The sequence below is a fragment of the Cedecea sp. genome (assembly GCF_036500665.1).
Taxonomy (GTDB): domain Bacteria; phylum Pseudomonadota; class Gammaproteobacteria; order Enterobacterales; family Enterobacteriaceae; genus Cedecea.
The window spans coordinates 1-49,260 of sequence record NZ_DASYBS010000151.1 but is presented as its reverse complement, the minus strand read 5'-3'; the positions used below and the strand labels follow the sequence as shown (position 1 = coordinate 49,260).

Annotated in this window: 45 protein-coding genes and 3 tRNA genes; 27 read left to right on the top strand and 21 right to left on the bottom strand. The window is 53.1% G+C overall.

Annotated elements, in window-relative coordinates:
- From VGM55_RS24235 to VGM55_RS24225, 3 genes are all read left to right on the top strand, one after another.
- The coding region (locus VGM55_RS24235; protein WP_331636999.1) for a CS1-pili formation C-terminal domain-containing protein at positions 1-1,098 on the top strand (1,098 nt) is incomplete at its 5' end.
- Positions 1,091-2,725 carry a fimbrial protein gene (locus tag VGM55_RS24230; protein WP_331636998.1) on the top strand — a complete coding sequence of 545 codons (1,635 nt, stop codon included), beginning with the start codon at positions 1,091-1,093 and terminating at the stop codon, positions 2,723-2,725. The genes VGM55_RS24235 and VGM55_RS24230, both read left to right, overlap by 8 nt.
- On the top strand, positions 2,722-3,435 hold the full coding sequence (locus tag VGM55_RS24225) for a molecular chaperone (RefSeq protein ID WP_154189180.1): 714 nt from the start codon (positions 2,722-2,724) through the stop codon (positions 3,433-3,435). The genes VGM55_RS24230 and VGM55_RS24225 overlap by 4 nt, the downstream gene beginning before the upstream one ends.
- A 94-nt stretch (positions 3,436-3,529) precedes the next feature.
- On the opposite strand, the gene VGM55_RS24220 is transcribed toward VGM55_RS24225, so the two are convergent.
- The 3 genes from VGM55_RS24220 to VGM55_RS24210 all read right to left on the bottom strand — a co-directional run bounded on the left by VGM55_RS24220 (position 3,530) and on the right by VGM55_RS24210 (position 6,228).
- Complete coding sequence (locus VGM55_RS24220; protein ID WP_331636997.1) at positions 3,530-3,931, bottom strand: H-NS family nucleoid-associated regulatory protein; 402 nt, start codon at positions 3,929-3,931, stop codon at positions 3,530-3,532.
- Positions 3,932-4,473: 542 nt separating this feature from the next.
- On the bottom strand, positions 4,474-4,848 hold the full coding sequence (locus tag VGM55_RS24215) for a DUF4440 domain-containing protein (RefSeq protein ID WP_331636996.1): 375 nt from the start codon (positions 4,846-4,848) through the stop codon (positions 4,474-4,476).
- A 3-nt stretch (positions 4,849-4,851) separates the two neighbouring features.
- Positions 4,852-6,228, bottom strand: coding sequence for an MFS transporter (locus VGM55_RS24210; RefSeq protein WP_331636995.1), 1,377 nt, complete (start codon positions 6,226-6,228; stop codon positions 4,852-4,854).
- Positions 6,229-6,338: 110 nt separating this feature from the next.
- Here VGM55_RS24210 and VGM55_RS24205 point away from each other — a divergent pair, with 110 nt between their 5' ends.
- Complete coding sequence (locus tag VGM55_RS24205) at positions 6,339-7,238, top strand: LysR family transcriptional regulator (protein WP_331636994.1); 900 nt, start codon at positions 6,339-6,341, stop codon at positions 7,236-7,238.
- Between the two features lie 17 nt (positions 7,239-7,255).
- Here VGM55_RS24205 and VGM55_RS24200 read toward each other — a convergent pair whose 3' ends face one another.
- Positions 7,256-8,782 carry a purine-cytosine permease family protein gene (locus tag VGM55_RS24200; protein WP_331636993.1) on the bottom strand — a complete coding sequence of 509 codons (1,527 nt, stop codon included), beginning with the start codon at positions 8,780-8,782 and terminating at the stop codon, positions 7,256-7,258.
- 22 nt (positions 8,783-8,804) lie between these two features.
- A complete protein-coding gene (deoD, locus tag VGM55_RS24195; RefSeq protein WP_235212943.1) occupies positions 8,805-9,518 on the bottom strand; it encodes a purine-nucleoside phosphorylase in 714 nt (237 codons plus the stop codon).
- Between the two features lie 245 nt (positions 9,519-9,763).
- Between deoD and VGM55_RS24190 the strand changes: the two genes are divergently transcribed.
- Complete coding sequence (locus VGM55_RS24190; RefSeq protein ID WP_331636992.1) at positions 9,764-10,480, top strand: Crp/Fnr family transcriptional regulator; 717 nt, start codon at positions 9,764-9,766, stop codon at positions 10,478-10,480.
- Between the two features lie 86 nt (positions 10,481-10,566).
- Entirely contained in the window at positions 10,567-11,694 is a 1,128-nt protein-coding gene (locus VGM55_RS24185) for a DNA alkylation repair protein (protein ID WP_331636991.1), read from the top strand.
- Between the two features lie 39 nt (positions 11,695-11,733).
- Here the strand turns inward: VGM55_RS24185 and VGM55_RS24180 are convergent, their stop codons facing one another.
- Positions 11,734-11,967 (bottom strand): helix-turn-helix transcriptional regulator, encoded by a 234-nt coding sequence (locus VGM55_RS24180; RefSeq protein ID WP_331636990.1) that lies wholly within the window; start codon positions 11,965-11,967, stop codon positions 11,734-11,736.
- Positions 11,968-12,388: 421 nt separating this feature from the next.
- Between VGM55_RS24180 and VGM55_RS24175 the strand changes: the two genes are divergently transcribed.
- Positions 12,389-14,542, top strand: coding sequence for an AAA family ATPase (locus VGM55_RS24175; RefSeq protein WP_331636989.1), 2,154 nt, complete (start codon positions 12,389-12,391; stop codon positions 14,540-14,542).
- 500 nt (positions 14,543-15,042) lie between these two features.
- Here VGM55_RS24175 and VGM55_RS24170 read toward each other — a convergent pair whose 3' ends face one another.
- Complete coding sequence (locus VGM55_RS24170) at positions 15,043-15,705, bottom strand: DUF5710 domain-containing protein (protein WP_331636988.1); 663 nt, start codon at positions 15,703-15,705, stop codon at positions 15,043-15,045.
- 239 nt (positions 15,706-15,944) lie between these two features.
- Between VGM55_RS24170 and VGM55_RS24165 the strand changes: the two genes are divergently transcribed.
- The gene (locus VGM55_RS24165; RefSeq protein ID WP_331636987.1) at positions 15,945-16,085 is read left to right on the top strand and encodes a hypothetical protein; all 141 of its coding nucleotides are present in this window, start codon (positions 15,945-15,947) and stop codon (positions 16,083-16,085) included.
- A 61-nt stretch (positions 16,086-16,146) separates the two neighbouring features.
- Here the strand turns inward: VGM55_RS24165 and VGM55_RS24160 are convergent, their stop codons facing one another.
- The gene (locus tag VGM55_RS24160; RefSeq protein ID WP_331636986.1) at positions 16,147-16,392 is read right to left on the bottom strand and encodes a helix-turn-helix transcriptional regulator; all 246 of its coding nucleotides are present in this window, start codon (positions 16,390-16,392) and stop codon (positions 16,147-16,149) included.
- Between the two features lie 102 nt (positions 16,393-16,494).
- Between VGM55_RS24160 and VGM55_RS24155 the strand changes: the two genes are divergently transcribed.
- Entirely contained in the window at positions 16,495-16,743 is a 249-nt protein-coding gene (locus tag VGM55_RS24155) for a helix-turn-helix transcriptional regulator (RefSeq protein ID WP_331636985.1), read from the top strand.
- 63 nt (positions 16,744-16,806) lie between these two features.
- Here the strand turns inward: VGM55_RS24155 and VGM55_RS24150 are convergent.
- Positions 16,807-16,882, bottom strand: a tRNA-Asn gene (locus VGM55_RS24150).
- A gap of 197 nt (positions 16,883-17,079) precedes the next feature.
- Between VGM55_RS24150 and VGM55_RS24145 the strand changes: the two genes are divergently transcribed.
- Positions 17,080-18,534, top strand: coding sequence for an EmmdR/YeeO family multidrug/toxin efflux MATE transporter (locus VGM55_RS24145; RefSeq protein ID WP_331636984.1), 1,455 nt, complete (start codon positions 17,080-17,082; stop codon positions 18,532-18,534).
- Here VGM55_RS24145 and VGM55_RS24140 read toward each other — a convergent pair.
- Positions 18,531-19,772, bottom strand: a complete 1,242-nt coding sequence (locus VGM55_RS24140) for a mechanosensitive ion channel family protein (RefSeq protein ID WP_331636983.1) — start codon at positions 19,770-19,772, stop codon at positions 18,531-18,533. The genes VGM55_RS24145 and VGM55_RS24140 overlap by 4 nt on opposite strands.
- Positions 19,773-19,931: 159 nt before the next feature.
- Between VGM55_RS24140 and ldtA the strand changes: the two genes are divergently transcribed.
- The gene (gene ldtA, locus VGM55_RS24135) at positions 19,932-20,867 is read left to right on the top strand and encodes a L,D-transpeptidase (protein ID WP_331636982.1); all 936 of its coding nucleotides are present in this window, start codon (positions 19,932-19,934) and stop codon (positions 20,865-20,867) included.
- A 194-nt stretch (positions 20,868-21,061) separates the two neighbouring features.
- Here the strand turns inward: ldtA and VGM55_RS24130 are convergent, their stop codons facing one another.
- The 5 genes from VGM55_RS24130 to puuD form a co-directional block, all read right to left on the bottom strand.
- A complete protein-coding gene (locus tag VGM55_RS24130; protein ID WP_331636981.1) occupies positions 21,062-21,322 on the bottom strand; it encodes a DUF1471 domain-containing protein in 261 nt (86 codons plus the stop codon).
- Positions 21,323-21,592: 270 nt separating this feature from the next.
- Positions 21,593-22,873 carry an FAD-binding oxidoreductase gene (locus VGM55_RS24125; protein WP_331636980.1) on the bottom strand — a complete coding sequence of 427 codons (1,281 nt, stop codon included), beginning with the start codon at positions 22,871-22,873 and terminating at the stop codon, positions 21,593-21,595.
- On the bottom strand, positions 22,870-24,363 hold the full coding sequence (gene puuC, locus VGM55_RS24120; protein ID WP_331636979.1) for an aldehyde dehydrogenase PuuC: 1,494 nt from the start codon (positions 24,361-24,363) through the stop codon (positions 22,870-22,872). Before puuC ends, VGM55_RS24125 begins: the two co-directional genes overlap by 4 nt.
- A gap of 284 nt (positions 24,364-24,647) precedes the next feature.
- Positions 24,648-25,205, bottom strand: a complete 558-nt coding sequence (gene puuR / locus VGM55_RS24115; RefSeq protein ID WP_154189164.1) for an HTH-type transcriptional regulator PuuR — start codon at positions 25,203-25,205, stop codon at positions 24,648-24,650.
- Positions 25,206-25,230: 25 nt separating this feature from the next.
- Positions 25,231-25,995, bottom strand: a complete 765-nt coding sequence (puuD, locus tag VGM55_RS24110; RefSeq protein WP_331636978.1) for a gamma-glutamyl-gamma-aminobutyrate hydrolase — start codon at positions 25,993-25,995, stop codon at positions 25,231-25,233.
- Between the two features lie 212 nt (positions 25,996-26,207).
- Between puuD and VGM55_RS24105 the strand changes: the two genes are divergently transcribed.
- The 3 genes from VGM55_RS24105 (at position 26,208) to VGM55_RS24095 (ending at position 29,393) form a co-directional block, all read left to right on the top strand.
- Entirely contained in the window at positions 26,208-27,626 is a 1,419-nt protein-coding gene (locus tag VGM55_RS24105; RefSeq protein ID WP_331636977.1) for a glutamine synthetase family protein, read from the top strand.
- A 185-nt stretch (positions 27,627-27,811) separates the two neighbouring features.
- Positions 27,812-28,015: a hypothetical protein gene (locus tag VGM55_RS24100; protein WP_331636976.1), complete on the top strand. Its 204-nt coding sequence runs from the start codon at positions 27,812-27,814 to the stop codon at positions 28,013-28,015.
- Entirely contained in the window at positions 28,005-29,393 is a 1,389-nt protein-coding gene (locus VGM55_RS24095; RefSeq protein ID WP_061278441.1) for an APC family permease, read from the top strand. The genes VGM55_RS24100 and VGM55_RS24095 overlap by 11 nt, the downstream gene beginning before the upstream one ends.
- A gap of 125 nt (positions 29,394-29,518) precedes the next feature.
- Here VGM55_RS24095 and VGM55_RS24090 read toward each other — a convergent pair.
- The 3 genes from VGM55_RS24090 to VGM55_RS24080 form a co-directional block, all read right to left on the bottom strand.
- Positions 29,519-29,594, bottom strand: a tRNA-Asn gene (locus VGM55_RS24090).
- 292 nt (positions 29,595-29,886) lie between these two features.
- The gene (locus VGM55_RS24085) at positions 29,887-31,668 is read right to left on the bottom strand and encodes an aminopeptidase P family protein (RefSeq protein WP_331636975.1); all 1,782 of its coding nucleotides are present in this window, start codon (positions 31,666-31,668) and stop codon (positions 29,887-29,889) included.
- A 21-nt stretch (positions 31,669-31,689) separates the two neighbouring features.
- Complete coding sequence (locus VGM55_RS24080) at positions 31,690-33,144, bottom strand: AMP nucleosidase (protein ID WP_154189162.1); 1,455 nt, start codon at positions 33,142-33,144, stop codon at positions 31,690-31,692.
- Between the two features lie 200 nt (positions 33,145-33,344).
- Between VGM55_RS24080 and VGM55_RS24075 the strand changes: the two genes are divergently transcribed.
- Entirely contained in the window at positions 33,345-34,982 is a 1,638-nt protein-coding gene (locus tag VGM55_RS24075) for a methyl-accepting chemotaxis protein (RefSeq protein ID WP_331636974.1), read from the top strand.
- Here VGM55_RS24075 and VGM55_RS24070 read toward each other — a convergent pair.
- Positions 34,979-35,899, bottom strand: coding sequence for a LysR family transcriptional regulator (locus VGM55_RS24070; RefSeq protein ID WP_331636973.1), 921 nt, complete (start codon positions 35,897-35,899; stop codon positions 34,979-34,981). The two genes, VGM55_RS24075 and VGM55_RS24070, sit on opposite strands and share 4 nt — an antisense overlap.
- A gap of 111 nt (positions 35,900-36,010) precedes the next feature.
- Here VGM55_RS24070 and VGM55_RS24065 point away from each other — a divergent pair, with 111 nt between their 5' ends.
- From VGM55_RS24065 to VGM55_RS24050, 4 genes are all read left to right on the top strand, one after another.
- Complete coding sequence (locus VGM55_RS24065) at positions 36,011-37,018, top strand: zinc-binding alcohol dehydrogenase family protein (protein ID WP_154189159.1); 1,008 nt, start codon at positions 36,011-36,013, stop codon at positions 37,016-37,018.
- A gap of 1 nt (position 37,019) precedes the next feature.
- A complete protein-coding gene (locus tag VGM55_RS24060) occupies positions 37,020-37,325 on the top strand; it encodes a putative quinol monooxygenase (protein WP_154189158.1) in 306 nt (101 codons plus the stop codon).
- Between the two features lie 59 nt (positions 37,326-37,384).
- The gene (gene nfsB / locus VGM55_RS24055; RefSeq protein ID WP_331636972.1) at positions 37,385-38,038 is read left to right on the top strand and encodes an oxygen-insensitive NAD(P)H nitroreductase; all 654 of its coding nucleotides are present in this window, start codon (positions 37,385-37,387) and stop codon (positions 38,036-38,038) included.
- A gap of 150 nt (positions 38,039-38,188) precedes the next feature.
- Entirely contained in the window at positions 38,189-38,893 is a 705-nt protein-coding gene (locus tag VGM55_RS24050) for a LuxR family transcriptional regulator (protein WP_331637000.1), read from the top strand.
- Positions 38,894-38,903: 10 nt separating this feature from the next.
- Here the strand turns inward: VGM55_RS24050 and VGM55_RS24045 are convergent, their stop codons facing one another.
- Both VGM55_RS24045 and VGM55_RS24040 read right to left on the bottom strand, forming a co-directional pair.
- Positions 38,904-39,476, bottom strand: a complete 573-nt coding sequence (locus VGM55_RS24045) for an acyl-homoserine-lactone synthase (RefSeq protein ID WP_331636971.1) — start codon at positions 39,474-39,476, stop codon at positions 38,904-38,906.
- A gap of 629 nt (positions 39,477-40,105) precedes the next feature.
- Positions 40,106-40,181 (bottom strand) — tRNA-Asn (locus VGM55_RS24040).
- Between the two features lie 191 nt (positions 40,182-40,372).
- On the opposite strand from VGM55_RS24040, the gene VGM55_RS24035 reads away from it, so the two are divergent.
- From VGM55_RS24035 to zigA, 8 genes are all read left to right on the top strand, one after another.
- Positions 40,373-40,738, top strand: a complete 366-nt coding sequence (locus VGM55_RS24035; RefSeq protein WP_154189156.1) for a copper resistance protein — start codon at positions 40,373-40,375, stop codon at positions 40,736-40,738.
- A gap of 48 nt (positions 40,739-40,786) precedes the next feature.
- The gene (locus tag VGM55_RS24030) at positions 40,787-42,673 is read left to right on the top strand and encodes a protein-disulfide reductase DsbD family protein (RefSeq protein WP_331636970.1); all 1,887 of its coding nucleotides are present in this window, start codon (positions 40,787-40,789) and stop codon (positions 42,671-42,673) included.
- A complete protein-coding gene (locus VGM55_RS24025) occupies positions 42,670-43,299 on the top strand; it encodes a DsbA family protein (RefSeq protein ID WP_331636969.1) in 630 nt (209 codons plus the stop codon). The genes VGM55_RS24030 and VGM55_RS24025 overlap by 4 nt, the downstream gene beginning before the upstream one ends.
- Positions 43,289-43,792, top strand: a complete 504-nt coding sequence (locus VGM55_RS24020) for a protein disulfide oxidoreductase (protein WP_331636968.1) — start codon at positions 43,289-43,291, stop codon at positions 43,790-43,792. The genes VGM55_RS24025 and VGM55_RS24020 overlap by 11 nt, the downstream gene beginning before the upstream one ends.
- Positions 43,793-44,046: 254 nt before the next feature.
- On the top strand, positions 44,047-44,964 hold the full coding sequence (gene nac, locus VGM55_RS24015) for a nitrogen assimilation transcriptional regulator NAC (protein ID WP_331636967.1): 918 nt from the start codon (positions 44,047-44,049) through the stop codon (positions 44,962-44,964).
- 106 nt (positions 44,965-45,070) lie between these two features.
- Positions 45,071-46,015, top strand: a complete 945-nt coding sequence (gene cbl, locus VGM55_RS24010) for an HTH-type transcriptional regulator Cbl (protein WP_008458004.1) — start codon at positions 45,071-45,073, stop codon at positions 46,013-46,015.
- Between the two features lie 384 nt (positions 46,016-46,399).
- The gene (locus VGM55_RS24005; RefSeq protein ID WP_331636966.1) at positions 46,400-47,944 is read left to right on the top strand and encodes a methyl-accepting chemotaxis protein; all 1,545 of its coding nucleotides are present in this window, start codon (positions 46,400-46,402) and stop codon (positions 47,942-47,944) included.
- Between the two features lie 133 nt (positions 47,945-48,077).
- Positions 48,078-49,154 carry a zinc metallochaperone GTPase ZigA gene (zigA, locus tag VGM55_RS24000; protein ID WP_331636965.1) on the top strand — a complete coding sequence of 359 codons (1,077 nt, stop codon included), beginning with the start codon at positions 48,078-48,080 and terminating at the stop codon, positions 49,152-49,154.
- Positions 49,155-49,260 lie beyond the last annotated feature (106 nt).

Below are 49,260 nucleotides of genomic sequence, written 5' to 3'. Positions count from 1 at the left end.
AATGATAACTATTTTTCCGTGGGATTCAGCATAAATTTGCACAAGTTTTCCCCGTGGTTAGGTTCGTTTTCAATGAGTAGAAATAGAGATAAGTATAATGCCAGTACCTACACCAATGCCGATTACCATCAGACTTTATTTTCGAATCGCTATGCCACAATATCAATAAATATGGGGCTGCAGCGCTACCATTATCATGAAAGCAACGAGCGGCAAGAAAAATACGTCAATATTAATGCCTCTTTACCGTTGTCCAGTTGGTTAAGCGCCGGCTTCTCCAGCGAGAATGGCAGCACGTTGGCTAATGCTACATTGCAAAAAGGTTTTGATAGCGGCCCCGTGACTTCAGCGGGGGCATCTGTCTCAAAGCGAATAAAAAAAGGTGAAAGCGAAACAGGGAATGGCAACGGCGGTTTTGCAGCTAATGGGTATGCTTCATACGATACAAAATATAACGCCGGCACCCTCTCTGTTTCCCACTCTTCCGATAAAACCACCAGCTATAACTATAGCTCTCAGGGGAGCGTGGCACTGACGCCACAAAGCTTGAATTTTGGTACAGGTTCTGAGCGCTCTGGGGTGGTCATTAACACGCACTTTAGCGAGGTCGGTACGATGCTTGCCCAAATTAATGGTAGCCATTATTCCCTTTCAGGGAAAAGCAACTTTATTAGCCTCCCTCCTTATGCTGAATATAGAATAGAGCTGATGAACGATAAGACATCAATGGATAGCGTGGATATCGTTAATGGTCGCCACTCCAGGGTTGTATTATACCCGGGAAATATTGGCGTTATTAACCCGGAAATAAAACAACTGGTCACGGTATTCGGACGAATACAGAAAGCCGATGGCGGCGCTTTTGCAAATGTGGAGATTCATAACCATATCGGCAAAACGAAAACGGATGCCACGGGCGAATTCGCAATGGATGTGGATAAGCGTTATCCGGTAATTACCCTGGTCGATGAGCGGGGAGGTATCTGTGAGGCTGTGCTGAATTTACGGAACGCCCGTGGGGCAATCTGGATGGGGGATATCCGCTGTGAACCGCAGCAAAAAATGGCGTCGCGACCAGAGGGGAAAAAGCGTGTCTGATGGACTCAAGTACGCATTAAGCCTGGCCGCCGTGGGTTTACTGACGTCATATTTTGCGAACGCGGCGACGGTAAACGGTTCAACAAGAAGTGGCTCAACCAGCTATATGTTCATCGAAAACCTGGTGGACAATGAGCATTTTATTACGCCCACGAGGCTGGATCCGCGCTTTTCAGGCTCCAATGTCTGGATGCGTTATAACTCCAACCAAACAAGTCTGGGCTACATGGGGTATGGCACTACCCGCAGCGATCGCTATGTAGATTTATGGATCGCTCGCTCACCGATAAATACCCCGTTTCGCGGATTACGCTGCATGAATAACGGCAGCACTTGCCCGGCTGATGGCGCTATCTCGGCTGATGCAGTAGATAAAGAGGGCATTTATCATGTGCGCAGCGGCAATTCCATTTATAACGGTAATCAACCTTACGGGCTGTTTTCTTCATCGGCTTATGATTACTTCCGCACTGAGCCCGTTGGCAACGACTCCGTTTTTGAAATTAACTGGTGCGCCTTGCGCTCAAGCTCAGCTGATTATGACTACGGTTCCGGCTTACGCTGTAAGGACCTGGATAATAGCGCGGTGTACTGGGAAACCTATACCCTGACGTCCACCAAAATTAGTCACCTTTCACTGGTTAATACGAATTCTATCTCGGAAATTTGGGTGGCAAGCGATGGCTCTCCGTCGCTCACTAATGATGGTCAATGGTGCAGCACGGCTATCGTCGCCGGCGTTGATGGCATCACCTGTAAAATGGTTGTGTATAATTTGAAGCAGTCTCAGGTGATTAACTCGATAATGGCCACTCTGGTTATCGACACCGCCACACTGGGCTTTACGCCGGCAGCAACGGATGTAAGATTTAGCGGAGATGGCGCCCGCTGGATAAACTATCGTTCCAACTACGCGACCACAACTACCCGCTACTCGGAGATCTTTACGCCCGGCGAGGGGGCGCTCCATGTCTTTTTATCGAAGGCCTTTTTCCAAAAGGTACTGCAGTCCGGTGCTAACCTGACGGGCAAAGATTCTCTGTTCACCTTTTTCTTTCGCAATACCAATACGCCCGAATCCGGCTTTTATCAGTTCAGTACCTCAAACCGCGTCAATATCATCCCTAAAGAGTATGGGATAAGTATTGTCTCATCCGATGGGGAATCGCATCCTCGGCGCTCTGGCAGAATTGGCAAAAGTGAACCAATAGAATTTGAATATACCGTCACGACATCGTCCGTACGCCAGGCGGATACCATTACCGCTCAGGTGCTGGGAGAGGGCGTCAGCGTCGACAGCATCCCATACTGCCTGTTTCGTTCGGCTGATAACGGTTTAGCCGTCCCGATACCGGCTTATCTCTCCTTTACTTCGCAGACAGGAGCGATAGTTCGTCAGCGTAATAGTTGTTCTGGGGAGCTTGTTGAAATTACCGGTGCTAATTGGGTGCAAACTGCCTGGAACGCGCGTGAAGATAGCGGTCATTACTATAAAACGAACATTAAGCTACTTTTCCCGATGGATGATTATAGCTCACAGTTTAGCCTGAGTAATGAAGACTGGCAGGGAACCGTCAGCGCCAGCGGGGAAATCAAAGTGTCCGCGACCTGGCAGGGGGTAAAATGAAGCGAGCTTCGGGATCGCGGGGCGCACCTTTAAACCGTTTACGCTTTCTGATGTTGGGATGTCTTTTTCAGACCGCCCCCGCGGGGGCGGTTTACCTCACTTCGCTGGTCTACGACATCATGCCTGATGAACAATTTACGGCGCGAATTGTGTCGAATGACACCGCGCGGGCAAACCTTTACCGGCTCAAAATTTATAAAATAGATAAGCCCGGAAGAGGTGGCGAGCACGTTCAGTCGAATTTGAATGGCGAAGTATTATTTACGCCACTGAAGTTCTTACTGGAGCGCGGAGAACGGGAATACTTTAAGCTGCACTATCGGGGACCGGAAGATAACACAGAGCGTTATTATCGGGTGGTATTTCGCGAGATCCCAATACGGCTGTACCCTTTGCAGGATACGCAAAAAAACATCAATGCTGTGCCCGTTACCGCCGTAAGTTCAGTGCTCATCGTGCGGCCGAGAAAAATGCACTTTGCCTATTCAGTGGATGAAAATAGCCACCGGGTTAAAAACGAGGGGAATACTTATTTCAGGCTTATCGTACATAACGGGTGCGAAGGTGATGACGAAAGCTCAAGGCAGCTTTATCTTCTCCCCGGTGAGGTTTTCTTTGACCCGATCATTAATGCTAAAAATAAAAAAATTATCGTTGGGCCTGGCGGCTATACCCGGCTTGGCAAAGCGTGCTTCGATACTGAATTGTGATAGCGATGGTTCTGCCGATAACGCCTGCTGTTTTATCTCAAGACAGGCAATAAAAATGAGAGGCGCCGCCAGCAGAGTACCGGCGGCTAAAGCATCAGATTTCGAAGTCTTCTAATTTTTTCCCTTTTTCGAGGGCCTGGGCGATCGCTTTTGGCGTACGGCCCTGACCCGTCCAGGTCTGCTGCTGGCCTTTATCATCCGTATATTTATAGCGGGCGGCGCGCGGCGCTCGCTTAGACTTAGCGGCACCTTTTTTCGTGCTTAATGGGCTAAGAAGTTCAGCCGGATCGATACCTTCTTCCTGCAGCTGTGCTCTAATGGCTTCAAGCTTAGCCAGCTTATCGGCCTGCGCTGCACGTCGCTGATGTTCTTCTTCCCGCCTGTCGGAAACGATGGAGGTTAATTTTCCCAGCAATTCTTCCAGCACGGAAAGTTCGAGACCACGAGCCTGGGCACGAAGCGAGCGTAGATTATTCAGAAGTGTTAAGTCGGACATATTATCCTCACGGTTAGAGACAACAACTATAATATAGGCGCGTATTTGTAATGTTCAACCGATATCCCCTGAATTGTTCACTAATTATTTTCTGATGTAAATAACGGGGGAGGATTATGCTGATCCAGCAGTACGTTTTTTTACAATAGTAAGAACATTCCCGGTTGCACTCTTCTCCTTTTTATTTCGACTGGGATTTTTCAACGTTATATATTTTGAAAAATATGTCGATATGAGACGGACATGATATCTCATTCATGTTGCTCCCCCCTTGCCTGCAGCAGGATAGGGGGATCTCTGGATGTCTAAACTGACGGCATCGCACGGCAGAATATGAGGCTATTCTCAGTTAAAAGTCATCATGCAACCCGGCAAGCTAATCCCGACGGCCCGGCGTAAAGAGTAAAAAGCCCGCTTGAGTGTCTTTAAGCGAGCTTCTCAAATATGGCTCCTCTGACCGGGACCACCTTTGCCACTGACGGCGAATAAATGGGGCGCGAGTCAGTGCTGATACCGCAGGGGGCTGTCACGGCCGATCCCTCTTACGCCTGCCCGGTTTCCTGCAAATGGCGCCATAACACGTTGTCACCTTTCTGACGGAAAATCACCGTAGACCAGCGCACGGTAGTTGAGCCGTTAAGGGTCTGCGTTTCGCGGTAAAGCACGGCGGCACCGTGCTGCCATTCGTCCAGCAGAGTAAGGCTATCGACTTCAATTGCCAGCCCTTCACGGCTGCCGCCGCTGGCGCTGAAAAAGCCGCAAAGCGCCGGGTAATCCAGCTTTGTACCGCTCAACGCGATCATCGAATAATCGTCAGAAAAGCGTGCCAAAAGCGCCTCCAGCTCGCCCTGGCCCGCGCCAAGCCAATGCTCAATGGCAACGTGGGCGTCGATCACCTCTTTAAACCAGATATTCATCTCTCAGGGCTCCTTTTGGATAAGTTGATTTTTAATCTGCTGATTATTCAGCCGTAGATGATAAGCCAGCGGGGCAAGCGTCCCGGCGGCGGCAAGGCTAAAAGTAACAAGATAAGCACGTGGGGTGGGCATCAGCCCCTGCAGTACGGTCAGCAGCAGGCTCAGCAGCGCCACGCCAAAGCAAAAGCTCAGCTGGCGATTAATGTTCCACAGCGCGCTGGCTTCCGGCATCGCTTCCGAAGGGATAGAGATGAAAGCGGTGCTCTGCGCCGTGCTGCTGGAAAGGCTCCCGCCCAGGCCCATCAGAATATAAGCGCCCACCAGCAACGGAATTTGCTCGCCGGAACTGACCTGCGCCAGCAGCAAAATCCCTGCGGCCTGAAGTATTCCTCCGGCAGTAATCAGCGGGCGCGGGCCGAGGCGGTTAAACATCTTGCCGGTAAATGAAATCGCCACAAAAGAAGCCATCGCCCACGGCAGCATCAACATCCCCGTTTGGGTGGCAGACAGGCCCAGCTGCGTTTGCAGATAGACGATGCTGACCAGACTGGTGCCCATAAAAATGCCCGGAACGCATTGATAAACCAGCATCGCGTAGCGCAGTAGCGGGTCCGCCAGCAGCGGCAGGCTGAACAGCGGATGAGGATGCCTGCCGTTACGACGAACAAATAGCCACAGAATAAACGTCCCGGCGGCCAGCAACAGCAGGGCCGATAAATGTGCCGTCGCATTGCTGGCCTGCGTGACGCCCAGCAAAACAGCGAACAGTCCGGCAGATCCCAGTATCAGCCCTTTGACGTCCAGCGGCCTGCGGGGAGTTTGTTGCCCGGTGGGTTTTAGCCACAGCCCGGCGAGCACTAACGTTAGCAGCGCCAGCGGCAGGCTCGACAAAAATATCCAGCGCCAGCCGAAAGACTCCACCAGCAGGCCGCCCGCCGTTGGCGAAAGCGCCGGAGCCAGCAGCGCCACCAGCATAATGGCTGATGAAAGTCTGGCCCGCTCGTGCACCGCAAAAAGCTGCCAGGTCAGCGCCTGGCCAACGGGGATCAGCAGCCCGCCGCCAACGCCCTGCAGAATACGCGCGGCGACCAGCGCCTCGAGGCCAGACGCGAGGCCGGATGCCAGCGTACCCAGCGTAAATAGCGCAAGTGAAAGCATAAACAGGCGTTTGGCGCCCAGACGCTGCGTCAGCCACGCGCTGCAGGGAATAACCAGCGTCAGGCCGCAAAGATAGCCGTGGCTTATCCACGCCAGTTCGGTGACCGGCGCATTAAGCTCCCTGCCCATTTCAGGCCAGGCGACGTTGGAGATAAACATATTGATCAGGTCGAGAAAAAAGCCGAGCAGATAAACGGCAGCAACCCTGTAGCGGTAAGGCATGACGGTTCTCGTGAAAAAGAAAAGGTGATTTCAGCAGGTTCGGCCGGGCGGATAAATCCTGTTGCGGCTGATACACTGTCAAAAATAATTTGATAATCAGGCGAATTAGCATGCTGAACCTACAGCGAGTGGCGCAGTTTGTGGCCGTGGTGGAGGCCGGGGGCTTTACCGCCGCGGCGCAATCAGCGCAACAAACTAAGGCGGTGATAAGCTTTAACGTTCGCCAGCTTGAGGCGGAGCTTGGCGTTTCGCTTCTCGTGCGCTCCACGCGCCGCGTGGCGTTAACCCAGGCGGGCGAGGTGTTTTACCAGCGTGCTTTACAGCTCTTAAGAGAAAGCGAAGCGCTGGTTGAAGACGTTCAGGGGCACCACGGAGGATTTTCGGGCGAACTGAGTATTTCGACGACGCCGGAATACGGCCAGGCAAAGGTCATTCCCGCCCTGAGCGCCTTCGGCAGGCTGCATCCCGGGCTGACTATCCGGCATGAGTCCTCTTCTGCGCCGGTTAACCTGATTTCCGGGCAGTTTGACGTTGCTATCCGCCTCGGCAAGCTGGTGGATTCCTCTTACCGCGCCGCGCTGATAGAGCGCTTTGAGATTGTGGCAGTTGCCGCCCCGCAGTGGATCGAACGCAACCCGATCGGCAGTCTGGAAGCCCTGGCCGAAGCGGAATGGGTTATTCATCGTCGGCTGCCAACGCCGAGAGAATGGCAGGTTATTGGGCGTGACCAGGAAGCGCGAGATCTGACGATTACCGGACCAGCCCGCTTTATGACCGACACGGCGGCAGCGCTAATGGCCTTTGTGGTGCAGGGCTGCGGCGTGGGTTTACTGCCAGAATGGCTGGTGCGAAACGCGATAGAACGCGGTGAACTTCAGTACGTACTGCCTGAATATCGTTTCCCCTCCCAGGGGATTTATGCGGTTTACCCAAATACCCGGCACGTTCCGGCGAAGGTGCGCGCGCTGATAGATTTTTTACAGGACTGGGAAGGCAACAGACCCGCTTAGCGGGTCCGTTTTTAGGCTTACAAAGCTTTTTGAGCCTTGCCCTGCAAGGTTACAACCGCTGGCGCAGATGAAATCCCCGGCAGCTCAATCTTCAGGCCGAAGGTCAGCAGCGAATACATCACGCCGCCGGTCAGCATCGAGACAATCACGCCGAGGTTCGCCGTGGCAAAGACGCTGTGGCGGGTCTCTTCCGTCAGCAGGAAGCCGACCACATGCGCGATATACGGGTCGCCGGAGGTAATCGTGCCCAGCCCCACAAACGTTGCCACGCCCAGCGAGAGCAGCGCCGTCCAGCGGCCGTCGCGGCCACCGAATCCGGCTTTATTCGCCATTGCCACATCCCAGCCCAGGTGTTTCTGGCGCAGGAAGTCGATCAGCTGAATCGCCCCGGCGGAGCCAATCACCACCGAGATAGAGGCCAGGAATGACTGGAAGGTCGCGAGGAACGAGTCAGAAATAAACATCAGGTAGAACGCGCCGAAGCCTATGATGGCCGCGTTCAGCGTGGTGGTCGTGGCGCGGCTGGCGGGAATGCCCAGCGCCAGTAATGCCAGGCCGGAACTGTACACGCCGGTAATCGCAGCCGCCAGCAGCGAAACGATAATCACGATGGAAAACGGTACGTAGAACCAAAACGGCAGCAGGTTAGTCAGCGAGGCGATAGGCGACTGCGCCGCAGCTGCGCCCAGCTCCGGGTTACTGTCGGCCAGGAACGCGCCCAACACCAGCAGAATGCTTACCGGCAGGGAAATCCCCGTTGTCGTCCAAAAAATCACTTTTGAGGCCTGCGTTTTCTTCGGCAGATAGCGCGCAAAGTCGCCGCCGTAGTTCAGGAAGCCCAGGCCCACCATGGTCATCGCCATCACCACGCCGCCGATCCAGGTCAGCAGGTCGCCGTGCGCGGCGCTCTGGCCCAGCTTTTCCCAGTGAATATGCGGCAGCATCAGGAAGATAAAAATGATGCTCATAAACCCGGTCAGCCACGCGATGTATTTCTCGACCTTCATGATCAGCTGGTGGCCATAAATGGCGACCGACATGGTCAGCGCCAGGCTGACGATAAACCAGCCGAGAATACAAACCAGCGTTGGTTTGCCGTCCGCCAGCGCAAACGCCGCGGGCCAGAGTTTGGCAAACAGCGCCGCGCCGGTGGACGAGGCGAGGGTAATAATGGTGATTTTCCAGCCCATGTTGGAGATATAGGCAAACAGCGTCGGGAATTTATTGCCATGATAGCCGAAGCAGAAACGGGTCTGGGTCAGCGTAGGCAGGCCGGTTCTTGGCCCGCCCACCGCCAGCACGCCGACCAGGCAGCAGGAAAGCAGGTAGCCGAGAATCCCGGCGGCGATCGACTGCCAGACGCTCAGGCCCAGCGAGTAAACGTAAATCCCGTAGGTCATCCCCAGAATGGAGACGTTCCAGGAGAACCAAATCGGGAACAGCCCCGAAGGTTTGCCGTAACGTTCAGCTTCGGGCACGGCATTGACGCCGTTTGATTCAACTTTTATGCCGCCAGATGCCGGCTGGTGTGTAGAGTTTGTCATCGGAGAACCCTTATGGGAGAAATCAATCGCAGAGAATTGCGGTTTCTAAAGCGAGCTCAATCATTTTGTCTAACGTGTTTTGGAGTTCTTCTGCCGTCGGCTCTTCCCCCGTAACGCTGCTTACGCAGGCCGTTAGCAGGCTCAGGGCTTTGGCGCGGTACTGCGCGGCGATAGTGAACAGCGCCGAGGTTTCCATTTCCACCGCAAGGATGTTCATCTTTTTGAGGGCAGGGAGCATGCCTTCGGGTTTGTCGTACAGCAGGTCGTTGGTGAAGGTGTTGCCGAACTGGGTCGGAATATTATTTTGCTCAGCCGCCATCCAGCAGCGGCGCAGCAGGTCAAAGTCCGGCACGGCCGCGTAGTCATAACCGCCAAAGCGGTCGCGGTTTACCGAAGAGGAAGTCCCCGCGCCGGTGGCGACAATCACGTGGCGCATATCCACGCTTTCATCCACTGCGCCACAGGTGCCGATGCGAATAAGCTGCTTAACCCCAAACGCGTTGATCAATTCATGGACGTAAATCGAAACGGACGGAATGCCCATCCCGTGCGCCATCACGGAAAGGCGCTTGCCTTTGTAATAGCCGGTAAAGCCGAACATATTGCGGGTATCGCACACGCGCTTTGCATCGGTTAAATACGTCTGCGCGATGTACTGCGCGCGCAGCGGGTCGCCGGGCATGATCACGGTTTCGGCAAAGTCGCCTGGGTTGGCGTTAATATGTGGCGTCATCAGACGATCTCCTGGCTGGTTTCATGCCGCTAAGATAGAAACCCCGTGGCTTGCAGAAAAAGGCAAATGTCCGGCCGGGCCGACGGCGATCACAAAATTGATTTTTGCCCTGGTAAGAAAAGAGAAACGCCAGGGCTGGCAAGGGGTGAGCAAAACGAGGAGTATTGACAATACCGAGGGACGATAGTTAATCTCAGCCGCCTTTTTCGCCGCAGAGTCTGGCGAAACAGGCAATACTTGACGAGTTAGTGACCTTATTGAGCTGCGTGGCAGCCCTGCCGGAGAGCGACAACACCATGAATATTATTCAGCAGTTCGCTCAGCGCGGGCACCAGATCCTGCGCGATGCCGTGTACGCCGCGCCGCTCAAAACCAAAGAGATCGGCCCCGACGAATTTATTCTGCGCCAGGGCGAAGAGATCAAAGCGCTCTACTGGATAACGCTCGGCGAGTACACCATGCACTACAACGCCGAAAACGGGAAAGCGTTCAGCCTGGGGCAGCGTTTCGTAAGCGATACCATCATCGGCGAAATTGAATATCTGACCCACACGCCGAGCCAGTTCTCGGTCGTGGCCCACGACACCATGACGGTAAAAGTCATCCCGCTGGCGATGATGGACACCATCCTGACCAGCCACGCGGAAGTTGGCGTCTGGCTTAGCCAGCTGCTTTCCACCAGCTACCAGCGCGGAATGGCGAGAACCATGGAACGTTTCCTGCAGCCGCTGGTGTTTAACATCGTGGCCGATCTGTATGAACGCCATCAGCAGAGCAAGCCGCTGGTGGACTTCTCGCAGGTGTCCCGCGAGGCCGAGCGATTTGGCTGCTCCGAAAGAACCTATCGCCGGGTGATAAACCAGCTGATAGAAGAGCACTACATTCAGAAAGTGGCGCATGAGTACGTGATTTGCGACATAGAGAAATTCCGTCAGGTGCTGACCCATCCAGGGCGCATTGCATAGCAAAATTTATGTAGCAAACGGCTAAAAAAGAAAAGAAAAAACAGTGATAGACTCCGGCAATACATCATCCGCAAGGGAGTAGGGCTGTGAGTGAGTCCGTCGAAAATCAGAACGCGTTTAAGCATGCTTTTAATCATGCGCTTTTGCAGGACATTGCGAACTTAATCGCGCAGCACTATCCCGCCTTTAACGTCGATGCCTTTCTAAAAAAAGCAGAGAAGCTGGATAAGCTGGAGATGAAGGCCAGGGTCCAGACCATCCGCGACGCGCTGGCGGCTGAGCTGCCGCAGGACTACCCGGCGGCACTGGGCGTGGTGGTTTCGGTGTTAAAAGAGAACACGCTGCGCGGTTTTGCCGTCTGGCCCTTCGCAGAGTTTATTCAGGTCTATGGCCTGAACTATCCTGAGCTTTCCCTTGAGGCCCTGAAAGTGGTCACCGTTTGTTTTACCGCCGAATGGGCGGTGAGGCCTTTTATCAAGCATGATCCTGACGCAACCATGCGCTTTCTGCTCAAATGTGCGCAGGACGAAAGCGTGGATATTCGCCGCTGGGCTTCGGAAGGCACACGCCCCCGCGTGCCGTGGGGCGAAAAGCTGCATCTGTTTATCAAAGATCCGTCTGGAACAAGAGCGATTCTGGACGCCCTGAAGTTCGACCCTGAGCTGTATGTCCGAAAAAGCGTCGCCAACCACCTGAACGACATCACCAAAGACCACCCGGACTATGTGATTCAGCTCCTGCAGAGCTGGCAGCAGCAGGCTAAACAGTCCGGCAGTGAAGACGTAAAAAAAGTGACCTGGATAACCCGCCACTCACTTCGCACCTTAATCAAGAATGGCCACCCGGATGCGCTGGCGCTTATCGGCGTGCAGCACGGCGCGGACGTCGCGCTGGATGCCTTCTCCATCAAACAAAAAGCCATTGTCCTGGGCGAAAACCTGGAGTTTAAGGTCAGCCTGCGTTCAACCAGCGACGCCCCGCAAAGCATTGTGGTGGATTACGTTCTCCACTTTATGAAGGCCAACGGCAGCACCGCCCCGAAGGTTTTCAAGCTCCGCGCGTTTGAACTCCCGGCCAACGGCTCGGTAACGATAGAGAAAAAGCACGCGGTAAAGAAAATCACCACCCGCCAGTATTATCCCGGCGTGCAGCGGATCGAGATCCAGGTCAACGGCAAGGTGCTGGGGGGAGGTGAGTGGGAGTTGGAGGTATAGCAAGTATTCGCCACCGGCGGTTCGCGGGTGGCGATAGTTTTACTGCTCTTTAACCTTACGTTGGCGTGATGGCCAGATTTGCTCAGGTGAAACGCCTAACTCCTCGGCAATAAGCCTTTCTCCTTTAGGCCAGTGCCGTGTTAACACATTTGCCAGCGTAGAAGACGCCAGCCCCGCTTTACGAGAGACCGCCGCCAAAGACGTGCCTTTCTTCCGCAAAGCCGCAATGATATCCGCCGGATGCCAGTCATTGTTCTCTGTCGATTTATCCATTTTTAATTAGCCTGATACTCAAGTGAGGTAATGAAAGCCGTTACCTGCTTTCTCCAGACTCGACTATCATCTGTTCTTGAAATTATCTCAAAACGAGATGATCAGTGAAAAGGGCTTAAACGAATTAATAATAAGAAATTAAACCCACTACCTATTTTAGTAGTTGCAGTAATTGCTATAATGTAATTTATTACTTTTTGGATCTTTATGACATTTTTTCTATATGTCACCAGCATAGAAATAAATTTGGTTTTTTAATGGATTTAAGATAAGGGAATTACTTGGTTTTTAAATATGATAGATCTTCATGGTTTTATTAATCCCCTCCTTTTTCCATATTTTGTCAGTAATTATGAGCCCGTGGACCAACCTGATTTCAGGTTATTAACCATTTTGAAATCACACCTAAATAGGAGCTGTTATGAAAGTGAAAATTTTAAAACTAAAGAAAGGCAATATTTTTACCAGTGAATATTCAAATCTTATACAGAACAATGAACTGTGTTTTGACCGCAATAAGGTCTGTGTGCTGTATGGGCCAAATGGTACTGGGAAAACAAGTTTATCAAAAGTATTAGGCCAGGAGTCAGGTGCAGAGTATTTTATTAATATAGATGGCAAGGAATATTCTGAGGTCGGTGAACCAATTGTTCATGTTATATCAGACCAAAATGATCGGAATATAATTCAAGGTGAGACACAAGATTTTATTCTTGGTGAAAATATAAAGAGAGAATATGAAGTAAAAGAAAAAATAAACTCTGGTTTTTCTTCTTTATTTAAGGTTGAACTTGTTGATCTTCTTAAAAAAAACTATAAAATCACTAAAACCAAGACGAAATTTGATGATGTTATTTTAGATAAAAAAATCCTGAGCTATATTTCAGATATAGCAAATAGCCAGTCGAGAGGGAGTAAAATAGTACGGGATGATTTCATTAATACAATTTATAATATTGACATAACAGATAGCCCGGAATATGAGCAAGATAAGTTAAGGTTTTTTATTGAAGATTATGCTGAAAATGATTCTATTATTCGAACATTATCTAATTATAGTTTTAAGCTAGACGGAAAAGAAAACAATATAGTGAAGTTAGAAGAACAGAATGAGGCGGTAGTTTTATTAAATAAATTTAATTATATGGTTGAGTGCTTAGTATGTGATCATGAGATTGATGTAGCATCTAAACTATTACAAAAACAAAATCAATACCAAAATACTTCAAATCAAATGGATGATGATGAGAAGGAAATGGCTGAGAAGATCGTAAAGAAGCTATCTCAATCTGATCCGTTTAACATAAAAAATAGAATTAGGACGGCAATAAAAAAATCTGATAAATCCATTGTAAGTGAGTTGGTTTCCGATATTAATAGCTATAAGTTAATATACTGGAAGCTCCTCAAAAATGATTTTATAAGAGTTTCAATCAACCAGAACCTGAAAGAGATTAATGAAGAGTATCAAAAATTACTGAGTAACAAACCGACTTTTGAAACGGAAGATGTGCTTTTTATTGAACAATTTTTAAATGAATCTTTAGAACGAGAAATTTCATTAAAGCGTGATGATGATAAAAATATCAGGCTGATGCTTGGTGATGTTAATTTCCTTAATAAAAACAGGAAAGATCTTGAACTGAGTAATGGTGAACAAAACTTTCTTTCTTTAGCATTTGAACTTCTAAAAGCTAAAAAATCAAAATATGATTTGATAATTCTTGATGATCCCATCTCTAGTTTCGATTCCATTTATAAAAATAAATTGGCATATGCAATATTAAGTTTTTTAAAAGATAAAAAATCAATAATTCTTACACACAACACTGATTTGATTAAGCTTCTGGAACACCAAGCCAAACAATGTTTAAATCTCTACTATTTTAATAATGTAGTAGGTGAAACAAATGGATTTACAGCTATAAATACAAATGAAATGTCAATTCTGTTGTACATTCATGAGTTTTTAAGTCTGCTAAGAGGTGATATAAAATCAGAGATTGATAATGAAAAACAGTTTTTAATTTCAGTCGTTCCTTTCATGCGTGGACTTTGTCAGATAAACGGATTGGTTGAAGAAAAGAACAACTTAACAAAGTTGATGCATGGGTATTGTGATGAGGAAATTAATGTTTCAGATATTTATAAAAAGATTTTTTCAGATAAAGTACTTTCCTCAGAATACAAAGTTTCCGCTAAGGATATTACCAGTTGGAATTATGAAGAGTTCAATCCTTTAAAACCAAACTCTTATCCTTTGCTATCAAAAACATTAAGACATACACTTACATATTTATATTTGAGACTCAATGTTGAAAAATGCTTAGTGGAAAAATACGAAATTAATACAAATAAATATGATATGCTATCCAGTATTATTCACGAATCTTTTAAAGGAAATGAGCGTGAGAAAATGCAAAATAGAGTGTTTTTTATGTCAAAGAAAACTCTTCTGAATGAGTTCAATCATTTTGAAATGGATATGAATATATTTCAACCAGCGATCGATATCACTGACAAAGCGCTAAATAAAGAGCGAGAGCAAATCCTTAATAGATTGAAAGAATTATAAGCGGATATAAAAAAACTAGAACTATAGTATTCACCATGAAAAATGCCTGCTTAAAAATTAATAAGCGGGCTTTTCAAGATCTGCACGCCTACTTGAGTAGCCATTTTTAATGGTTATTTAATATTTATCACGTCATTGCATAATTTGAATTCATTCATAACATAAATCACTGTATGATTTTAATTCGATGGTAGTATAAGGCCATTCTTAATGGAGGGATATATGTCTAAAGGTATAAAAATGGGGTGACCTGCGGCTGTTGACTCTCGGGAAATTAAGCTCGCAAGTTCGCTCTACGGTAACGATATTGGAAGGGATCAGGGGAGATGAGTGGGAGTTGGGGATGTAGGTTCTTATTGTCCATATTCTGCCTCCGGAAGCTGACAGTGAAATGGCTCAATTAGGAGGCGAGTGTTTCTACAAAGGAGTATCAAACCACACATAGATTGCCTTTTATGTGTGGTTTAATAATTGTCATATAAATGAATATAATTCATGGCCTAATCGACAATTTTCATCCATTCAAGCATTTCCCCTGAGGTTGATACACCAGAGTCGCCAAAATGTATATGAACATGCTGGTGGGATATATCGCCGCAAGCTGCTATGAAGGGGGAGTTTATTGAGTGTAAATTAATATTCTCTGCTCTATGTATTTCCAGCGGGCTGAAATACCCGTTTGGTTCACAATGTAGAGAGAAATCCCCTTGTTTTTGATTGCAATGTTCGCAGTGATTCATCCAGTAGTGACTGTTTGTTGTCTTGCTAAAGTCTCGGGAGAGATAGTGACGGACTTTATTAAAGTTTATCAATATATCTCTTGGTATTTCGTCGATATAGAATATGAAAGCTGGTTTTTCTTGCTTCAACCAGAATGTTGCACCTTCTGTACTTTCATCATCTTTCTCAAGTGTTTCATGTCCCTTCGGCAGCAAGACTGATGTCAGCAGGGTCGATTCTTTGCACTTCCAACAGATGCCTTGAGTTTGAGCAATATACCAAAAAGGTGAGCGAACATTTCTGAATGGTATCCATTTTCTAAATGATTCGACTGAAAGGCCCTCGAGAATATACCAAACCTTATTTGTCGGATCCCATCTACCTCCCAGAGCCTTGACTTGATCTTTTTCTGCGAAAGGAACAGCAAGGTCAATTCTTGCCATATAGCCTCACTATTTTTGGTAGTTGATAAAAATTAAAAAAAAGTGTTTTTTGCGATTTTTATATGATCCTCGTCATGTTTTATGACGATCTATTTATATAGAAAACAATGCCAAATCGCAACTTATAGCGATTGTTCACATATTATAAAATGATTAGCGATCATCGCTTGATGATATTATCTAAATCTTATATATCATTACTGAGGGTTTTCCTCATAAACCTCTGAAGGATAAATATCATGAGTCTTAAACCTGGTCCAAAACCTATTGCTAAATCAACAGGCAAGACAGATCAACGTCGTCGTGATAACAAAGATACTCCAGGAAATAATCCAGATTTAAAACCAAGTAAATCAACAGGTAAATCAAAAGATAAATAAAAACATAGGGTATAGGTAAATCACCTATGCCCTTTTTGATAATTTAGCACCGACATTTGATTCAAAGTTGCTCCAACTTTCCCACAACTCCCTTCAGTAAAGGCGCAGGTTCAACACCCAGCAATTGTGCCACATGAGCAAATTCGATCACATCCAGTCTTCTTTCACCACTTTCTATCTTGGCTATAAATGACTGAGGGCGACCCATCGCCTGAGCCAATTGCTGTTGGGTTATCCCTCTTTTAACTCGCGCATCACGCAGTGATTTGATAACTAATTGATATTCTTCTGAATAAATTGAAGACATAACTAAACTCCGATCAATATCCCAAAATCGAATATCAACCACTTGCCAAATTATCCCAAAACGGGATAATTAATGATGTCAGTTATGCAAAGGAGTAGCAGGATGAATCATGAAGATTGGCACCCAGCAGACATCGTCGCAGGCATGAGGAAAAAGGGAACGTCGTTGGCAGCGCTATCCAGAAAATCCGGGCTGGCATCATCGACTTTGGCAAACGCCCTAAGCAGGCCCTGGCCTAAAGGTGAAAGGTTAATTGCGGAAGAATTGGGTATACCGCCTGAGCAGATTTGGCCTTCACGTTATTCAGCAAATGGATATAAAAGAGTCGAGAGAAACAAGCACAAGGAATAAGTAAGCTCTCACCACCAAAAGCAAAAAGCCCGCTTAAGTTTCCTTAAGCGGGCTTCTCAAATATGGCTCCTCTGACTGGACTCGAACCAGTGACATACGGATTAACAGTCCGCCGTTCTACCGACTGAACTACAGAGGAATCGTGTGAACGGGGCGAATATTAGCGGCGGCTCAGGGGCTTGTCAAAGGCAAAATCTCGCCCTCTGGCGCGTTTGCGGAAACTATCAACATCTTGTTGCCTTTTCAGGCAATCTGAGACAAAAAAATCCTTTGTAGGATAACGATTTGTCGCCCATTATTTGAAATGCCGTTTTATCTTTCCTTGCAGGTCCTCGCTTGAACTTACATGCAGTCCTTCGCCAGACCGTGGCGAAAACGCCGTGGTACGCCAAACGTAAGAGTTATCGGGTGCTGTTCTGGCGTGAGATAACGCCGCTGGCGGTGCCAATCTTCCTCGAAAACACCTGCGTGTTATTGATGGGCGTGCTGAGTACCTTCCTCGTGAGTTGGTTAGGGAAAGAGGCGATGGCGGGCGTAGGGCTCGCCGACAGCTTTAACATGGTTATTATGGCGTTCTTCGCCGCTATCGATCTTGGCACCACGGTAGTGGTGGCATTCAGCTTCGGCAGGCTGGATCCAGAGCGGGCGAGGGCGGCGGCCAGACAGTCGCTTATTCTGATGACCATCGTGTCGTTTGTTATGGCCGCAGGCATTCACCTGGCGGGCACGCACATCATCGATGTTATCGCCGGGAACGCCACGCCGGAGGTAAAACGTCTGGCGCTTTCCTACCTGCAAACTACCGTCTGGAGCTACCCGGCGGCGGCGATTGCGCTTATCGGCAGCGGCGCGCTGCGCGGGGCGGGGAATACCAAAATCCCGCTGCTGATTAACGGCGGCATGAATATCCTCAATATCATCATCAGCAGCATCCTTATCTACGGCATCTTTGGCTGGAGCGGGCTGGGCTTCGTCGGCGCGGGGCTGGGGCTGACCATTTCCCGCTACATCGGTGCGGCGGGCATTATCTTCGTGCTGATGATTGGTTTTAACCCGGCGCTACGCATCTCGCTGAAAAGCTACTTCACGCCGCTCAACTGGGGCATTTTGTGGGAAGTGCTCGGGATTGGCATTCCGGCCAGCGTCGAGTCAGTGCTGTTCAACGGCGGCAAGCTGCTGACGCAGATGTTCGTCGCCGGGATGGGCACCAACGTCATTGCCGGGAACTTTATTGCCTTCTCGGTGGCTTCGCTGATTAACCTGCCGGGCAACGCTCTGGGGTCGGCGTCAACGATCATCGTTGGCAGGCGGCTGGGGAAAGGGCAAATCGGCCAGGCCGAGCGCCAGCTGCGCCACACGTTCTGGCTCGCCACGATTGGGCTGACGATCATTGCCTGGGGAACCGCGCCTTTTGCCGGGCTGTTTGCCTCGTTCTATACCAGCGAAGACGATGTCAAAGAAGTCGTCAAAGTTCTGCTGTGGATGAACGCCGCCTTTATGCCTATCTGGGCCGCGTCCTGGGTGCTGCCGGCCGGGCTGAAGGGCGCGCGCGATGCCCGCTACGCGATGTGGGTGTCGATGGCGGGAATGTGGGGGTGTCGCGTTATCGCCGGTTATACGCTGGGGATTGTGCTCGGGATGGGCGTGGTGGGCGTCTGGCTGGGAATGTTCGGCGACTGGGCCGTACGCGGGGCGTGCTTCTACTGGCGAATGGTCAGCGGCCGCTGGCTGAAAAAATACCCGCGACCGCCGAAAGAACCGCTTACGGTGCCGGAAGAAAGCGCCGTTTAGCGCTCAAAAGCCCCGGCAATGGCACGCATGTCGTTGCCGGTTGGCGTCTGGTGAATACGTAGCCCAAATTCGTCCACCACGGCAAAAATATGGTCGAAGATGTCGGCCTGAATGCTTTCATACTCCGCCCACACTACGGTGTTGGTGAAGGCATAAATCTCCACCGGCAGCCCTTCGCTTTCGGGGGCAAGCTGGCGCACCATCAGCGTCATGTCTTTGCGAATACGCGGGTGGCTACGCAGGTACTCATTCAGATAAGCCCGGAAGGTGCCGACGTTGGTCATTTTGCGCTGGTTCAGCACCGAGTCGTCGGCGTGCTGCTGGTTGTATTCGCTGATCTCTTTCCCGCGCTCCGCCATATACGGCTGCAGCAGCTTCGCCTTAAGTAGCTTCTCTTGCTCGTCCTGCGACAGAAAACGAATGCTGGTGGTGTCGATATTCACGCTGCGCTTAATGCGTCGTCCGCCGGAGGCCGACATCCCGCTCCAGTTTTTAAAGGCGTCAGACACCAGGGCGTAGGTTGGGATGGTGGTAATGGTGTTGTCCCAGTTGCGGACTTTCACCGTTGTCAGGCCGATGTCGATCACCGCGCCATCCGCGCCGTATTTCGGCATTTCCAGCCAGTCGCCCATCTTCAGCATGCTGTTGGCGGAGAGCTGGATCCCGGCAACCAGGCCAAGAATCGGATCTTTAAACACCAACATCAGCACGGCGGCCATCGCGCCGAGGCCGCTTATCAATATTGCCGGGGACTTCCCGATAAGCAGCGACACCATCATGATGCCGACGACAATCGCGGCCAGCAGCTTTACGCCCTGGAAAATGCCTTTCAGCGGCAGCTGGGAGGCGAAAGAGAATTTACCCGACAGGCCGAAAATCACGTCCAGCAGCGAGAAGAAGGACATAAGCGCGTAGAGCATGACCCACAGCTGGGCGCAGGTGGTCAGAATGGTCGCCGCGTCGCTGCCTTTTTGCAGCCATAACACAGCCTGAACGTTAACGATGATGCCCTGCAGTAGAAACGCCAGCCGGTGGAACAGCTTGTTCTGGGTGATTATCTGCAGCGAGAGGCTGGCGCTGGACTGCGCGCGCTTCTCAAAGGCCCGCAGCACGATGCCGTGCAGAATAAAATGCACCACCAGCGCGGTCAGAAAAATGATGCCGAAAATGACGATCAGGGAAGTGGTGTGGTTGGGTTGAATACCATATTGCTCGAGGGCGGATATCAATTCCTGCATAACGTCTCCTTTAAAAACAAGAGGACATCATGCCCTCTGAAGCCAGCGGTCGCAACCCGGCTGTTCAATTAATAAACATATTCACCTGCCGTCCTTACAGAATTTTCCCAGGGCGGTTATGCTTAGCGTATTCACGTCAAGTTCACTAACAGGGAAATTATGATTCGTTTCTCCACGCTGGCTTTTGCGCTGGCGGCGGTCACGCAAAGCGCGCTGGCCGTCACTTATCCTTTGCCGCCGGAAGGCAGTCGCCTGGTTGGCGCGCCGATCGCGGTAACCGTGCCGGCGGGCAACAAGGAGCCGCTGGAACATTTTGCCGCTCAGTACGGGCAGGGCTTCAGCAATATGCTGGAGGCTAATCCGGGCGTCGATCCGTTCCTGCCAAAAGCCGGGACGCAGCTGGTTATTCCGCAGCAGATTATTTTGCCCGACACCGTGCGTGAAGGCATTGTGATGAACGTGGCGGAAATGCGCCTCTACTACTATCCAAAGGACAGCAACACCGTAGAAATTCTGCCGATAGGCATCGGCCAGGCCGGACGTGAAACGCCGCGCAACTGGGTAACCCGCGTGGAGCGCAAGCAGGATGCGCCAGCCTGGACACCGACGCCGAACACCCGCCGCGAGTACGCCAAAGAGGGTAAAACGCTGCCGGCTTTTGTGCCGCCGGGGCCGGACAACCCGATGGGCCTGTACGCCATTTACATCGGTAAGTTGTACGCCATTCACGGCACCAACGCTAACTTTGGTATCGGCCTGCGCGTCAGCCAGGGCTGTATCCGCCTGCGCAACGACGACATTAAATTCCTGTTCGATAACGTGCCGGTCGGGACTCGCGTGCAGCTGATTGACCAGCCGGTGAAGGCCACCACCGAGCCGGACGGCAAACGCTGGTTAGAGGTGCACGAGCCGCTGTCGCGTAATCGCGCGGAGTTTGAGTCCGACAAAAAAGTCCCGCTGCCGATGACCACGATATTGCGCAGCGAAACTCAGGCGTCGGATGTGCATGCTGCCGTTGTCAGCGAGGCGTTGAATCGCCGTTCCGGTATGCCGGTACAAATCAATGCAGCCGCTACGGAGTCCGGGCGGCTGTAATAATCCGTGATAGCAAAACAAGCTCGCCATGCGCGAGCTTGAGACTGCTGACAAAGTTCATTGCTCTAAAAAAGTCTGAACCCAGGTCTAATAAAAACAATGAATAATGTTCTCTGGTTTGCCCCAAACAGTCGAAAACCACGTTTTTCGGCTGTTTGTCATCAATCTGAAGCTCGCCATGCGCGAGCTTTTCTTTATTTGAATAATTCTGCCGTGGCGAAGAGCTTATTTTGCCCGCCTGCGGAGGTCACTTTAAAAGAGGTTGCCCCGGCCTTATCGGCTTTGTCGGAAATCTGATTAATAGCCTGGTCAAGCGTAGTTGCGCCGCTGGTTGAAATGGAGCCTATGCTTTGCCCGGCGCTTGCCTGCTGAACTTCAGTGGCGGCTAAAACCGTGCCGGTCAGGGCGGTAAATACGGTAAGGGCAAGGGCGGAAGTTATCATTTTACGCATCATAATGAGTCTCTCAATGTGGGTAATAAGCGAGTCGTCGGTGAATGCGTTGCATGCTACGTTGCCGCCTGGCTAATGAATAGCAGGGGTTATTGATGAAGACTTTCAAAAATTCTGGCTGGTAATATCTGGGTGTTATTGACTGTAAATTAGCTTAAGCCGCCTTATATTTTCCTTAATTAATCTGCCGCAACGTGAAGTTTTGGTGGTCATAAAGCTTTGGGCCGTTAATAAAAAAACGCACGGAGGGATCGCTCCGTGCGTCGGGTTTATTTAAACCCCAAGGCGATCGCGAAGACTGTAGTAAGCCGCGCCCATCGCGGTAAACGGAATACGGAACGTGCGGCCACCGGGGAACGGGTAGTGCGGCAGGTTGGCGAAGGCGTTGAAGCGCTCGGCGTCACCGCGCAGCAGCTCTGCAATCAGGCGGCCAGCCAGATGGGTATAAGTGACGCCGTGCCCGCTGCAGCCCTGGCTGTAGTAAATATTGTTATCCAGACGGCCCACCTGCGGCATACGGGACAGCGTCAGCAGGAAGTTCCCGGTCCAGCTGTAGTCAATCTTCACGCCTTTCAGCTGCGGGAAGGTTTTCAGCAGGTTGGGCATCACCAGGCGCTCAATATCCGCCGGGTCGCGTGCGCCGTAGACCACGCCGCCGCCGTACAGCAGGCGGTTGTCGGCCGTCAGGCGGTAGTAATCCAGCAGGTAGTTACAGTCTTCCACACAGTAATTTTTCGGGATCAGCGAGCGGGCAAGATCTTCACCCAGCGGCTCGGTGGTCAGCACCTGCGTGCCGCATGGCATACTGCTTTTTGCCAGCTCCGGTTCCAGCTTATCGCCGAGATAGGCGTTACCGGCCACGATCACGTACTTCGCCGTGACCTTGCCTTTCGCCGTGCTGACGACGGCCGGGCTGCTGTGCTGAATATAGGTCACCGCAGACTGTTCGAATACGCGGCCCCCGTTAAGGCGAATGGCGTGAGCTTCGCCGATCGCCAGGTTCAGCGGATGAATATGGCCGCCGCTGTGATCGAGCAGGGCGCCCACGTAGCGGTCGCTGTTCACTTCGCGTTTGATTTCGCTGGCATCCAGCAGCGCCAGCTGGGTATTGCCGTAGCGCTCCCAGTTGGCTTTCTGCTCTTCCAGCTTTTCCAGCTGCTTGTGGTTCATGGCAACGAACAGGCCGCCGGGGCGATAATCACAGTCAATCTGATAGCGTTTAATGCGTTCGCGAATAATTTCTCCGCCTTCAAACATCATGCCGCCGAGCATTTTGGCCGCTTCCGGGCCATAGCGGCGCTCAATCACGTCGATGTCGCGGCTGTAGGAGTTAACCAGCTGCCCGCCGTTGCGCCCGCTGGCGCCAAAGCCGATGCGGGCGGACTCCAGTAGCACCACGTCATAGCCCATTTCAGACAGATGCAGCGCGGAAGAAAGGCCGGTATAGCCGCCGCCGACCACGCACACGTCGCAGGTTACGGACTCGGTCAACTGCGGGAAGGGCTCATATTGGTTGGCGCTGGCCGCGTAATAGCTGGTGGTATGTTCAGTCATGATGATGGCTCCAGGGCAATCCAGATGGTTTTTAGTTCGCTAAATTTTTCGAGGGCATGCAGGGACTTATCGCGTCCGTTGCCGCTCTGCTTGTAGCCGCCGAACGGGACGGTCATGTCGCCGTCGTTGTAGTTATTGACGAAAACGGAACCTGCTTTAAGGCTGCGGCTTATGCGGTGGGCGCGGGAAAGATCGCGGGTCCACACGGCGGCACCGAGGCCGTAGTCGCTGTCGTTGGCAAGCGAGAGCGCCTGAGCTTCGGAGGTAAAGCGGGTAACGACGAGTACCGGGCCAAAGATCTCTTCCCGGCCGACTCGTGCATCCGCTGCGGTATCGGTGAAAATCGTTGGGCCGATGGCCGCCGGGTGGCTGCCGTTACGCCCGTCGAGCGCCAGCGTGCCCTGGCTTTCGCCGTCGCGAATAAAGCCGTGGACGTTGTCGGCGTGGGCGCTGTCGATAAGCGTGCCCATCGTGGTTTCAGGGTCCAGCGGGTTGCCTGGCTGCCAGTTTTTGGCCTGTTCTTTCAGCAGGGCGATAAACTCATCGGCGATGCTCTCTTCCAGCAGCAGGCGAGTGCCGGCGATGCAGACCTGGCCCTGGTTATAGAAAATACCGGCGGCGGTGGTGGCGGTGGCCTTTTTCAGATCCGGGCAGTCGGCGAAAACGATATTGGCGCTTTTGCCGCCCGCTTCCAGCCAGACGCGCTTCATGTTGCTGTCGCCCGCATCTTTTAGCAGCTGTTTGCCGGTGCGGGTGGAGCCGGTGAAGGTAATCACGTCCACGTCAGGGTGTTGAGCCAGCGCCTGTCCCGCTTCGTGCCCAAAGCCGGTCACGACGTTAAACACGCCGTCCGGCAGGCCCGCTTCTTTGGCCAGCGCCGCAAGGCGAATGGCCGACAGCGGTGATTTTTCCGAAGGCTTGAGGATGACGCTGTTGCCCGCGGCCAGCGCCGGGCCGAGCTTCCAGCAGGCCAGCAGCAGCGGGAAGTTCCAGGGCACAACGGCGGCAATCACGCCAACTGGTTCGCGCACAATCAGCGCCAATTCGTTAACACCCGTGGTGGCGACTTCACCGTACACTTTGTCGATGGCTTCGGCGTACCAGCGAATGGCGCGGGCGCTGCCCGGAATATCATCACGCAGGCTATGGCGGATAGGTTTGCCGGTGTCGAGCGTCTCCAGCAGCGCCAGTTCCTCGTGATGCTGTTCCATTAAATCTGCCAGCTTGCCGAGCACGGCTTTGCGTTTTGCCGGTGACGCCTGCGCCCAGTCGCCACGCTCAAAAACACTGCGAGCTGCCCGAACGGCAACGTCCACGTCCGCTTTTTTACCCCGGGCGACGTCGGCGAGATTGCGTTGCGCAAAAGGATCGACGGTACTGAATGTTTCGCCGTCTTTGGCAGAGCAATATTCGCCGTTAATAAACAGGCGGGTTTCCGGCGAGGCATTTTTTGCTTTTTCCTGCCAGTAATTAAGATGCTGAAAGTCCATGATGACTCCTTTTATTCAATCGGATAAATGGCCTTACTGGGTTCTTCAGGCAAATTTGGGCTGCAAAAAGCCCCAGGAATTAAGTCCTGTTAAAAATGTTGTTTAAATAAGGCCTGAGTAACTCAGGCCTCTGTCTACAAACAGACCGTAGGTGAGAGAAGAAACACCTGGACTGCTAATTAATGCGCCTGGAAAATCAATTTATTGATTTTCTGCTGTTAGCCACAAAGAGGGAAAAACCACGCTTTTTCCCTCTTTGTTAGCCTTATCAGGCCTGAAAATAATTAGAACGTGGTGGGGGTGTGGGCGCTGATAATGCGGCAAATACCTGCCGAGGTGTTGCTGAAGCTGTGCGGCATGCTGGTGTTAATCGCATAGCTTTGCCCCGCAACAAGGTGCCAGGTCTGCCCGTTAACGGTCAAAACCACTTCACCTTCCAGTATCGTGCCCGTCTCCTCACCCTGGTGTTTGATCCTCTCGCCGGTGGTTGTGCCCGGCTGGTAGGTCTCAATGATCATCGCCAGCGTACGGTTAGGATTCCCATTGTGTATTAATTTCATTGAAACCCCCTGACTGCCTATTTCAATCAGGTCGTCGTAATTAATAACCACCTGCGGCTCATCAGGTTTTTCCGGTTCCGCGAAGAACTCGGAGAGCGACAGCCCGTAGACTTTCAGCAGCTTTTGCAGCGTACTGATGGCAGGACTGACTTTGTCCTGTTCTATGGTGCTGATGGCGCTATGCGTTAATCCAGACAGTTCGGCGGCACGACGTTGAGAAAGACCCAGTTGCTGGCGGATCGCTGACAAACGTTTACCCGGCGCCAGGCCGTCATCGCTCATATTGGCATTTCCTTAACAGTAGTGGTCAGAGCCGCTGTTTTTCAGACAGGTGCTTCTGACAGGCGTTGATAAAACCTTCAAGCAACAAACGCGACAGGGCGTATTCGCTACTGTTCCATTCTGGGTGCCACTGAACGCCGAGGGCAAAAGGATGATCGTGAACGCTTGCCGCTTCCACCAGTCCATCCTGCGACCTTGCCTCTACGCGCAGCAGCGGGCCCACCGTTTTCGCTCCCTGGCCATGTAATGAGTTAACCCAAAACGTGTTGCAACCCGGTATTAAATGCGAAAGCAATCCTCCCTCCTGTACCTGAACTTCATGTGAAGGTGCGTACTGCTGCTCCACGGGAAGCTCGGGATCTTCACGGTGTTCCAGAAGCTGAGGCTGATCGCACAGGCGACGATACAGAGTCCCGCCTGTGGCGACAACCAGTTCCTGTAAACCCCGGCAAATGGCGAAAATGGGAATGCGCCTTTTGAGCCCGGCGGCGATAAGCGCCATGCTCAGTTCATCACGCCCAGGGGCGGCGTCAGGCTCATCGCCATTTTCACCATAGAGGTGCGGCTGCACGTTGCTGGGGCTGCCCGGCAGGAAGATCCCGTCCAGTTTTGGCAGCAGCGCATTCAGCAGTTCTGGCTCTGCCAGCGCGTGGGGAAGGGCAATCGGTAATCCGCCGGCGTTCAACACGGCATTCAGGTATTTTTCTTGCAACGTCTGGGTCTGATGACCCTTAATCCTGTTCCTGCACATCACGACACCAATCACTGGCTTGTCAAATATATCGACCATGATCAACCTCACATTATGGACTAAATTATTGCCAAACGATTCCATGTTGCCCGTATCCGTTCAATATTTTTTCAATCTAGCAGCGGTGTAACGTCCTTGCAAACTTAAATTAACATTTGACAAACATTTTGTTTCACACCATTGTCGATAAGTGGACATTATATTTAACGGTCGACATCAGCGACCGGCATCCAACGCAACGGCGGTGAATCATGGAAACCAATATCGTAGAAGTTGAGAATTTTGTTCAGCATTCCGAAGAGAGACGAAGTAGCGCGTTTGTACGCGAAGTGAATACCTTTCTTGAACGTTATCCCAATACCCAATATGTCGATGTCCTGCTCACAGACCTGAACGGCTGCTTCCGCGGGAAACGTATTCCGGTCGCCGGACTGCGTAAGGTAGAGAAGGGCTGTTATTTCCCGGCGTCGGTGTTTGCCATGGATATCCTCGGCAATGTCGTAGAAGAGGCCGGGCTTGGGCAGGAACTGGGCGAGCCGGATCGCCGCTGCGTGCCGGTGCCGGGAACGCTGACGCCGTCGGCGGCCGATCCCGAGTTTATCGGCCAGATGATGCTGACCATGCTGGATGAAGATGGCGCTCCCTTTGACGTTGAGCCGCGGAACGTGCTTAACCGACTCTGGCAGCAGCTGCGCCAGCGCGGCCTGTTCCCCGTGGTAGCGGTAGAGCTGGAGTTCTATTTAATCGATCGCCAGCGCGACGCCGAAGGCTACCTGCAGCCGCCCTGCGCGCCGGGTACCGACGACCGAAATACCCAAAGCCAGGTCTATTCCGTCGATAACCTGAATCACTTTGCCGATGTGCTGACCGACATCGACGATCTGGCTCGCCTGCAGCTGATCCCGGCAGACGGCGCGGTGGCAGAAGCCTCGCCAGGCCAGTTCGAAATCAACCTGCATCACACCGATAACGTGCTGGATGCCTGCGATGATGCGTTAGCGTTAAAACGCCTGGTGCGAACTGTCGCAGAGAAGCATAAGATGCACGCCACTTTTATGGCGAAGCCTTACGAAGAGCATGCGGGCAGCGGGATGCATATCCACATCAGCGTGCTGAATAACAAAGGCGAAAACGTGCTGGCGGACGCCGACGGCGAAGACTCTGCGCTGCTGAAACGTGCGCTGGCGGGCATGATCCACCTGATGCCTTCTTCCATGGCGCTGCTGGCGCCGAACGTGAACTCGTGGCGCCGTTTCCAGCCGGGGATGTACGTCCCGACTCAGGCTTCGTGGGGGCATAACAACCGTACCGTGGCGCTGCGTATTCCCTGCGGCGACAGGGACAACCACCGCGTGGAGTACCGCGTGGCGGGGGCGGATGCCAACCCGTATCTGGTGATGGCGACGATCCTCGCCGGGATTTTGCACGGCCTGGATACCGACCTGCCGCTGCAGGAAGAAGTTGAGGGCAACGGGCTGGAGCAGGAAGGGCTGCCGTTCCCGATTCGCCAGAGCGACGCGCTGTGGGAGTTCACTCAGAACGACAGTTTGCGCGAACTGCTGGGCGAGCGTTTCAGCCACGTTTTCCACGCGTGTAAGCACGATGAGCTGGTGCAGTTTGAGCGTTTAATCACGGAAACTGAAATTGAGTGGATGTTGAAAAACGCCTAATAGTGGCTCCTGCCCGGCGGAGCAAGCGTGGCCGGGCAAGCTGATAAATAAGTAGCATCATACGGGCTGAGCGGAGCCAGACCGGACGTTTTGCAGGGCAACCTGCCATTTCCCGAAGTCGCGTAACGGAGCGCAGGCGGCAACGGGTCTTCTGTTAACGACAATGTGTACGACGAGGAAATGAGATGATGCAGACGCAAATGTTTAAATATCCGCACGGCGAGGGCGAACGCTGCTGCCGTATTGATAACGACGGGCCAGCGGCATGCGTGAACCCAATAACAATTCCCCGACAATTACGATTAACCCCCAGGCTAAGCAGGTTTGCCCGAACGAAGAACGCTTCGCAAACCTGTATCCGCGTGGGGGGACATCGTCATGGCGACTAATTTCTCCGTAGACAACGCTTCTCAGGCGGGTAAGCCGCAGCTGCGCAAATCTCTAAAACTCTGGCAGGTGGTGGTGATGGGTCTGGCCTATCTCACGCCAATGTCGGTGTTTGATACCTTTGGCATAGTGTCCGGCATCAGCGACGGCCACGTGCCTGCGTCCTATCTGCTGGCGCTGGCGGGCGTGCTGTTTACCGCTATCAGCTACGGCAAGCTGGTGCGCCAGTTCCCGCAGGCCGGTTCAGCTTATACCTACGCTCAAAAGGCCATTAGCCCGCACGTAGGTTTTATGGTGGGCTGGTCGTCGCTGCTGGACTATCTGTTCCTGCCGATGATCAACGTCCTGCTGGCAAAAATCTACCTTTCGGCGCTGTTCCCTGAAGTGCCGCCGTGGATCTGGGTGGTAGGGTTTGTCTGCATCCTGACGGCGGCCAACCTGAAGAGCGTCAACCTGGTGGCGAACTTCAACACCCTGTTTGTGCTGGTACAGGTTGCCATCATGGTGGTGTTTATCATTCTGGTAGTGCAGGGGCTGCATAAAGGCGAGGGCGTGGGGACCGTGTGGTCGCTGCAGCCGTTTATCAGCGAAAATGCGCACCTGATCCCGGTGATTACCGGCGCGACGATAGTCTGCTTCTCGTTCCTCGGCTTTGACGCGGTCACCACGCTGTCGGAAGAGACGCCCGACGCGGCCCGCACCATTCCTAAAGCCATTTTTCTGACCGCAGCCTACGGCGGCATTATCTTTATCGTGGCGTCGTTCTTTATGCAGCTGTTCTTCCCGGACATCAGCCGCTTCAAAAACCCGGACGCGGCGCTGCCGGAGATTGCGTTGTACGTCGGCGGCAAGCTGTTCCAGTCGATTTTCCTCTGCACGACCTTCGTGAATACCCTGGCTTCGGGCCTTGCCTCTCATGCCAGCGTTTCCCGCCTGCTCTACGTGATGGGGCGCGACAACGTGTTCCCGGAAAAATACTTCGGCTACGTGCACCCGAAATGGCGTACCCCGGCGCTGAACGTGATCATGGTAGGCATCGTGGCGCTGTCCGCGCTGTTCTTCGACCTGGTGACGGCGACGGCGCTGATCAATTTCGGCGCGCTGGTGGCCTTTACCTTCGTTAACCTGTCGGTGTTTAACCACTTCTGGCGTCGCGAAGGCCGCAACAAAACCTGGCGCGAGAAGCTGCACTACCTCATTCTGCCGCTGATCGGCGCGACAACGGTGGCGGTGCTGTGGGTGAACCTGGAGGTGACGTCCCTGACGCTGGGGCTGGTGTGGGCCGCGGTCGGCGTCCTGTACCTGACCTTCCTGACCCGCCGCTTCCGCAGGCCACCGCCGGTGTTTGACGCCAGCAAGGCCGAGCGCGCCTGGGAGTAAAGTCAGGTTGTGTTAGAGAGTAAAAAGCCCGCTTATGGAGAGTTAAGCGGGTTTTTTTGTTCAGGTTTATGCCCGCGCAGAAAAGCAAAAAGCCCGCTTAGTTTCCTAAGCAGGCTTCTTAAATTTGGCTCCTCTGACTGGACTCGAACCAGTGACATACGGATTAACAGTCCGCCGTTCTACCGACTGAACTACAGAGGAATCGTGTGAACGGGGCGAATACTAACGGGGTGAGTCTGGGTTGTCAAAGGCTGTTTTGATGAAATGCGTTTAACTGCCGATTAATCCAGCAAATCAATGCAAAAGGCCATAAGCGCGGCCTTAGCAGACAGCTGGCAAAGCTCTGACGAGAGCAGAAATACCAGACGGCTCATTTAAACAAACAGGAAAATCAATTTATTAATTTTCAGCGGATAACCCCAAAGAGGGAAAAACCACGCTTTTTCCCTCTTTGTCAGCACCGTTAAAAGGCCGCAAAAGCGGCCTTAAATAGTTACTGTTTACGCTGCTGGTTAACCGGCTGTGTAGCGGCCTCAAGCCACTGACGGGCTGCTTCGTCAACGCGTGGGAGCAGGGTTTCCCTCACCTGGCGGTGGTAATCGTCAAGCCAGGCTATCTCCTGGGTACTCAGCAAATCAAAATCTACCGCCGCCAGGTCAATAGGGATAAGCGTCAGCGACGAGAACTTGCAGAAGCCCGGCCGGGAGGCAACCACCTCGACCTGGTTTTCGATGCGGATCCCGTGGCTATCCGCCAGGTAATAACCCGGCTCGATGGTGATGATGTTGCCCGGCAGCATCGGCCACGGGTTCACTTTCTTCGCCATACGGTGCGGGTTTTCATGGATCATCAGCCGGTGGCCGACGCCGTGTCCGGTGCCGTGGTCGTAATCCAGCCCCAGCTCCCAAAGTGGGCGACGGGCAAAGGCGTCCAGCTGGTGGCCCTGAGTCCCGTGCGGGAACTGCAGTGAGATCAGCGCCAGGAAGCCTTTCAGCACGGCGGTGTAATGCAGGCGACGGTTCGCGTCCAGCGCGCCAAAGCTGAGGGTACGTGTGGCGTCTGTCGTGCCGTTGATATACTGCCCGCCGGAATCATTCAGGTAGAACTGCTCGCCGGTGAGGGCGAAATTCGTTTCCGGTGAAGAGTGGTAGTGGCACATTGCGGCGTTGCTACCTGCTGCGGAAATGGTGCTAAAGCTCTGCTCGGTGAAGGTGGCGCACTGCTGGCGGAAGCTGAGCTGTTTTTCCTGGGCTTCCAGCTCGGTGACCGGGTTGCCGGCGGCCTCGCGAAGCGGCACTTCTTTAGTCAGCCAGGCAAGGAAATTCACCCACGCCACGCCGTCATCGACGTGGCTGTCGCGGTAGCCCGCCAGCTCGGTTTCATTCTTATTGGCCTTGATGAACGTTATCGGGTCAGCCGCCCATATCACCTCGCCGCCGCCTTGCTCAACGGCAAAACGCACCGCGACCGGCGCGTAATCGGCGTCAATAAGAATGCGTTTATCTGCCGCAGCCTGCTGGCAGCGGGCGAGGAATTCACCCATCGGGCTGCATGCGATGCCGTCCAGCTGAGTTTTATCCAGGCCGCGCAGCTTGCCCTCGTCAACAAACCACTCAATGCCGCCGTCGGCGCTCACCAGCGCGAAGGAGTGGGGCACCGGGTTCATTGGAATATCCGAGCCACGCACGTTCAGCAGCCAGGCGATATTGTCCGGCAGCGTCAGCGCCAGATAATCAGCCCCGGCTTTGCTCAATGCCTGGGCGATCCGCTCGCGCTTTGAGGCAGAACTTTCGCCGCTGATGGCCTCCGGCATGGCGCTGATTTCCCCGCAGGGAGCCGCCGGGCGGTCTGACCAGATCGTGTCGAGAGGGTCGTCATCCACCGCCACCAGGTCGCAGCCGCTGGTACGCAGGTTTTCGTACTGGCTGTTAACCATCAGCAGCGGCTCGAAGGCGATGCGTTTACCCGCAGGAAGGTTGTCCCGCAGCCACAGGTGCAGCGGCTCTTCGTGCAGGTGATGAATCTCAAACTCCTGCAAATTTACCTGATGGCGAGCCTGAACCTGGTAGCGCCCGTCCACAAACAGCAGGGCGCGGTCGGCGAGGATCAGCGCCAGCCCGGCCGAGCCGGTAAAGCCGCTGATAAACGCCAGTTTATTATCATGAGCCGCGCAGTCTTCGCTCTGATGGGCGTCGGCACGCGGCACGATAACCCCATCCAGCTCGCGCTCCTTGAGCAGCGCACGCAGTACGCCGAGTGATGATGTGTGTTGCATCCAGCTTCCTTATTCTTTTTGTTAACGGAACGGCGGCTCGTTGAAGGTACGCAGCTTGCGCGAGTGCAGCTTTTCGCCTTCTGCGCGCAGCAAATCAATGGCGCGAATGCCAATCTGCAGGTGCTCGGAAATCGCCCCTTCATAGAAGCGGTTGGCCTGGCCCGGCAGCTTGATTTCACCGTGCAGAGGTTTGTCGGACACGCACAGTAGCGTGCCGTACGGCACACGGAAGCGATAGCCCTGCGCGGCAATAGTGGCGCTTTCCATGTCGATAGCCACCGCGCGGCTGAGGTTAAAGCGCAGCGCAGAGGCCGAATAACGCAGCTCCCAGTTACGGTCGTCGGTGGTGACCACCGTGCCGGTGCGCAGGCGCTGCTTAACTTCTTCCCCCGGCATGCCGCTGACCTGTTTGGTGGCGTCGTAAAGCGCACGCTGCACTTCGGCGATGCTTGGGATAGGAATGTCCGGCGGCAGCACCGCGTCGAGCACGTGGTCATCGCGCAGATAGGCGTGCGCCAGCACGTAGTCACCAATCTGTTGGCTTTCGCGCAGGCCGCCGCAGTGGCCAATCATCAGCCAGGCGTCCGGGCGCAGCACCGCAAGGTGGTCGCAGATGGTTTTGGCGTTCGACGGGCCCACGCCAATGTTAATCAGCGTAATGCCGCTGCCGTTTTTGTCGATCAGGTGCCAGGCCGGCATCTGATGCTTTTTCCACGCCAGGTCGGAAATCGCCTCTTCCGGGGCCTCCGTTTCGGCGGTAAGCCAGGTGCCCCCGGCGCAGGACAGGGCGATATACGGGCTGTCCGGATCAAGAATTTGCTGGCAGCCCCAGCGGACAAACTCGTCCACATAGCGGGTGTAGTTGGTGAACAGCACGAAAGGCTGGAAGTGCTCAACCGGTGTGCCGGTGTAGTGGCGCAGGCGAGCCAGCGAGAAATCCACGCGGCGGGCGTCAAAGTGCGACAGCGGCCAGGCTTCCGTCGGGTGGAACAGGCCGTCCGCGGTTTCATCGCCAATTTGCGCCAGCTCGGTGGTCGGGAAATGGCGCGTCAGCCCGGCGCTCATGGTGCGGTCCAGGTTCAGGCCGTCAATCACATAAGGGTAAGGGATCTCATGCTGTGAGGGACCGACCTCGATGTGAACACCGTAGTCCTCACACAGCAGGCTCAGCTGCTCGTCTAAATAGCCACGAAATAACGCGGGGCGAGTTACCGTGGTGGTGTAGCTGCCGGAGTGGGTAAAGCGGGCGTAAGAGCGGGTATTTTTGGGGCCACGAGGTACGCCGTCCCAGCTCACGCGCAGTTCCGGGTAGACAAATAGTCCATCGGAGCGGGCGTCAACATCCGGCAGCGTGCCTTGTTGAGTGTAAAGGGCAATCGCGTCGCGAAGGGCGGTTACCGAGTTTTCATACAGTTCTTCCAGCTTGTCCAGAGCCTGAGCAGGTGTGAGGCCCTGGCATACAGCGTCATTATTCATTGATTCTCCTTTACCGGTTCAGGCCGGATTAGAACCTCAGTATGTCATGCCGTGAGAAGAACGGAAGGGAAAGACAGCCGGAGTTGCGTGCCTTATAAAAAATTCCTCACAAATAAATGAATACCCGCTTAAAGATTGCCGATAACCAAAGAGATACCCGGGATTAATGGGATAACGACAATAATTATTTGGGGAAAAACATGGGGATGTTAAAGAATTTTACCATACGCCGCGTGATGCTCACCGTGCTGGGGCTGTTCTGCCTGCTGTGGTCGGCCGTTGGCGCGTTTACCGTCTATTCGCTGGCAAAGCTTGGCGACGGCAACGCCGTTGACCATCAGCTGGTGTCGCAGATGACGATACTCAGCAAAGGGAACGACCAGTATTTTCGCTTTATTACTCGCCTGTCGCGGGTGATGGAAGCGAAGGCCGCAGGCGAAGCCATCGACTTTAAGCCGGTGCAGGAAGCCCTGGCTAACATGAAAAAGGAACTGGAGCACCTGAAAAGCGTCTCGCCGGGGCCGATGGACCCGGCGGTTTCCGCAGACGTGATTGAAAAATGGCAGCAGCTTTTAGATAACGGCGTGGCGGCGCAGATGCAGCTTGCTCAGCAGGGGAGCGCGGTGGATTATCGTCAGCAGGCCACCCAGGTGACGCCGCCCCTGAGTCGTGCTTTTGGTGCCAGCAGCAGCAAATTTACCGCCGTGGCCGAAGCGCGTCTGGATCGTACCCGCGTAGCCGTGGACTCGCTGACCCGGCTAATGAAAATCACCGTCGTCGTGGCGATTGTGATTGGGCTGTTGATCCTGCTGTTTACCGACCGCTATCTCGTGAACCTGCTGGTGAAGCCGCTGGATCGCATTCGTGAACATTTCTCGGTCATTGCCAAAGGCGATCTCAGTCATCCCGTGGAGGACTTTGGCCGTAACTGCGTAGGCAAGCTATTCCCGCTGCTTGCCGAGATGCAGGGCAGCCTGCGCGATGCAGTTAGCGCGATTCGTATCGGTACGGAGAATATCTATCGCGGGTCGGCGGAAATCTCCTCCGGCAACAATGACCTGTCTTCGCGAACGGAAGAGCAGGCGGCCGCGCTGGAAGAAACCGCCGCTAGCATGGAACAGCTTACCGCCACGGTAAAATTCAACGCCGAGAACGCCCGTCAGGCCAGCAGCATTGCGGAAAAAGCGTCACAAACCGCCAGCCGCAGCGGCAAGCTGGTGGGGGACGTGGTGATCACAATGGAAGGGATTTCCGACAGCTCCCGTAAAATCAGTGAAATCACCAGCGTCATCAACAGCATTGCCTTCCAGACCAATATCCTGGCGCTCAACGCCGCCGTTGAGGCCGCACGTGCGGGCGAGCAGGGCAGAGGTTTTGCGGTGGTCGCAGGCGAGGTGCGTAACCTGGCCAGCCGCAGCGCAGGTGCTGCCAAAGAGATAGAAACGCTGATTGCCGACTCGGTTAATCGGGTAAACAGCGGCGCGGCGTTGGTTAACGAGGCGGGCAACACCATGAAAGAGGTGCTGAAGGCCGTCTCCGACACCACGCAAATCATGAAGCAAATTGCCTCGGCGACCGACGAGCAGAGTAAGGGGATTTCGCAGGTGAGCGTAGCCGTCAGCGAAATGGACAGCGTGACCCAGCAAAACGCCGCGCTGGTCGAGCAGATTTCGGCTGCGGCCGCGGCGCTGGAAGGCCAGACGGAAATGTTGCAAAAAGCGGTGGCGCGCTTCCGCCTGTCCGGGCGAGAAGAGCAGGCCGTGTTGCAAACGAAGACAAAACTCCCGCTAAAAGCCGCTGCTACCGGAGCGGCAGGGGATAATTGGGTAACGTTTTAAGCTTCTACTACGGGCAGGGTACGCATCGCGCTTTCGCAGCGTGCCTTGACCGCTTCGTGCAGTAATCGCACCGTGGCTGACAACTGTTTGCGGTGCGGGCAAATCAAGTTCAGCGGAATACTGTCCCCTTCGTACTGAGGCAGCAGCAGCGTTAAGCGACCCTCCTGCACGTCCTCGCTGACATCCAGCCAGGATTTGTAGGTAATGCCTTCGCCTTTTACTGCCAGGCGATGGATCACTTCCGCATCGTCACTCATCATCGAACCTTTGACCGCCACCTGCTGTTTCTTGCCGTTCAGGCTGAGCGTCCACGTATTGTGTACCCGTCCGCGAATGACAAAGGTCAGCGCATTGTGGTGAGCCAGATCGGCAACGGTTTGGGGTTCACCATAACGTTCGAGGTAGCCCGGAGCAGCAACAACCACGCGGCGGTTTTCGGGCGCTATTGGCAGGGCGATATACGAGGCATCATCGTTATTGCCATAGCGAAAGGCCACATCGACCGGGTCTTTAAACACGTCCGTTATCCGATCGGAGAACAGAATTTTAAGGCTGAGTGCGGGGTGGGTTCGGCGAAATTGCTGAAAAACGTCCAGCAGCAAATTGCGGCCAAGATCCGAAGGGACGGCGATTTGCAGCGTGCCGCGCACCGCATCGCTCGGGGGCTGGATCTGCTCGAAACCGGCATCAAGGGTTTGCAGCACCTGCATGGCGTAGGGCAGCCACGCTTCGCCCTCGGGCGTTAGCCTCAGGCTGCGCGTTGAGCGGGCAAACAGGCGAATATTGAGGTTTTGCTCCAGGCGTTTAATGGCCGCGCTGACCTGGGCTGGCTGCAGCCCGGCCTCTCTGGCGGTATCGCTAAAACTGTTTAACACCGCGGCCCTGACAAACAAGGTAAGGTCTTCCAGCCTGAGCATTTTCACTCTCCGAGTATAAGTGTTGTTTCATGGCGCCTATTTTTCACCTTCCGCGCGCCTTGTACCATGATTTTACTAGATTGATGAACCCATTACCTTATTGGAGCTGCTATGAAAGCTATTGCTATTACCCGCGCCGCGAAAGACGGCAGTAATATTGATGCACTGCAGGAGATTACGCTGCCGAAACCCGTTGCTCAGGGCCACGACATCCTGGTGGCGGTGAACGCCATTTCCGTCAACCCGGTTGATACCAAAGTGCGCGGCGGCTTTAGCGGCGACGCGCCTCGCGTACTGGGCTGGGATGCCGTTGGCACGGTTGTGGAAGTCGGCGAGGCCGTTACGCTGTTCAAGGCAGGCGATGCGGTATGGTACGCCGGTTCGCTGACCCGTCCCGGCAGCAACAGCGAATACCAGCTGGTAGATGAACGTATTGCCGCCCTCAAGCCTCACTCCATAGAGAATGCCGCGGCGGCAGCGCTGCCGCTGACTGCCATTACTGCCTGGGAGCTGCTCTTTGACCGCCTGGGGATCCAGGAAAACGGCGGTGAAGGCGATGTGCTGCTGATTGTGGGCGCGGCCGGTGGCGTGGGTTCTATCCTGACTCAGTTTGCCCGCCGGCTGACAAAAGCGACCGTAATCGGCACGGCTTCTCGCCCGGAAAGCCAGAAGTGGGTGGCCGAACTCGGCGCTCATCATGTTATCGATCACAGCCAGCCGCTGACGGAAGAGCTGCAGCGCATTGGCATTAAGCATGTTACGCATGTTGCCAGTCTGAACAATACCGAGCAACATTATGCTCAACTGATTGAGGCACTCATTCCGCAGGGGAAATTTGCGCTGATTGATGACCCGACGGCGCTGGACGTTCGCGCGCTGAAGGCCAAAAGCATTTCGCTGCACTGGGAGTTTATGTTTACCCGCTCAATGTTTGTCACCAGCGATATCATTGAGCAACATAACTTGCTGACCCGTGTCGCCACGTTGATTGATCGGGGGGTGTTGAGAACCACGCTCGGTGAACACTATGGCACGATTAACGCGGACAACCTGCGTCGTGCCCATGCGCTGTTGGAAACCGGGCGTTCGGTGGGCAAAATTGTGCTTGAGGGCTTCTGATATGGCGACGACGGAAACGCTGACCATTATCGCGATGCTGAAGGCAAAAGCTGGCCAGCAGGAGAAGCTCAAAGCTGCGCTAAAAGCGCTGGTTGCGCCGAGCCGCCTTGAGCCGGGTTGCCTTGACTACACGCTGTTCCAGCTCAAAGAAGATCCGGATACGTTTTATGTCCGCGAATCGTGGCGCGGCCAGCAGGCGCTTGATCTGCACAATTCGCTGCCGCACTTCCAGGCGTTCGTGAAACAGATGGACGCCCTGCTGGCGGAGCCGCTGAAACTGGTGCCGCTGGACGAAGTTGCCCTTTAACCCGCAGGCGGCCGCCCGTGCGGCCGTTGCTGAAAATAGAAACTCATTTGGGAAAGACGATGAATATTATTGATGCTGCCTCTAAGCGTTATGCAACCAAAGCGTTCGATGCCTCAAAAAAGATTGCCGCTGAAGACGTTGATAAAATTAAAAACCTGCTGCGCCTGAGCCCGTCGAGCACCAACTCGCAGCCGTGGCATTTTATTCTGGCGAGCACTGATGAAGGCAAAGCGCGGATCGCCAAAGCGACCACCGGGCCTTACGCTGCAAACCAGCCCAAAGTGCTTGATGCTTCACATGTTGTGGTCTTCTGCGCGAAAACCACCTACGACGATGCGCACCTGCAAGCCCTGCTGCAAAAAGAGCAGGAAGATGGTCGCTTTGCCAGCGAGCAGGCGAAAGAAGGGCAGCATAAAGGGCGCTCTTTCTATGCCAATAAACATCGCTTTGACCTGAAAGATGCGCAGCACTGGATGGAGAAGCAGGTCTACCTCAATCTCGGGACTCTGCTGCTGGGCGTGTCGACGCTTAACATTGATGCCGTACCAATTGAAGGCTTTGATGCGGCCGCACTCGACGAGGTATTTGGGCTGCGTGATAAAGGGCTGACCAGCGTGGTGATGGTGGCGCTGGGCTACCGCAGCGTGGAAGACTTTAACGCCGGGTTGCCAAAGTCGCGTCTCGATTTTAGCCAGATTCTGACAGAGATCTAAGCGCGTGATTATAACGTGATTTAACTTTCTATCTTTATCGCCAGCGGGAATGGATATTATGCCATTCCTGCTCTTATTCAGCAGATTAGTGGCATTGAAGTGTGGAAAGCGAAGGGAAATGATCTATACTTTGCTCTCTTGATTCTACGGATGGCCATAGTTGTGAAGGACACGTATTATAATGACAGCAAAGTAAATTCATTAATTCAGCACGAACTTGATGAATTTATTCTGAATTACAAACATACCACCTATGCGTATGCTGTAATGAATAAGAAAGACCCTTCCCAGATGCGAATTATTAATAACAATTCGCAATGGTTTAACATCTATCTCGAGAATAAATATCAATTTATTGACCCGGTGATCGTGCGGTCACTCAGCAGTCTCGAGGATTTCTCCTGGGACAGCGGCATGATGGTCTCTTCGGGGTATACGCTCAAACGTATTTTTGACGAAGGTTCGCAGCATAACATCGTCCAGGGGCATACTTACCCGCTCCATGACTATGTTAACAATCTCGCGGTGCTTTCGCTGATTAGCCATCAGCCTTCGGAAGCAAACCTCACCGAAAACCGTGAGGCGGTGATTGCTTTTTTTATCCGCCTACACCAAAAAATGCTGAATTTGTACAGCGATATCCGACAGAAGAAAAACGTCTTCCTGTCACCGCGTGAGCAGCAAATTCTGCAATGGGTTTATGCCGGTAAAACGTATGCGGAAATCGCCGTGATTCTCTCAATCACCGAGCGTACGGTAAAATTCCACATGGGCAATGCCATGAAAAAACTGGGCGTTAACAATGCCCGTCACGCGGTTAAATTAAGTATCGAGCTCAGACTGCTGGATGTCTGAGCCGCTGCGGCTACAGGTTGTTGAGCCGGCTGAGCGTGTCACGCAGCCATGCACTATTTTTATCTTTGTTAATAATGTCTTCGATAACCTGTTGATTGGCCGGCATAAAAATATAATAAACAGCCTCACCCTTTTCTGAAAGCCCTCTCTGAAGCATGTCAACTTTCCAGTTTGCCTGACGGAAAATCGCGTACATACCCCGGCTGGTGACTGCATGCATGCCCGGATAACCGTTTTTAATACAATACATAATCATGGCCAGAAATAATGCTTTGCTGGCAGGAAGGCTGCGTAAATTACCTTCATCACGGCGTTCCTTATCCAGAAACAGTCGAGTGATTTCGCAGCATGGAATATCTTTTGGTAAACTAATGTTATTAAAATACTGATAAAAGATTTCATCAGTCATTGTCGGGTAGCGGGCGTCAATAAAGCGTGCACCACAAAATAATTGACCTTCCGACATGCCTAGTAAATAAGCGGTATTCTCGTTATCGAATTGATCTCTTTCCTGGTTATCTTCACATTCCACATTCCACTTTCCATTCCAGCCGTTCGTGAAATGTTTTTTTGCGTAATGCATACAGCTCCCTGGCAAGGCCTGGGTGTAAATCATTATGATTACTTATAAAAAATTCAATTGCAGAACACATAGCGTATCCCTGTATGTAGAAGACCCCCCTGTACTTAAAGACAGCTTTTTTTTGCCTAAGGCCTTCTCTAAACTTAAAAAAATCCTGACCGACCGCGCCAACACGCAAGCAGGTCAGGTGGTCAAAGACCTGAGCAACACCAAGGGAAATGTTCACAGATTATTATCTAGTACACCGATTTCCCGATGCACAAGATTGTAAGCACTTGTAATTTTACATTACCAAAAATAAAAATAAAGAAACTTAAGCCCTCGCACTTGCGGGGGCTTTTCTTTTATATCTGTCAAGATCGTCGCGCGTTCGCCGATGTTCCCTGCAATATCATGCAGTTCTCCATGAAAATTTACTAACATAACGACGAGTTGGCGGGGAATTATTTTATAAAACAGGAGAGTCCGATTGCGCGAAAAGCGTACCGTACAATTGAATAGTAGCCTACTAATTAAAAAAGTGAACGGCTTTGACGTGCAGAAAATGAATTTTGTGAGGGCATTACGCTGGACGAAAAATTAGATGCAAAAAGCCCGCTTAAGTTTCCTTAAGCGGGCTTTTCTAAATATGGCTCCTCTGACTGGACTCGAACCAGCGACATACGGATTAACAGTCCGCCGTTCTACCGACTGAACTACAGAGGAATCGTGTGAACGGGGCGAATATTAGCGAGGCCGGTCTGGCTTGTCAAAGCCTGCAATACACCTTTTTGTTCGTTTGCCGATAAAACAAACAACCCCCGCCGTGATGGGGAGTCAGACATAACTTTACAGCGCAAAGATTGCCAAACTTTCGTCAGCCGCTAAGATAAGCCGGATTAAACAGTGAGGGTGTAATGGTTAAACGGCAGCGTTTAGGGATTTGGTTTCTTTGCCTAGCATGTGTGGTGGTACTGGTTTGTACCGCGCAGCGCATGGCGGGCCTGCATGCGTTGCAGATGGAAACCGCCGCAAGCGTTGTTGCCGTTCAGACTGATAGCCCGCAAGCGGATGGCGACTCCCCGGTTACGCCCTGTGAACTCAGCGCCAAGTCGCTGCTAAGCGTGCCGCCGGTATTGTTTGATGGGGCGCTATTCGCCCTTAGCCTGCTGCTTTCGCTGTTGGCTCCCGTGCGTTCCACGCGAATGCCGTTTCCCCCCCCAAGAGCGACTTCACCTCCCACCCTTAGGGTGCATCTACGCTTCTGCGTATTCCGTGAATGACAGACCGGCTGTTACCCACAGTTAGTTAATCATTTACGGAGAAAAAACATGTTTAATCGCTTCAGGCAGGCGCTGCTATGCCTGCTTATGCTATGGCTGCCCGTATCCTGGGCGGCGGAGGCCGGCTGGCTGCAATCGCCGGACAACAATCACGCCAGCGTCAGGCTGCGCGCAGACACCACGGAAAATAATAAAACCCGTCTTTTACTGGAGGTAAAACTTGAGAAAGGCTGGAAAACCTATTGGCGCTCGCCGGGAGAAGGCGGCGTCGCGCCGGCCATTGCCTGGCAGGGGGATATGCCCAAGGTAGAGTGGTTCTGGCCAACGCCTGCACGTTTTGACGTCGCCGGGATAACCACCCAGGGCTACCACGATCGGGTCACGATACCAATGGTGATCCACGGCAGCGCACCGGAAGCCATCCGCGGCGTGCTGACGCTGTCCACCTGCAGCAACGTCTGTCTGCTGACCGATTATTCGTTTACCGTAACGGCAACGTCTGCGGATACACAGTTTGCCCATGATTTTGCCCAGGCGATGGGGCAGGTACCGGTTGATAGCGGTCTGACGGATTCGCTTAAGGCGGGCTACCGCCAGGGAAGCCTGGTTATCGACGCAGTGCGTGCCGGAGGCTGGACGAATCCGGGGCTTTATCTTGACCCGCCGGAAGATGCCGACCTGGGCAAGCCGACCTTCCGCATTGACGGCGACACGCTGCAGGCCACGGTGCCGGTGAGCGACAGCTGGGGCGAAGGTGCGCCAGATCTACGCGGTAAATCGGTCACCCTGGTGCTGGCCGACAACGGCATTGCTCAGCAAAACACGCTCGCTATTGGTTCGGCACCCGCTGCAGCGGGCGGAAATGATGCCTTCCCGCTCTGGCAGGTTGTGCTGATGGCGCTGGTGGGGGGGCTTATCCTCAACCTGATGCCGTGCGTTCTGCCGGTACTGGGGATGAAACTGGGTTCAATTCTGCTGGTTCAGCAAAAAGACCGTGGCCTGGTTCGCCGTCAGTTTTTAGCCTCGGTCGTGGGAATTATCGCTTCCTTTATGGTGCTGGCGTTATTGATGACCGTTCTGCGATTGACCAACCAGGCGCTGGGCTGGGGCATCCAGTTCCAGAACCCGTGGTTTATCGGCTTTATGGCAGTGGTAATGCTGGTGTTCAGCGCCAATCTGTTTGGCCTGTTCGAGTTCCGACTTTCCTCCAATATGAACACTCGCCTGGCTACCCAGGGCGGCAACGGCATGGCCGGGCATTTCTGGCAGGGTGCTTTTGCCACGCTGCTGGCAACGCCGTGCAGCGCGCCTTTCCTCGGCACGGCGGTAGCCGTTGCGCTGACCGCTTCCTACCCGGTTCTGTGGGGGCTGTTCCTGGCATTGGGGCTGGGCATGAGCCTGCCGTGGCTGCTGATTGCGCTTCGTCCCGGCCTTGCCATGCGCTTACCGCGTCCGGGGAAATGGATGAACTGGCTGCGCCGCGTGCTTGGCCTGCTGATGCTCGGGTCGGCTATCTGGCTGGCAAGCCTGCTGCTGGTGCATTTCGGGGTTTCTGGCGGCAAGCCCGCGCAGGAAAATATTGCCTGGCAGCCGCTCAGCGAACAGGCGATTCAGGACGCGCTGGCGCAGCATAAGCGTGTGTTTATCGACGTCACCGCCGACTGGTGTATCACCTGCAAAGCCAACAAATACAACGTGCTCAATAAAGAGGACGTTCAGGCCGTGCTACAGGCTCCGGACGTGGTTGCCCTGCGCGGTGACTGGACGCTGCCGTCCCAGCAAATCACCGACTTTTTAAGAAGCCGCGGCCAGGTCGCCGTGCCGTTCAACCAAATTTATGGCCCAGGCCTGCCGGAAGGCAAAGTGCTGCCCACGTTGCTGTCGCGTGATTCGGTCCTGACGACCCTGGATGAAGCCAAAGGAACAACACAATGAAATACTTATTTATTCTGATCCTCTCTCTGTTCACAGGGCTGGCGCTGGCGGCAAAAGAAGAGCCCGCTCCGTTTTCGGCGGAGCAACAAAAACAGCTGGAAGTGCTGATTGAGCAGGCGCTGTTTAATGACCCGGCCAGCCCGCGTTTCGGCGCAAAAAAAACGCTATTAACCCTGGTGAACTTCACCGACTACAACTGCCCGTACTGCAAGCAGCTCGACCCGATGCTGGAGAAGATTGTGCAGAAGTACCCCGATGTGGCGGTGATTGTGAAGCCGCTGCCGTTTAAAGGAGAAAGCTCGGTGCTGTCGGCGCGTACCGTACTGACAACCTGGCGCCAGCATCCGGAACAGTTCCTGTCGCTGCATGAAAAGCTGATGCAGAAGAAGGGCTATCACGATGCCGCAAGTATTGCCGCGGCCGTTGAGAAGAGCGGCGCAACGGCGGTGACGCCGGATGAAAAAAGTATGGAAACCTTAAGCACCAACCTTCAACTAGCGCGCATTGTAGGCGTGCAGGGAACGCCAGCTACCATTATTGGCGATGAAATGATCCCCGGCGCGGTACCCTGGGAAACGCTGGAAGACGTCGTAAAAGAAAAACTGGCGGCCGCCCGTGGTAAGTAAGCTGCGGCGCTGGCTGCGGGAAGGATTGATTCTGCTGGTGCTGCTGGCGGGCGTGATGCTGGTGATGGACTGGTGGCGAGCGCCTCAGTCACCTCCTTCGTTTGACAGTACCCCGCTATACACGCTTGACGGACAAAACGTCACGCTAGGTGCGCTGAGTGCGGATCGACCGCTGCTGGTTTACTTTTGGGCCAGCTGGTGCGTGGTGTGTCGTTTTACCACGCCGGACGTGGCGAAACTGCAGGCCGAAGGGCAGAACGTGATAACCATTGCGCTCCGCTCCGGCAATGAAAGCGAAGTTTCCCGCTGGCTGGCGCGTAAAGGCGTGAGTTTCCCGGTGATCAACGACGCAAACGGCGCAATCTCCAGCAGCTGGCAGATTGGCGTGACGCCAACGCTTGTTGTTGTGGATAAAGGAAAGGTGGTCTCCACGACCAGCGGCTGGACAAGCTACTGGGGAATGAAGGTGAGGCTCTGGTGGGCCGGAGTGTGAGGAACCGTGTCGGTTTATTACCGGCACGCTGTTTTTAGCCTGTTAATGCACCTTAATGGTGCATTAATACCTCTTATGGGGCATAAGCAAAACCCCAGTTTCATTAATCATCAGCCGGGGCTTTATTAGTTTCTCTTATTCTCCAGCCTGTTATCGCGTTTGCGCCGCAAACAAGAAATGTGGCAAGCATATTGCAAAACCTTTTATGACATCACTGCCATGACTGGCGCTGGCATTCCGTAATAGGGGGCAAAATGAATTTAAGACGACTGAAGTACTTCGTAAAAATCGTTGATATTGGCAGCCTGACCCAGGCGGCAGAAGTACTGCATATCGCACAGCCGGCGCTCAGCCAGCAGGTTGCCACCCTGGAAGGGGAGCTGGATCAGCAATTGTTGATCCGTACGAAACGCGGCGTGACGCCTACTGAAGCGGGAAAAATTCTCTATGCTCATGCGCGGACCATCCTGCGTCAGTGTGAGCAGGCACAGCTGGCGGTAAACAACGTTGGCCAGACTATTAATGGTCTGGTATCTATTGGCCTCGCGCCGGGTATGGCTGCGTCATCTATTACTATGCCGATGCTGCAGGCCGTACGCGCGGAGCTGCCGGAGGTCCAGGTTTACCTGCACGAAAATAGTGGTTCACAGCTTAATGATAAACTGCTCAGCGGGCAGCTTGATATGGCCGTCCTGTATGACCGCACGCCAACGGCCGGGTTAACCAGTCAGCCGCTGCTGAAAGAAGATTTGTTCCTGGTAGGTACCCGTGACTGCCCGGGCACGACGGTAGATTTGTCTGACGTTGCCGCTATGAATCTCTTCCTGCCACGCGATTACAGCGCGGTGCGTAAGCGCGTGGATGAGGCTTTCTCCCTGCGCCGCCTGACGGCAAAAATTATCGGTGAAATTGAGTCTATTTCCACCTTGACCGCGGCCATTGCCAGCGGCATGGGCGTAACCGTGCTGCCGGAATCTGCGGCCCGTTCGCTTGCTGACTCGGCAGGCGGTTGGATGGCCAGAATAACCAGCCCATCGCTTAATTTACCGCTGTCGCTGAACCTTTCTGCACGCTTACCGCTTTCGCCGCAGGCTCAGGCGGTAAAAGAAATTCTTATGTCTCTGGTGACCCGCCCGGCGCTGGAAAATCGTGAACTGATGCTGGTAGGCTAAGTTCGCTTATTACTAAATGGAATAGGTTGCTGGTTTTTATTATTTGTCCCGCCGGGGCTGTGACTTTAACAATGGTGTAAAGAACAGTCACGATCCCGGGGGCGATGTGAACTTCCAGCAACTTAAAATAATCCGCGAGGCGGCGCGACGGGATTACAATCTCACCGAAGTCGCCAACATGCTTTTCACCTCTCAGTCCGGCGTCAGCCGCCATATTCGTGAGCTGGAAGAAGAGCTGGGGATTGAAATTTTCATTCGCCGTGGCAAACGGTTATTAGGTATGACCGAACCGGGTAAAGCCCTGTTGGTGATTGCCGAACGTATCCTGAACGAGGCCAGCAACGTTCGTCGTCTGGCCGATCTCTTTACCAATGACACCAGCGGCGTCTTGACGATAGCGACGACCCACACTCAGGCTCGCTACAGCCTGCCGGTGGTGATTAAGGCCTTCCGCGCTTTATTCCCCGAAGTTCGCCTTGAGCTTATTCAGGGGACGCCGCAGGAAATTGAATCGTTGCTGCACAGCGGCGCGGCGGATATTGGCATCGCCAGTGAACGCCTGAGTACTGACCCGCTGGTGGTTGCTTACCCCTGGTTCCGCTGGTACCACAGCCTTCTGGTCCCGCAGGGACATCCGCTCATTCATACCAGCCCGCTGACGCTCGATGACATCAGCCGCTGGCCGCTTATCACCTATCGTCAGGGTATAACGGGGCGTTCACGTATTGATGAGGCGTTTGCCCGCAGAGGCCTGACGGCTGACGTGGTGCTGAGTGCTCAGGATTCCGACGTGGTGAAAACTTACGTTGAACTTGGATTAGGCATCGGGCTGGTTGCTGACCAGGCGAGCGGTGAAGAAGGGAGCCTGGTGCGCCTGGATACCCGCCATTTGTTTGATGCCAACACCGTGTGGCTGGGCATCCGACGCGGGCAGTTACAGCGTAATTACGTCTGGCGTTTTATTGAATTGTGTAATCCGGAGCTGTCGGTTGAGGAGATTAAACGCCTGGCCCTGGAACCAGAAGAACCCGCCATTGATTATCAGATCTGACATGCCCCTGACATATTTGTGGTATTTCTGGGTTTGTTAAGAAAATATTAAATAATTAATTAAAGCAGCGCGCGGTGAATTTATATTTGCCGCGCGCTTGCTGTATTTAAAAAAGTAGTGTGGGAAAAATTTTACTTGTCAGAAATATGATACAAAAATGTTCTTTATCGCAAATCATCGATCAATTGCGATTCAATTAATAGCTCTCAGCTATCTATGTGGCCTGACCATACGAAAAAAACGATCAAATTCATAAAGTTAATCAGAATATATCCGATAAGCCTGTACGAGGTGCTTCCATCCCTTTGTGCTATTTATCTTCTGCTGTTTCGACCGCAGGGGCTTTTGCGCATTCATAAAAATATGCTTCCCAAGGGAGAAAAAATGTCACTACATGATGTAAAAATTCGCAGCAAATTAACGCTGACGATCGCTATTTTTATTGTGCTGATGGTATTCAGTTCGGGGCTTTCTTTACTCAGCCTCAGCAGGGCAAATACCGGCATTCAGACGATTATTAACAGTGATTACCCGACGACCGTTAAAGCCAACGACCTGATTGATAGTTTCCAGGAGTTTGTGAATACGCAGCAGCTGATGCTGCTGGACGAAGCGGGCGTCTTTCGTCAGAAGTCAGAAAAGCACCTGGCCGAAATTAGCGCGCACATTACCGCGTTGCTGGCCGATTTGAACAAATCCAGCACCGACGCGGCTTCACAAAAAACATTGCAGGAGCTGGCTGGCATCCGTAAAGAGTATCTGGACTCGCGGTTTCGTATTTTACAGGCGGTGCAGCAGAACAACCGGGCCGGCGCGCTGCAGGAAATGATGGCAACAACCATTCAGATTCAGGAGAAATATAAAGATAAGGTTCAGGAGCTTATCGTTATCCAGAATCAGAAAATGGCAGCAGCCGGGCTGCAGGTGGATAAAGATTATCGCTACAACCGTCTGGTCACTATTTTGCTAACGCTGCTTAGCATCGGACTGGGAACGGTCATTGGCATGTTTATCGTCCGCTCTATAACCCGCCCGCTGCTCCAGGCCGTTGAGTTTGCCGAAGCGATCGCGGAAGGTGACCTTACGGGCAGCATCACGGTGACCCACAAAGATGAAACAGGCGAACTGCTGCAGGCGCTGATGAGCATGAAAGTTCGGCTGCAAGAGATTGTCCATCAGGTTCAGCAAGGTTCGGAAACGATTTCCTCCGCCGCCGCGCAAATTGTGGCCGGTAACCAGGATCTGGCGGCACGCACCGAGGAACAGGCAAGCTCCGTAGAAGAGACGGCGGCCTCTATGGAGCAGATCACATCGACGGTGAAAAATACGTTCGACCACACTAATGAGGCAACCAAACTCTCGTCCGAAGCCGCATCGGTGGTGAAAAACAACGGTCAGATGATGTCTCAGGTCACCAGCAAAATGCGCGTGATTAACGACACCTCTAACCGTATGTCGGACATCATTAATCTTATCGACTCCATTGCCTTCCAGACAAACATTCTGGCGCTGAACGCGGCGGTGGAAGCGGCACGCGCGGGGGAACACGGCCGTGGTTTTGCGGTTGTGGCCGGTGAAGTTCGCCAGCTGGCGCAAAAAAGCGCCTCGTCCGCGAGTGAGATTAGAAGCCTGATTGAAAATTCGACCACCCAGACCCGGGAAGGTATGGGGCTGGTTGAGAAAGCAAATACGCAGATTGCGGGAATGATCGGCAACGTGCAGGAAATGAATACAATCCTTGGCGAAATCAAGCAGGCGAGTCAGGAGCAAACCGACGGTATTTCGCAGATCAATAGCGCTATCGGCATGATTGACTCAACCACTCAGCAAAACTCCGCGCTGGTGGAAGAGTCGGTAGCCGCGGCGGCATCGCTCAATGACCAGGCGAAGCAGCTGCGTGACCTGGTGCGTGTCTTCCGGCTGCAATAATTTTTGTACACCCTTTTAAAGCCAGCATCTGCTGGCTTTTTTCATATTTACTGTCTGGTTTTTTGCTTCCGACATGACAATGCAAATTATTATTGTTATGTTATAACATAACAATAATCATTAAGGAGTCGCAATGTCATCGTTAACACAGGCCAATAAAGGGGCGAAAAAGCTGCCCGTTACCGTGCTGTCCGGGTTTCTGGGCGCGGGGAAAACCACGCTGCTGAACCATATTTTAAACAACCGGGAAGGGCGCAGGGTCGCGGTGATCGTCAACGATATGTCCGAGGTGAATATCGATGCGGCGTTGGTGCGTGAGGGTGGTTCAAGCCTGACGCGGACCGATGAGAAACTGGTTGAGATGAGCAACGGCTGTATTTGCTGCACGTTACGCGAAGACCTGCTGGTGGAAATTAGCCAGCTTGCCCGGGATGGGCGTTTTGATAACCTGGTGATTGAATCGACCGGGATCTCCGAACCTCTGCCGGTCGCGGAGACGTTTACCTTTGTGGACGACAAGGGCGAAAGCCTGTCTGATATCGCTCTGCTCGACACCATGGTCACCGTGGTGGATGGCTTTAATTTTCTGCGCGACTACGAATCCTACGAGAGCATTCAGTCACGCGGGGAATCGATGGGGGAAGAGGACGAGCGGACTGTGGTCGATCTGCTGATTGACCAGATTGAATTCTGTGATGTGCTGATCCTGAATAAAACGGACCTGATTAGTGATGACGAGAAACGCCGGCTGATGTCTGTTTTACACTCTCTTAATCCGCGGGCAAAAATCATTACCTCAGCGTTTGGTCAGGTAAGCCTTGACCAGGTTTTGAATACCGGGCTGTTCGACTTTGACGCCGCCGCGCAGGCGCCGGGCTGGCTTAAAGAGCTGCGCGGGGAGCATACGCCCGAAACGGAAGAATACGGTATTCGTCATTTTGTTTTTCGCGCTCGTCGCCCCTTCCATCCGGCACGTTTCCAGAGGGTTGTCGGCAGCGGGCTAAAAGGCGTTATTCGCTCGAAGGGCTTTTTCTGGCTGGCAAGCCGCCCTCAGTACGCAGGGTCGTGGTCCCACGCGGGCGGCGTTATGCGTCAGGGGCTTGCCGGCTCGTGGTGGGCAAGTATTCCCCGTGAGCGCTGGCCGCAGGACCCGGAAAGCCTCGAGCATATTTTAAACATCTATGGACTACCTCCGTTTTGCAAGCACTGATTCTGGTTTTGGGTTGTTGCTTACATCTATCCGGCATCAGGAAAACCTGTGCCCAAATGGGTAATTCGCACACAATCGCCTCAACAACTGGACGGCCTCTTAGGCC

Bases quoted from the DNA above. Each gene is read 5' to 3' on its own strand.
- VGM55_RS24225 (WP_154189180.1), top strand. From the start codon at position 2,722: ATGAAGCGAGCTTCGGGATCGCGGGGCGCACCTTTAAACCGTTTACGC.
- VGM55_RS24220 (WP_331636997.1), bottom strand. From the start codon at position 3,931: ATGTCCGACTTAACACTTCTGAATAATCTACGCTCGCTTCGTGCCCAG.
- VGM55_RS24215 (WP_331636996.1), bottom strand. From the start codon at position 4,848: ATGAATATCTGGTTTAAAGAGGTGATCGACGCCCACGTTGCCATTGAG.
- VGM55_RS24210 (WP_331636995.1), bottom strand. From the start codon at position 6,228: ATGCCTTACCGCTACAGGGTTGCTGCCGTTTATCTGCTCGGCTTTTTT.
- VGM55_RS24205 (WP_331636994.1), top strand. From the start codon at position 6,339: ATGCTGAACCTACAGCGAGTGGCGCAGTTTGTGGCCGTGGTGGAGGCC.
- VGM55_RS24200 (WP_331636993.1), bottom strand. From the start codon at position 8,782: ATGACAAACTCTACACACCAGCCGGCATCTGGCGGCATAAAAGTTGAA.
- VGM55_RS24180 (WP_331636990.1), bottom strand. From the start codon at position 11,967: ATGGATAAATCGACAGAGAACAATGACTGGCATCCGGCGGATATCATT.
- VGM55_RS24175 (WP_331636989.1), top strand. From the start codon at position 12,389: ATGAAAGTGAAAATTTTAAAACTAAAGAAAGGCAATATTTTTACCAGT.
- VGM55_RS24170 (WP_331636988.1), bottom strand. From the start codon at position 15,705: ATGGCAAGAATTGACCTTGCTGTTCCTTTCGCAGAAAAAGATCAAGTC.
- VGM55_RS24165 (WP_331636987.1), top strand. From the start codon at position 15,945: ATGAGTCTTAAACCTGGTCCAAAACCTATTGCTAAATCAACAGGCAAG.
- VGM55_RS24160 (WP_331636986.1), bottom strand. From the start codon at position 16,392: ATGTCTTCAATTTATTCAGAAGAATATCAATTAGTTATCAAATCACTG.
- VGM55_RS24155 (WP_331636985.1), top strand. From the start codon at position 16,495: ATGAATCATGAAGATTGGCACCCAGCAGACATCGTCGCAGGCATGAGG.
- VGM55_RS24140 (WP_331636983.1), bottom strand. From the start codon at position 19,772: ATGCAGGAATTGATATCCGCCCTCGAGCAATATGGTATTCAACCCAAC.
- ldtA (WP_331636982.1), top strand. From the start codon at position 19,932: ATGATTCGTTTCTCCACGCTGGCTTTTGCGCTGGCGGCGGTCACGCAA.
- VGM55_RS24130 (WP_331636981.1), bottom strand. From the start codon at position 21,322: ATGATGCGTAAAATGATAACTTCCGCCCTTGCCCTTACCGTATTTACC.
- VGM55_RS24125 (WP_331636980.1), bottom strand. From the start codon at position 22,873: ATGACTGAACATACCACCAGCTATTACGCGGCCAGCGCCAACCAATAT.
- puuC (WP_331636979.1), bottom strand. From the start codon at position 24,363: ATGGACTTTCAGCATCTTAATTACTGGCAGGAAAAAGCAAAAAATGCC.
- puuR (WP_154189164.1), bottom strand. From the start codon at position 25,205: ATGAGCGATGACGGCCTGGCGCCGGGTAAACGTTTGTCAGCGATCCGC.
- puuD (WP_331636978.1), bottom strand. From the start codon at position 25,995: ATGGTCGATATATTTGACAAGCCAGTGATTGGTGTCGTGATGTGCAGG.
- VGM55_RS24105 (WP_331636977.1), top strand. From the start codon at position 26,208: ATGGAAACCAATATCGTAGAAGTTGAGAATTTTGTTCAGCATTCCGAA.
- VGM55_RS24100 (WP_331636976.1), top strand. From the start codon at position 27,812: ATGATGCAGACGCAAATGTTTAAATATCCGCACGGCGAGGGCGAACGC.
- VGM55_RS24095 (WP_061278441.1), top strand. From the start codon at position 28,005: ATGGCGACTAATTTCTCCGTAGACAACGCTTCTCAGGCGGGTAAGCCG.
- VGM55_RS24085 (WP_331636975.1), bottom strand. From the start codon at position 31,668: ATGCAACACACATCATCACTCGGCGTACTGCGTGCGCTGCTCAAGGAG.
- VGM55_RS24080 (WP_154189162.1), bottom strand. From the start codon at position 33,144: ATGAATAATGACGCTGTATGCCAGGGCCTCACACCTGCTCAGGCTCTG.
- VGM55_RS24075 (WP_331636974.1), top strand. From the start codon at position 33,345: ATGGGGATGTTAAAGAATTTTACCATACGCCGCGTGATGCTCACCGTG.
- VGM55_RS24070 (WP_331636973.1), bottom strand. From the start codon at position 35,899: ATGCTCAGGCTGGAAGACCTTACCTTGTTTGTCAGGGCCGCGGTGTTA.
- VGM55_RS24065 (WP_154189159.1), top strand. From the start codon at position 36,011: ATGAAAGCTATTGCTATTACCCGCGCCGCGAAAGACGGCAGTAATATT.
- VGM55_RS24060 (WP_154189158.1), top strand. From the start codon at position 37,020: ATGGCGACGACGGAAACGCTGACCATTATCGCGATGCTGAAGGCAAAA.
- nfsB (WP_331636972.1), top strand. From the start codon at position 37,385: ATGAATATTATTGATGCTGCCTCTAAGCGTTATGCAACCAAAGCGTTC.
- VGM55_RS24050 (WP_331637000.1), top strand. From the start codon at position 38,189: ATGGCCATAGTTGTGAAGGACACGTATTATAATGACAGCAAAGTAAAT.
- VGM55_RS24045 (WP_331636971.1), bottom strand. From the start codon at position 39,476: ATGCATTACGCAAAAAAACATTTCACGAACGGCTGGAATGGAAAGTGG.
- VGM55_RS24035 (WP_154189156.1), top strand. From the start codon at position 40,373: ATGGTTAAACGGCAGCGTTTAGGGATTTGGTTTCTTTGCCTAGCATGT.
- VGM55_RS24030 (WP_331636970.1), top strand. From the start codon at position 40,787: ATGTTTAATCGCTTCAGGCAGGCGCTGCTATGCCTGCTTATGCTATGG.
- VGM55_RS24025 (WP_331636969.1), top strand. From the start codon at position 42,670: ATGAAATACTTATTTATTCTGATCCTCTCTCTGTTCACAGGGCTGGCG.
- nac (WP_331636967.1), top strand. From the start codon at position 44,047: ATGAATTTAAGACGACTGAAGTACTTCGTAAAAATCGTTGATATTGGC.
- VGM55_RS24005 (WP_331636966.1), top strand. From the start codon at position 46,400: ATGTCACTACATGATGTAAAAATTCGCAGCAAATTAACGCTGACGATC.
- zigA (WP_331636965.1), top strand. From the start codon at position 48,078: ATGTCATCGTTAACACAGGCCAATAAAGGGGCGAAAAAGCTGCCCGTT.